The sequence below is a fragment of the Euzebya rosea genome, from assembly GCF_003073135.1.
In the GTDB taxonomy this organism is placed as follows: Bacteria; Actinomycetota; Nitriliruptoria; order Euzebyales; family Euzebyaceae; genus Euzebya; species Euzebya rosea.
In genome coordinates this window covers 1-57,671 of the sequence record NZ_PGDQ01000005.1, presented here as the reverse complement: position 1 = coordinate 57,671, position 57,671 = coordinate 1, and the positions used below count along the sequence as shown (strand labels likewise).

The window sequence follows — 57,671 nt, the reverse complement described above, 5'->3', positions numbered from 1 at the left end:
CGACGCAACGTTCGCTGGTGGCGGGACCTACTACTACAACGTCGTCACGGGAACCAACGCTGGCGGTGGCTCGTTCAGCGACTTCCACGCCCGTTTCCCCGACGGGGCCTCGATCGGTGCCGGCGAGTACCAGACCGTGGCCCTGGCCGGCTCGGATGACTTCTTCGCCGCGTTCGCATCCAACCCGACCTACGAGCTGTTCGAGGACGGCGCCAGCGCCGATTCCGTCCCGGACATGCGCGAGGCGTTCGCGGGTTCGATCAACAACCAGGGTGGGCTGACCAACGGTGGGGAGGTCGCGGTCCTGTACCACTGGGACGGTGACAGCGACCTCGTGACCGACCTCGACTACGTCCTGTGGGGCGACACCGCCGAGGCCGTGGACAAGACCGGTGTGGCCATCGACGGCCCCGACGCAGACACCGACGCCACCACGTACCTCGACGACACCGCCATCGCCAACCAGGTGATCGTGGACACCGGGCACTCCGACGGATCGAGCTTCCAGCGGGTCGACCTCGACGAGGGCACCGAGACCATGTCCGGCGGCAACGGCGCGCTCGGCCACGACGAGACGTCGGAGGACCTCGACCAGACCTGGGCGATCGCGACGTCGACCCCCGGTGCCGCCGCCCCAACCGGTGGCGGCGGTGGCACCCCTGCCATCGTGCTGATCCACGAGATCCAGGGCGCCTCCGACACGCCCCCGCTGCCCAACGACACCCGCGTCCAGATCGAGGCGATCGTCGTCGGTGACTTCCAGGGCGGTTCGGCCGCGGGCGGCGACGGCAACCTCGGCGGCTTCTTCGTGCAGGAGGAGGACCTCCAGGCCGACGGGGACCCCGACACCTCCGAAGGCATCTTCGTCTGGCAGGGCAGCTTCGGCGATCCCGCCGTGGATGTGGCAGTCGGCGACCTCGTGACCGTCGAAGCCGACGTCAACGAACGGTTCGGCGACACCCAGCTGGACAACGCCACTGTCACCGTCCAGAGCAGCGGCAACCCCCTCCCCTCGGCCGCGACGGTCACGCTCCCGCTCGACACGGCCGATGCCCTCGAGGCCGTGGAGGGCATGCGGGTCCAGATGGCCCAGGAGCTGTTCGTCACCGAGTACTTCAACCTCGACCGCTTCGGCGAGGTCCTGCTGGCCAGCGGCGCACCGCACCGCCACCCCAACCAGGACAACCTGCCCGGGTCCACGGGGTCCAACGACACCGCGGCGCAGAACCTGCTGAACGAGGTCATGCTCGACGACGGATCCGGCATCCAGAACCCCGAGCCCGTGCCGTTCGTCGAGGATCCCTCGGTCACCCCTTACACCGACAACATCCGACGTGGGCAGTCCGTGACCGGTCTCACGGCCTTCGTGCGTTACGCCACGGGTTCGGGCAGCTCGGGAGAGGAGCGGCACCGCCTGATGGTGCATCCCGACCAGCTGACGTTCGAGGACAGCGATCGAGTCAGGCCGGTCACCCCTCCGGCAGTGGGCGGCGACATCACCGTGGCGTCCTTCAACGTGCTCAACTTCTTCGAGACCATCGACGACGGCGTCAACGACATCTGCGGTCCCGCCGGTGACCAGGAGTGCCGCGGCGCCGACTCCGCCGACGAGCTCGACCGACAGCTCGACAAGACCGTCCAGGCCCTCATCGACCTCGACGCGGACGTGGTCGGCCTGATCGAGATCGAGAACGACACCGACAACACGGCGGTGCAGCTGCTCGTGGACGAGCTCAACGCCGTCCTCGGCGCCGGCACCTGGGCTCAGGTCGAGACCGGTGCCATCGGCACCGACGCCATCCGGCAGGCGTTCGTCTATCGCCCCGCAGCCGTCACCCCGGTCGGCGCCTTCGCCGTCCTCGACACAGCCGACTTCGTCGCACCACTCACCCCCGGCGACCCCAAGAACCGTCCTGCCCTCGCCCAGACCTTCACCACACCCGGCGGCGGCCGCTTCACGGCGGTCATCAACCACCTCAAGTCCAAGGGGTCCGGCTGCGGCGCAGGGGACGACGACCTCGTGACGTTCCAGGGCAACTGCAACGGCACCCGGACCGCAGCGGCACAGGAGCTCGTCGACTGGCTCGCCACCGACCCGACCGGCTCCGGCGACCCCGACGTCCTCGTCCTCGGTGACCTCAACGCCTACGGGATGGAGGACCCGATCCGCACGATCGAGGATGCGGGCTACACCAACCTCGCCGGCACTGCCACCTACGGCTACGTCTTCGACGGGGCCGAGGGCACCCTCGACTACGCCCTCGCCAACGCCTCGCTCGCGTCGCAGGTCACCGGTGCCGCCGAATGGCACATCAACGCCGACGAGGCCGACCTGATCGACTACAACACCGACTTCGGGCGCAACCCCGGGTACTTCAACGGCGACATTCCCTTCCGCGCGTCCGACCACGACCCCGTGGTCGTCGGCCTGGACCTCGACGAACCCAGCACGGGTGGCGGCGGCAACCCGGGCACGCCGACCGAGGAGCCCACCGAACCGCCGACCGGCGACCGGTCGATCCGCGAGCAGTGCGACGACGACGCGACCTGCACGTCGGTGACGGTGTCGCAGCAGACCTTCGTCGACGGCGCGCGTTCGTTGTTCCAGCAGGTCGTCCCGGCGGCTGTCGCCACCGAGGCGCTGCTGGCCAGCGACACCGTCTTCGCCGACGCGCTGGCTTCCGGCGCGCTGCAGGACACCCGTCCGCTGCTGCTCAACGACCCCGACGCCCTCGAGGACGAGGTGCTGGCCGAGATCCAGCGGCTGGGCGTGGGCGCGGTCTGGATCCTCGGCGGCGTCGACGCCGTCGGACAGGACGTCGAGGACGCCCTTGTCGCCGAGGGCCTGGACGTCCGGCGCATCGCCGGACCGACTCGACTGGAGACCGCGCAGGCAGTCGCCGAGCTGGTCGGGACCGCCCAGCCCCTGCTGGCCCGTGCCTTCCCGGGCGACGGTGACGCCACCCAGGCGTTCGCCGACTCGCTCGCGGCAGGCGGCTGGGCCGCCGGCGGCGACCGGTCGGTCCTGCTGTCGCAGACCGAGGTGCTCAGCGACTCGACCGCCGCACACCTGGAGGCGTCGATCGCCAGCGAGGCCACCCTCGTCGGCGGGCCGGCAGCGCTGGCCGATGCCGTCCTCGACGCGGTCCGCGACCTGGGCTTCACCAGCGACCGGGTCGCCGGTGCCAACCGCTTCGACACCGCGGCACGGATCGCGACGGAACGTGGCTTCGGCGACGACCGCCGGGCCGACGTCGTCATCATCAGCGAGGGCCAGGCCGACGACGCGTGGGAGGGCGGCTTCACCGCTGCGGCACCCGCTGCGGTGTTCGACGCACCGATCCTGCTGGCGAACGGCGACGACCTGCCGCCGGAGACCCTCGCGGCCCTGGCCGACATGGTCGAGGCCGACGCCGAGGTCATGTGCCTGGCCTCCTCCGCCGCCTGCGAGGCGGCGGTCGAGGCGATCGGCTAGCGCGGCCATCGGACGACGACGGCCCCCTCCCACCACGGGAGGGGGCCGATGTCGTCAGCGGGATCAGCCCATCCGGCCCAGCAGGTGGGCGACCAGGCTGGCGCCGACCACGCCGGCGGTCTCGGTGCGCAGGATCGAGGGACCGAGCGCGCACGGCGTCAGGCCGCTCGCCTCGACCTCCCTCGGCGTGAACCCTCCCTCCGGCCCGACGGCCACCACGATCTCCGGCGCCTCGGGCAGCCCACGAACCGCCTCCGACAGCGGCAGCACAGCCTCCTCCCACAGCACCACACCCACGGCCCCCGGCACCGGCCACTCCCCGATCGGATCGATGACGGGCAGCCGTGCACGACGGGACTGCTGGGCAGCCGCCCGGGCGATGGCCTCCCACCGGTCCTGCAGGCGGTCGGCCTTGCCGTCGGGGCGCTTGACGGTGCGCTCGGACACGACCGGACGGATCCGGTCGACGCCGACCTCGGTGAGGCGCTGGACCACCTCCTCCATCTTCTTGCCCTTTGGGAGGCTCTGGACGACGCACAGGCTCGGCGAGGGTCGCGGCAGGTGGTAGCGCTGGCCGATCCTGACCGTCACCGACCGGCGGTCGACGTCCTCGACCTCGGCGGCGAACACCGCTCCGCTGCCGTCGGCGAGGCTCACCGGTTGGCCGGCGCGCACCCGCAGGACGCCGGCCAGGTGATGGCCCTCGTCCCCGTCGACGACCACACGGTCGGCATCACCGAACGGGGGGACGAAGACGTGGTGGCCGCGGGTGGGCAGGCCGGGCCTGGTCACCCGCCGAACGCGTCGCGAAGGCGTCCGAAGAAGCCACGGCCACCGGACTGCTCGTCGACGTGTTCGCCGCGCCGCTGGGCCATGGCCTTCAGCAGCTCGCGGTCGTCGTGGTCGAGGTTGCGGGGCGTCTCGACGCGGCAGTGCACGAACAGGTCTCCGCGCTGGTGGCCGTCCATGCCGAGACGGGGCATGCCCTTGCGCTTCAGGGTGATGACGTCGCCGAACTGGGTGCCGCCCGGGACCGCCACCTCCTCGTGCCCATCGAGGGTCTCGAGGTCCAGCTTGGTCCCGAGCGCCGCCTGGATCATGGAGATCCGCAGCTCGCAGTGCAGGTCGTCGCCGTCACGCGTGAAGACGTCGTGGGGTTCGACGTTCACGCGCACGTAGAGGTCACCGGCCGGGCCGCCGTTGCGACCAGCCTCTCCCCTGCCGGTCAGGCGGACACGGCGACCGTCGTCGATGCCGACGGGCACGGGGATGGTCAACGTCTCCGTGGTCTGCTGGCGCCCGTCCCCGCGGCAGTCCCGGCAGGGGTCGGCGACGGTCTTGCCGGTGCCCTGGCAGTCGGGGCACGTCGTCTGGGTCAACATCTGCCCGAAGATCCCGTTGCGGACCCGCTGGACGGCACCCTGTCCACGACAGGTGCTGCACGTCACCGGGCGGGACCCGTCTGCGGCGCCGGTCCCGCTGCACGTCGTGCAGGTGCGGTTGAGGGTGACCTCGACCTCCTTGTCCACGCCGGTGGCGGCTTCCTGGAGGGTCACGCTCACGTCGACGATGGCGTTGCGGCCGCTGCCGGAGGCGTCCTGGCGAGCGCTCGGCCCCCCTGCCCGGGGACCGAAGAAGGCGTTGAGCAGGTCCGAGAGGTCACCGAAGCCGGCGAACGGGTCGCCGCCGCCCATGCCTCCGCCGGGGCCCCGTGGGTCACCGAACCGGTCGTAGTTGGCGCGGGCCTGGGGGTTCTTCAGCACCTCGTAGGCGGCGGAGAGCTCCTTGAACGCCTCTTCCTCACCACCCTGGTCGGGGTGCAGCTCTCGCGCCTTGCGGCGGTAGGCCTTCTTGATGTCTGCGTCGGTGGCGTCCTTGGACACCCCGAGCACGTCGTAGAGATCACGCACGGTCGGCATCATTCATCGCTGTTCGTCGGGTGCGGAGGGTTGGAGGTCCTGAGGCGGTCCGCCGTCCGCGAGGGACCGGTGCCGGTCATGCCGGCGATGGCCCGCTCCAGGGTGTCGGCGACCGCCCGGACGGCGCCGAGGGTGGCGCGGTAGTCCATGCGGCTTGGGCCCAGCACGCCGATCTGGCCGGCGGACTCGCTGGGGGCGTCGTAGGAGGACGCCACGATGGCGCAGGCCTCGAGCTCGCGCAGGGGCAGCTCGGCACCGATGCGGACACCGGGATCGGCGTCCGCCAGCGCATCCTGCAGGACCTGCAGGACGACGACCTGTTCCTCGAGCGTCTCGTAGACCCGCTTGACCTGCTCGAGCCGGGCGAACTGTCCTTCGGCCGCAAGGGCGGAGGTGCCGCCCACGTAGAGGCCCCGCGATCGGGTGTCGGGGTCCTCGATGCCGGAGCGGACGGCCTCGGCCACTCGCTCGATCAGCTCGGTCAGCTCGCTGGGGGCGCCGGCGGACAAACCGGAGATCGCGTCGGGTGCGTCGTGGCCACGAAGGCCGGTCGCGGCGGCGTTGATCGCGTGGCGCGCTCGTTGCACGTCGACCTCGGCCAGCGGTTCGGCGAGCTCGACCATGCGCTTGGTGACCCGTCCGGTGTCGGCGATGGCCACGGCCAGGATCGTGGCGGGCGCCAGCTGCACGAGCTCGATGTGCTTGAGCCGTGACCGGTCGAGTCGTGGCGCCGCGACGAGCCCGGCGAAGCGGGTCAGCCGGGACAGGGCCGTCGTGGCCTTGTGCAGCAGGTCCTCGAGGTCGGTGGCACCGGCGAGCAGGTCGTCGAGCAGCGCGACCTGTTCGGCGGACACGTCGGGGTCGGCGCTGGTCTGGCCCCGGAGGGCGTCGACGAAGAAGCGGTACCCCTTGTCGGTGGGGATGCGTCCGGCGGAGGTGTGGGGGTGGCTGATGTAGCCGGCCTCCTCCAGCGCGGCCATCTCGTTGCGGACGGTCGCCGAGGACACCGACAGGCCCGCCTCGTCGACGACGCTGCGCGATCCCACGGGCTCCCCCACCCGGACGTAGGCGCGCACGACCGCGAGCAGGACGGCGGACTTGCGCTCGTCCAGCTCGGGTACCGCTGCGGTCGGGTCGATTGCCACGGCCCCCAATGGTGCCACCTCCCCTCCACCGGCTCACCGCACCCACCGGCCGGACGGTCCAGGACTCCCTGCCGATGAATCCTCGAGTCGAGAACCCGGGTAGCCACAATACTGCAATATGGATTGCTTTAGGGTGTCCTACTCAGCGTGAACACCGTTCACTGAGAGCTAGTCATTGATGACCACTCCTGCTTCTGTCAGCCAATAGCCTCCACAGATCGGCGGCGATCTTTCACACACCGTGAGTTCCAGGCGGTGGCGACCGTATCCACCTGCGAACGGCACTCGACCACGATCCAGATGGGGGCAGCACATGCACGGGGTAGGGGACGCGAGGCGGACGTGGGCCGTCGGCCGCAGCGAGCAGGACTGCTGGCACATCCGATGACGGTCCTGGCCGCGGTCGCTGCCACGACGCTTGTCGTCTGTGCCGGTCTGGCGCTGCTGGTCCTGCGGAGGTACCGCCGATCCGACCCCTCGACGACGGACCAGGACCACAGGCCCGACGCCGAGGACGTCATCGCCGCAGCGCTGGCGCGTCGCCGGGCATCGGGCATCTCCCTCGTGGTGGTCCTTGCTGGCGTTGACCATCCGGACTCGACCGCCCTCGGCACGGGGGGCCCCGAACCAGCTTGCCCCTCCTCTCCCAGCTGGCCAAGGAGGACCCAGCCTCGGATCAGGTCGTGTCCATGGGCGAACATGTCGTGTGCCTCGTGACGGATGCCACTCCCGACGCTGCGACTGCACGCGCCCTGCAGATGGTCCACCGCCTCGAGGAACGGATCCTGTCACGGGATGTCGGACTGGTTCCCGGCGTCCTGCTGCGCACAGGGATGGCGTCGGCCCCCGTGGACGGTGACAGCCCCGGGGAGCTGGTTCGCGTCGCAGCGGCAGCCATGTACGGCGCAACCGGAGGTCATGACGCACCGGTCCGGCGCCCGCATGTGGAACCCGGTGTGCGCCGCCGGCCCGAGATCATCCGGCTGCCCGACCCGATGGACACCCTCGAGGTGGCCTACCAGCCCAAGGTCGCCTTCAGCGACGGCAGGCTGGTCGGGGCCGAGGCGCTCGTCCGGTGGCCGCCGTCGGGCGGCACGCGGGTGCCCGCCCAGACGATCGTGGAGATGGCCCGGAGCGCCGGACGCCTGATCGAGCTGACCGACGTCGTGATGCGCCAGGCGGCAGGTCACTGTGCCCGCATGCGCGACGCGGGGTTCACGGTGCCGATCTCCATCAACCTGACCGGGGACGACGTGGCCGACCCGCGGCTCCCCCAGCGGCTCGACACCGTGCTCGGCGAGCACGACCTGCCTCGTGACAGCCTCGTGCTGGAGGTCACCGAGACCGCGTTGCTGACCCGCGAGGTCGAGGCGCTGGGGGTCATCCCGCAGCTGGCCGAGCTCGGCACGCGCGTGTCGGTCGATGACTTCGGGACCGGCTACTCCTCGCTGTCACACCTCCGCCGCTTCCCGATCCACGAGATCAAGATCGACATGTCGTTCGTCGACCGGATGGTCCTCGAGCCGCTCGACGCCGTGATCGTGCGGTCGATCATCGAGATGGGCCACGGCCTCGGCATGGACGTGGTCGCGGAGGGGGTCGAGACGGCCGACACGTGGGCGGTCCTGGCTGAGCTCGGCACCGACATCGCCCAGGGACATCACGTCATGCGCGCCGTCGACCCAGCGACGTTCCTCGCCTGGGCCAGGTTCCGACGGCAACGGGCCACGCCGGCAGCCACCGCCGAGCAACCCCGGGGCTGAGCTCGGCTGGCTGGCTCAGGCCAGCTCGCGGATGACGGCACCAGCCAGGGGCATGCCCGCCGGGGTCAGCGCCAGCCGGTCCCCAGCCCGCATGGTCAGCAGGCCCCGACCGATCAGCCGGGCGACGGTCGCTGCGTCCAGCGGTTGGACGTCCTCGCGCGGCACGCCCTCGGTGACCCGCAGGCCCATCATGAGCCGTTCGAGCCGACGGGCGTCGCCGTCGGGGTGCTCCTCGCCGCCCAGCGGCTCCCGGCCGGCGGCAACCATCCGGGCGTACTTGTCGGGGTCCCGCACCAGCCAGTAGCGCCGTCCCTCCCACGCCCCGTGGGCGCCCGACCCGAACGCCAGCCAGTCGTTGCCCCGCCAGTACGTCAGGTTGTGGCGGGACTCCATGCCGGGTCGCGCCCAGTTGGAGACCTCGTAGCGCTGCATGCCCGCCGCCCCCAACCGTTCGTCGGTGACGGCCATGCGCGCGGCCTGCACGTCCTCGTCCGGGGCCAGGGCGTCGTCGGTTCGCACACGCGCGGCGTAGGGCGTGTTGGGCTCCACGGTCAGGGCGTAGGCCGACACGTGGCTGGTGCCCAGCTCGACCGCCCGGTCGAGCGTGGCCGCCCACGACGCGTCGGTCTCGCCGGGGGTGCCGTAGATCAGGTCGATGCTCAGCCGGTCGATGCCGGCATCGCGCAGGTGGCCGATCGCGCGGGGCACGCTGTCGGGGTCGTGCCAGCGGCCGAGGGTCGACAGGACGCGGGTGTCGAAGGACTGGGCCCCGAGGGAGATCCGGTTGACCCCGCCCTCGGCGAGGGCGGCGGCCATCTCGGCGTCGACGGTCTCGGGGTTGGCCTCCACCGTCCACTCGGCGTCCTCGGCGAAGGCGAAGGTGTCGTGGAGGGCCTGCAGCACCCGTCGGAGGTCGGCCGGCGGCAGGTAGGTCGGGGTCCCGCCGCCCACGAAGACCGACCCGAACGTCGTGGACGGTCGGGGCGTCCGCGTGATGTGGCTCGACAGCGCGTCGACATAGGCGGGGATCGCCTCGTCGCGGTCGGCGAACGTCGTGAAGTCGCAGTAGTCGCAGCGACGCAGGCAGAACGGGACGTGCACGTAGATGCCGGGCAGCCGCTCGGCCACGACGGGGGCGGGGGCGGTCGGGGGCGTCACGACGGAAGGGTAGCCGGGACGGGAAACGCCGAACGGGCGCCCACCCGGGCGCCCGTTCGTCGTGGTGCGGCAGCCGTCACTCCCGGATGGCGTCCAGGATCTGTCCCTCGACCTGCTCGGAGACCGCCGCGGGTCCGCCGACGATCACCGCGGTGGTGATCTCCTCGGCGAAGCCGGACAGGTAGGTCTTCGTGGCCGGTGAGTTGGCCAGGTCATCGGGGTTGGTCAGCATCAGCCCGGCGTCCTGCCGGTAGGCGCCGACGGACCCGGTCAGGGCGTCGGGGAAGTCGTGACCGCTGGCGACCCAGGTGATGTCGCGGATGGCGCCGAGTGCGACGGCCTCCTCGATGAAGGCCACCGAGGTCTCGAACCGGTTGAGGCCGGCAAGGCGGCGCGTCTGGTAGGCGCGGTTCAGCTCGGCCTCGACCGACGGCTCGATCGCGACCTCACCACCGCCGATGTAGACCATGTTGCCGGCTTCGCCGTCGAGGATGGCCGGCAGCGCCGCCGCGGAGGCGTCGTTGAGGTCGTCGGAGTCGGTCAGGAGGATCGGTGACCGGGCGTGGGTGGCCAGGTTGGCCGCCGACATGGCGTCGGGGAAGATGTCGGCGCGGACCAGCGTGGCGCGGGCCACGGGTCCGCCGATGCGGACGATCTCGAAGGCGATGGCCCGAGCGGTGGTGTAGCGGCTGTCGCCGGCGACACGGATGACGTTGATGCCCTCGGCCTCGAGGTCATCGGCGATGGAGGCGCTCAGCGCGGCCTCGCCGCCGGCCAGGTAGACCTCGTCGACGTCGAGCCGCTGGATCTCCGCCAGGTTGTCGGGGTGGAGCTCACCCGGGGCGTTGAGCAGCAGCGGCGCGCACAGCTCGGCCGCCAGGCCGGACGCGGCGAGGGCGTCGGGGAACATGTCCGAGCGTGCCATGACGACCGCGTTGGCCTCGTTGACCGACAGCATGCCGGAGACCCGCAGGGCGGTGTCGACGCGATCGTCGCCGCCCAGCCGGGAGGTACTGGAGAACGTGCCGGTGGTGATCGGCGAGTCGCACGGGTCGGTCTCGCCGCCGTCCCAGGTGAAGCCGGCGGACAGGCCAGAGCGGCCGATGCCGCAGGTGCCGTAGGCGACGGCGTCGTTGAAGTACGAACCGCTGGCCAGCGGGTCGGGTAGCACGGACGTGATCGTGCCGGTCAGGCTGTCGCCCGGTTCGAGGACGACGGGCTCGATCTCGTAGACCAGGCCGTTCTCGCCGCGGGGGGTGGGCTCGACGTCGGTGAGGACCTCGCCGGTGCCGTCCGCGGTGAGGGGCAGCGGCAGGAAGTCCACGATCCGGTTCACGGTGCAGGCCGCCTCGTCGACGTTGGTGACGTCGATGGCGTAGGTGACGGTGTCACCGGGCTCGACGGCGACGGTGCCGTCGTCGCCGGGGGTGGCGTCGACGATCGACTTCTGCACCGAGAGGCCCTCGGGGTCGATCGGGGGCCACGGCGGCGGGGTGTCGCCGCAGTCGACGCTGCTGTGGGCCTCCGACACGATGATCTCGCTGTCGACGGCGCCGGTCAGGGGGTCGAGGGTGCGGATGTGCAGGCCACGAACGGTCCAGCCGATGCCGTCGCTGTCCGGCACGACCTCCTTGATGGTGACGCGGGCCAGGTTGGGGATCTCGATCTCGGTGTTGAACGGCACGTCGACGGGGATGGCCTCGCCACCGATGGTCAGACCGGTGAGTGCGGTGCCAGCAGCAGCCTCCTCCAGCGTCTGCTCGGTGCAGGTCGTGGTGGACACGGCGGCGACCGCGTCGGCGGTCACGACGTGGGCGTCGCCGACGGCGGGCTGCAGCAGGTCGACATCGGTGGTGACGGCGGTGCCGCGGGCCATGGGTGCGAAGATGTCGGCCTCGACCGTGATCTCCGCGACGTTCGCCCCGCCGGCGGAAGGGCCGTCGCCGACCGGGCCGGCGTCGAGCACCGAGTCACGGGCGTTGGGCATCATCGCGTCGCTGGCGGTGACGCTGAGGAAGGGCTCGGGCTGGATGTGGACGACGTCGTTGCCGAGCAGGTCCACGTCCGCCTCGAACCCGAAGGCATCGGCCGCAGCGGCGGCGCGCCGGGACGACGCTGAGCGCCTCCTGGGCGCTGGCCGGCACAACCGTGGCCAGCAGCGCAGCCACCACGGCCACCGCCACTGCCATCGCTGTCGTTCGTCGGGCTGCAGGATTCCGTCCGTGCGCCCCCGTGCTCGCTGCTGACATCGCGTTGCTCCCGTCTTTCGGCACGACGGGAACGAGCCCGTGCGCCTTCGCTGTGTGTACGCAACGCACATCGACGGGCTAGTACGGAATCTTTAGGTGGTTTGTCGTTTCGGTAATTACTTCTGACTAGTCCCCACCGATGGAGAGGGCGGCGACGAAGGCCTCCTGGGGGATCTCGACCATCCCGACGGCCTTCATCTTCTTCTTGCCCTCCTTCTGCTTCTCCAGCAGCTTGCGCTTCCGGGAGATGTCACCGCCGTAGCACTTGGCCAGCACGTCCTTGCGGCGTGCCTTCACGGTCTCGCGGCTGATGATCTTCGCGCCGATGGCAGCCTGGATCGGGACGTCGAACATCTGGCGCGGGATCAGCTCCTTGAGCTTGCCGACCATGGCCTTGCCGTACTCGTAGGCCTTGTCGCGGTGCACGATGGAGGAGAAGGCGTCCACGGGCTCGCCGTTGAGGAGCACGTCGACCTTGACCAGGTTCGCCACCTGCATCGCGGCGGGTTCGTAGTCCAGGGAGGCGTAGCCGCGAGTGGACGACTTCAGCCGGTCGAAGAAGTCGAACACGATCTCCGCGAGCGGCATGTTGTAGCGAAGCTCGACCCGCTCCTCGGTCAGGTAGTCCATCTTGAGCATCGTCCCGCGACGCTTCTCGCACAGCTGCATGACCGCACCCACGTACTCGCTGGGCAGGTAGATCATCGCATCGACGGTGGGCTCCTCGATCCGCTCGATCTTGTTGGGCTCGGGCAGGTCGGCGGGGTTGGAGACCTTCAGGACCGAGCCGTCGACCAGCGTGACGGTGTAGGCCACGTTGGGGGCGGTGGTGACCAGCGGGATGTTGAACTCGCGGTCGAGCCGCTCGGAGATGATCTCCATGTGGAGCAGGCCGAGGAAGCCCGCGCGGAACCCGAAGCCGAGCGCCACGGAGGTCTCGGGCTCGAAGTTGAAGCTGGCGTCGTTGAGCTGCAGCTTGTCCAGCGCGTCGCGCAGGTCGGGGAAGTCGCCTGAGTCGACCGGGTACAGGCCGCTGAACACCATCGGCGTCGGCTCGCGGTAGCCCGGCAGCGGGGCAGGCGCGGCGTTCTTGCCGGCCAGGGTGATGGTGTCACCGACCTTGGCCTCGCCGACCCCCTTGATGGCGGCGGTGAGGTAGCCCACCTCACCGGGACCGAGCTCCGCGATGGGCATGGCCTCCGGGGAGGTCACGCCGAGCTCGTCGATGACGCCCTCGAACTCGGTGGCCATCATCCGGATCTTCTCGCCCGGGTGCATGCGTCCCTGGACGACACGGGCGTAGACGATCACGCCGCGGTAGGCGTCGAAGATGGAGTCGAAGATCAGCGCCTGGGTCGGGGCGTCGGGGTCGCCGCTCGGCGGCGGGACGCGGTCGACCACCTGCTCGAGCACCTCGGGCACCCCGATGCCGGTCTTGGCAGAGACCTTGAGGATGTCCTCGGGCTCGCCGCCGAGCAGCGCACAGATCTCCTTGGCCACCTCCTCGGGACGAGCGGCCGGCAGGTCGATCTTGTTGAGGACCGGGATGACCTCGAGGCCCGCATCGATGGCCAGGTAGAGGTTGGCGATCGTCTGCGCCTCCATGCCCTGGGCCGCGTCGACGAGCAGGATCGCCCCCTCGCACGCGTTCATGGCCCGCGACACCTCGTAGGAGAAGTCGACGTGGCCCGGCGTGTCGATCAGGTTCAGCAGGTACTCCCCGCCGTCCTTGGACTTGTAGGGCATCCGGACGGCCTGCGCCTTGATGGTGATCCCGCGCTCGCGCTCGATGTCCATCTTGTCGAGGTACTGGGCGCGCATGTCGCGCTCGGAGACCAGCTCGGTCACCTGCAGCATGCGGTCGGCCAACGTCGACTTCCCGTGGTCGACGTGGGCGATGATCGCGAAGTTGCGGATGCGCTCGATGGGGTAGGTCATGGCGAGGATCAGAGTAGCCGCGCGAGGAGCGAAGCCCGCGAGGACCGAGTGCCTCGAAGAAGCCCCGCGCCCCGGGCGCCCGCGTGGGCCGCTCACCCGCAGCGCCCGGGACACCCGCGCTGATGGAATCGACCCCACCCTCGGACGGATTCGTCCCCGGCTCGTGGCCGACGCGTCGGCTTTCCGCGGCCGAACGGATGGAATCGACCCCAGACGACCGTTCGATCCGCGCGGAGTGGGGTCAATTCCATCCGGGTGAGGGTGGGACGGCGACGGGGAGGGAGGGGCGGCGACGGGGAGGGAGGGGCCTCGGGCCGGGCCGTGGTGGGGCCGGCGGCGTGGCCGAACGGCCGTGGTGGACACCCTTCGGCGCCGCTGGTATTCTCCAGCGTTCCTGCCGCGCCTGCGGCATGTTGGCGTGCCCGGCCGATTCGACCACCGGCCAGTGGCCCCGCAACGAGACGTCTCCACCCTGCCTCCCAGAACGAGGAACATTCCATGGCGAACATCCAGAGCCAGATCAAGCGCAACCGTCAGACCGAGCGGGCCCGCATCCGCAACAAGGCCCAGCGCTCCGACCTGAAGACCTTCATCAAGAAGTTCGACCAGGCCGTCGAGTCCGGCGACAAGGACGCGGCGACCACCGCCCTCCGCGACGCCGCCCAGAAGCTGGACAAGGCCGTCTCCTCCGGCCTGATCAAGAAGAACAACGCGGCCAACAAGAAGTCCCGCATGGCTGCTCGGGCCAACGCCCTGTAGCACCCGCTCCCGGCCACCGGGGCCGGAACGCACCACGGCGACCCCCACGGGGTCGCCGTTGTTGTGTCCGGACCCACCCCGGTCACCGGTCACGCGCAGGAGCCGGAGAACGCCAGCGGCCGCCTCCCCGGGGGAAGGCGGCCGCCGTCGGCGGGACCTGGATCAGCCGAGGGCGTCGACCACCGCCTCCGACACCGCGCTGGTGCCACCGAGGACGGTGATGCGCGGCGGCGTCAGGTCGGCCAGCACCGTGCTGACCGTCTCGGGCACACGGTCGACGTCGACCAGCAGCAGGACGCCGTCCTGGATCACCGCGACCGGCACGGCGGCCAGCGCGTCGGCGAAGGTCCCGGCGGTGGCGATGAACGCCACCTCGGCGCTGCCCAGCTCGGTCGCGGTCAACGCGGCTGTCTCGTAGCGGTCCGCACCGGCGATCCGGCGCGGCGTCACACCGGCCAGGTCCCCGACCTCGGCGACCACGGCGTCGGTCACGGCAGCGGTGCCACCCATGACGATCACGTCGGAGGGGGCGAGCCGCTGGATCTCCGCGGCGGTGACGTCGGGGACACCGTTGCCCTGGACCAGCAGCACCGGGGCGTCACGCCGGCCAGCGAGGACACCACCGGCCAGCGCATCGGCGAACGATTCGCCGGTCGCGATGACCACCGTCCCACCCGGCTGGGCGAAGTGGGCCGAGACCGCGGCGGCGGTACCGAACCTCGTGTCACCAGCCAGGCGCAGGACCGTGGCCAGCTCGGCGAGCTGTGCCTCGGCGGCCTCGCTCATCACGGCGGTGCCACCGGCGATGATGATCTCCGACGGGGCCAGCCGCTGGATCTCGGCAAGCACCTCCGTCGGCACCGTGTCGCCGGGGCTCAGCAGCACGGGACCGTCCGACAACCCGGCCAGCGGCCCGGCGGTCAGCGCGTCGGGATAGTCGTTCGCGGTGGCCACCACGACGGTGTCGGCACCCTCGGGGAAGCTGGCCTCGGAGAGGGCGATGGCGGTGCCCACCCGGCTCTCGCCGGCGATCCGGTCGACGGTCCCCGCACCGGGATCGGTGGGCTCGGGGTCGGTGGGCTCGGGGTCGGTGGGCTCCGGGTCCGTCGGTTCGGGGTCCGTCGGAGCAGTCGGCTGCACGAACGGGTCGCCCAGGTCATCGGTGGTCGCCGCGCCACCGTCGGCCCAGATCAGCCAGTCGACGAGGTCCTTGTCCAGGCCCTTCAGCATGTCGCGGAACAAGGTGTCGGCACCGGTCACGACGACGCGTTCGCCGTCGGCGAGCTCACCGGCAACGGTGACGGCCCGGCCGATGGTCTCCGCCTGCGGGTAGGAGTCGACCGCAGCCCAGTGACCGGCGCGCATGACGCCACCGGCGGCGCCCTCCAGGACGGTCTGCACGGCCTTGTAGTCAGCCGGCAGGTCGCTGAAGAACGACGGGCCGTAGACGAAGGTGACGTCCTGGGCCGGCCGGCCCGGCATGACCTCGGAGTCCGCTGCCTGCGCCACGCTGATCGTGCCGTTGGTGGAGCGCGACACGGTGTTGCGGGTGGGGGTTGCCAGGCCAGCTGCGGCCAGGGTGTCGACGGCGGTGCCGTAGGCGACGACGCCACCACCGGCCTCCATCCACTCGGCGAGGGCCACGTACCCATCGGCGGTGACGCTGCGGGGGGCCCCGTCGAGGTACAGGACGTCGACATCGTCCAGCGACACGTCCGGGTCGGTGCCGTTGACGGTGGCCGTGCCGACCGGCACGACGTCGAGCCCCAGCACGTCGGTCATCACGTACAGCTCCGGCCCGGACACGTTGGTGCCGACGACGAACGGCTCGAGCACCGTGCGGTCCTCGGGCAGGGACGCCAGCGGCGTGAACGTGATGTCGGTGGTCCGGGCGATCTCAAGCAGCAACGGACGGGCTGACGGCGCGACGAGGACGCGACCATCGGCGGCACGCTGCACCGTCACCCCCTCGTCGTGCAGCCGGTTCAGGACACCCACGTCGGACGCATCACGGATCTGGAACGCGTAGGCGACGGCGTCACCGGCGACGACCCTGCCGCGGGTGGGGGTGTCGCTGACGGGCTCGCCGATGTCGAGCAGCGGGTCGTTGGCGACGCGCTCCACGGTTGCACCCCACAGGTCCGACAGGCTCCACCCGGAGATGTCGTACATCGCGTTGATGCCGCGCGGGGTGATGTCCTGTCCGATGTCGAGCAGGGTCTGGGCGATCGACCGCTTCGTCTGGGCCATCGGGACGACCCAGCTGCCGGTCGGATAGGTGGTCCCACCGATGCTGGTCGGACGGCTCAGCTGGGTGACGACGACGTCCTGGCTGATCAGGAAGTCGACCAGGCGAGCAGCGGCTGCGTCGCTCTCCTGCCCGGCACCGACCGGCAGCACGTAGGCGTCGGGATAGTCGGTCTCCCACAGGTCCAGGGCGTCGAAGTGCGGGAACGCCCCGTCCAGCAGGTTCTCGTTCTGCTGGCCGGCGGCGGTCACGCCGCGGACGTTCCACTCGATCTGGTCGGCCAGCAGGTCGTCACGGCTGGACATCCCCTCGAGGATCGTGCCGTCGATCGAGGCACGCGCGAACTCGGTGTTGACCGACACGCGACGGGCCCGCTCCTCGGGGGTCAGGGACCCGCTGCGGGGGTTCAGGGGAACCTCGACGGTGTGGCCGCTGCCGCCGTGGTAGATCGCGTACATGCCGATGAAGATGGGCGGCCAGTCGTCCCAGCCCTGGTCGTCATCGCGGTAGGGCAGGTACGTCTCGGTCCGACCGGTGCCGTCGAGGATCGTGGTGCGACGGAACGCCTCGGACTCCATCGAGAGGGCCGCGTCGTAGGCGTTGGGCAGGTACAGGTCGTACTCGTAGGCGAAGTTGTGCGGCGGGGTGCACGGCTCGATCAGCCCGGCGGAGCCGACGTAGCCGTGGATGTCGATGAACAGCAGCGGGGTGGTGCCGGTGATGACATCCCGGACGATGTGGGTCTCGGGCTGGCTGCCGGTGACGGAGTCACGGTTGAGGTCGAAGCCGTTGCTGTTGGCTCGCTGTCCCATCACGCGACCGTCGGGGTTGGACGTCGGCACGATGGTGATGACGTAGCTGCTGAGCACCTCGTCGACGGTCGGCAGCGCCGCGATCTCCTCGGCGGTGAGGTTGTCGAGGTTCTCCGTGATCGGGTCGCTCCCGTCCGCGGCGGCGACGTACTCGATGAAGTCGAGCGTGCTGTCCAGGCCCTCGTACTCGTTGCCGTGGATGTTGCTGTTGATCGTGATGTGGGGCCGGTAGTCGTCGTACCCGCCGTTCTCGAACAGCTCCCGGGCGGCTTCCGGGTCCTCGACGAGCAGCGTCTCCAGCGCCTCGTTGGCGGCCGCGTCCTCGGCCGACCACGGCGCCGTGAGGTCCACCACCGGGATCTCGCGACCCTCGACGGACGCTCCGGCCACGCGCACGTCGATGCGGGGCGAGGTCGCCGCGGCACACAGGCGCGGGGCAACGTCCTGATACGGCGTGACCCCGATGAAGAACGACGAGTCGTCGGGGTCGGGCGGGTAGAAGCTCAGCGGGCAGCTGGTCTGGGCGAAGCTCGATTCAGCAGCGATGGGTGTGGCGAAGTCCGATGACGGCGGGGCGTCATCGCTGCGGATCGGATCGTCGCTGACGTCGTCAGCACGGACTCCCGCCAGGATCTCGTCGTTCAGGCGGTCGCTGTCGAAGTCCAGCTCCGGCGTCGCAGCGACGGACGCGGTGGCGGGCAGCAGGGCCAGGACGAGGGCGAGCAACACGAGGCGTGCAAGGGCGCGCAACATCAGTTCTCCACGGTCGATATCGGACGGTGCAACGGCGGGTGCACCGAGGCGGGTCATGCTCGACACGCCGTGGGTCACCGGAACGTCGTTCCGATTTCCGTTCCGTGACATGTCCGACAATCAGACAGCTGAACTGCATTCAGTCAAACGGTTGGTCGATTCGACGCGGCCAGGGCAGCCTCCGCAGCCTGGTGACCGGCCATCCCGTGCACCCCGCCTCCCGGCGTCGTCGAGGCCGATCCGATCCAGATCGACGGGTCCGGGGTGGCCCACGGCACCAGCTGCGGGCGGGGCCGGAGGAGCAGCTGCAACCCCCCGTGGCTGCCGCCACCGACGTCCCCGCCGACGAGGTTGGCGTCGAAGGCCTCGAGGTCGGCGGTGGTGGAGGCGTGGCGGCGTTCGACCAGGTCCCGGAACCCGGGTGCGAAGCGTTCGATGCGGCGCTCGATCGCCTCGGTCATGTCTCGCGTCGACCCGTTCGGCACGTGGCAGTAGACCCACACGGTGTGCTTGCCGTCGGGCGCTCGGCTGGGATCGAAGCGGCTGTGCTGGGCGAGGACGAGGAACGGCTCGCGGGCGTGGTGGCCAGCGGCCACGACGCGTTCGGCCCGCGCCACGTCGTCCACGGTGCCGCCGACGTGCACGGTGGCGGTCCGGTGCAGGTCGGGGTCGGTCCACGGGATGGGCCCCGACAGGCCGAGGTCGAGCTTGAACAGCCCGGGGCCGTAGCGGAAGCGGGCCAGCGACGAGCGGTACCCGACCGGGAAGTGGTCGCCGGTGATCCGCAGCACCTGCAGCGGCGTCAGGGCAAGGACGACGTGGTCGGCCGGCGGGATGTCGGCCATGGAGCGTACGGCGTGCCCGGTGCGCACCTCGCCCCCCAGGGAGAGGAGGCAGTGGTGGAGCGCGTCGGCCAGGGCGCCCGCTCCTCCGCGGGGGAACGGCCACCCCACCGTGTGGACCGTGGCGCCGAACATCAGCGCGAACGAGCTCGTCAGGGGCCGGTCGAGCGGCAGGACGGCATGCGCGGCATGGCCGGCGAAGAGGGCACGTGCCGCGTCCGTGCGGAACAGGCCCTTGGCGTACCAGCGGGCGGGCACGGCGGCCTGCACGCCGAAGCGGGCGGCGAACAGCGGATGGCGTGGGACCCGCAGCACCGGTCGGAGGGAGAGGTCCATCAGGTCCTCGAACCGGTCGGCGAGGGGCTGCACGACACGGCGATACGTCGCCCCGTCCCGCCCGAGCCCCTCGACGGTGCGGTCGAGGTCGTGCCACGCGATCGCCGAGCGGCCGCCGTCCAGCGGATGGCCGACCGACGCCGGCGGGGTCACCCACTCCAGGCCGTGGGACTCGAGGTCGAGCTCGGCGAAGAACGGTGAAGCCCTGGCGATGGGGTGGATCGCCGATCCGAGGTCGTTGACCCAGCCGGGACCGAGCAGGGGCGCCGACCGGCAGGCCCCGCCGATCCGGTCGGCGGCCTCCAGCAGCAGGACCGAACGTCCGGCTCGGGCGAACGTGATCGCGGCGGCCAACCCGTTCGGCCCGCCCCCGACGACGACGGCGTCGTGCCCGGCGCCACGCGTCCTCCGCTGCCTCACCGCCCCACGACCGTTCCCTGCACGGGATCGGGCCACGGCTGCTGGGCGAGCGCCTCTGCGACGGGGGCGGCACCACGCAGCAGGACCCCGTCGGCGGCGTCGATGATCCGCCAGGACCACGTCGCGTCGTGCATCGGCTGGGACTCCACAGCGACGACACGAAGCTGGCCGGGGGCGAACCCGCACCGTTCCTGCACGGCCGCCAGCAGCTGCTCGTCGTGCAGGTGCCCGTCGCCGAAGTTCCAGCCCAGCGCCATGCCCGCGACGAGCTCGCCCTCCCGGATGACCCAGTCGTCGGGGTCCTCCACCGCCCGGCAGATCAGCCGCTGGACCAGCCGCCCGTGCAGGTGCATGGCCCTGAACGCAGGAACGCGGGACAACGAGACCTCGTTGGCGTCGTCGTCGTAGAAGCGCCGCAGCTGGGTCAGCAGCTCGTCGGCGACCTTCGGCACCTGCCGGTCGAACCGGGCCAGCGCCTCGGGCGTGAACAGCCACGTCGACGTCGCCCAGTTCCCGGCGTAGTACCGCATCGACGGGAGGAACGACACCTTGTCCGGACGCAGGTTGCCGACGAGCGGCACCGCCACCAACGCCACCACGAGGATGGCCCACAGCAGCGGCGATCCGAGCTGCCACGGCTTGACGGCCGCGTTGGTGCCGAACAGGACGAGGGCGGAATGGACGAACAGGACGTTCCACTCCTGCGGGACGCCCAGCGCGAAGCTGGAGAAGATCCAGCCGTGGAAGGCCACCATGACCAGCAGGCCGATGGTGGTGCCGGGACCGCCGTCGGAGAGCACCAGGAGCAGGGGGACGAGGTACTCGATGGCGGTACCACCGTGCGCCAGCACCGTGGGGACGGTCCCCGGCCGCAGGTCGTGGGGGTAGGCCCGGACCAGCCTGCGACGCATCGACGGGAACCGGTTGAGCGGATGGTTGGTCAGCATCACGCCGACCACGTACGGGAAGTGGTGGTTGAGCTTGGAGGTCGCGGCCCACCACCAGATCGACACCTGGACGGCCTTGGCGCCGGCCACGACCCCGACCGGCACCTGGGCCCAGGTCGTGCCGGCGGAGATGCCAGCAGACCCGGCGACGGCCATCCCGACGCACAGCACCAGCAGGGTCGTGGCGTAGTGCTCCCCCCTGGATGCGAGGAACACGGTCCTGTCGCGCAGGGAGACGAGCGCGAGGAGCACCAGGACGAGTGCCACGATGGCGGGTCGAACCACGTCGGCGAGCAGCAGGGCGAACCCCGCCGCCAGGTAGGCCGCGTACAGGGCGACGTCGAGGACGGTCCGGCGGGTTCCTGCGATCAGCGGCAGGCGGTCGGGGAAGGGCGGCAGGGTGATCGTGCCGCGCCGCAGCCAGTGGCCGAGCCCCGCGACCGGCGGCCAGTACCGGCCGGTCAGCGGTCCGGAGCCGCAGCCGAACCCCATGCCCTCCCACAGCATGGTCCAGGCGATGGCCTTCACGAACGCGATCGGTGACAGCCACCAGTCGGCGACGCCGCCATCCACGCCCGAGGCACCGACGAACAGGACCCACCCCCCGATCCAGAGGCCGATCTTGAGGAGGTAGAACAGGTATGCGGACACCGGCGCACCGAACCCGCAGTGCACCCAGTCGACGCAGGCGAGGCGGACGCGGTCGTGGTAGGGCAACGTCCGGTACTCGGCCAGGTCGTAGTGCGGCTGCTCGGGTGACATCAGGCCCATGCTTGGGGGAACCTACCCCGCACCCCGCAGCACCGAGGGCTGCATGGCCCGAATGTGGCAGCGGCTCGGCGCTCGGGCAGGCTGTCCACCCGTGACCTCCTCCAGCACCGACGCCGACGACCCCGAGCCCCAGGCCGAGTCCGAGGACGCCCCGCGCGGTGCCGGGCAGCTGCTCGCCGACCGTCGGTTCGGCCCCTACGTCGTCGGGCAGTGGCTGTCCAACACCGGCAACTGGTTCCACAACGTCGCCATCGGCATCGTGGTCTTCCAGGCCACCGGCTCCAGCACGCTGGTCGGCTTGGTCGGTGGGTTGCAGTACGCGTTCACGCTGGTCCTCGCCCCCTGGGCCGGGCAGCTGTCGGATCGGCTCGACCGTCGACGGCTGCTCGTCGGTGCCCAGCTGTCGGGGCTCGGCGGTGCCGTCGGGCTGGCGGTCCTGCTGGTGTTCGTCGACCCCTCCCCCGGGCTGGTGTGGCCGATCGCGCTGTTCACCTGCTTCATCGGGGCCGGCTACGCCATCGGCCTGCCGACCCTCCAGGCCTACGTGCCCTCGCTGGTCCCCCGCCGTGACCTGGCCCAGGCCATCGCGCTCAACTCGGTGACCTTCAACCTGGCACGGGCCATCGGCCCGGCGCTGGCCGGCGGGCTCGTGGCCGCGGCGGGGGCCGCGCTCGCCTTCGGCGTGAACGCCACGACCTTCGCGATCTTCCTCGGGGTGCTGCTCTGGCTGGGGAACCAGCAGGTACCCCCGCGACTGACCAACGCCACGACCGACACCACGGAGGCGTCGCCGTCGGTGTGGGCAGGGCTGGAGCTGGCGCGCCGGGACCGGGCCGTTGCGGTCCCCATGCTGGCCACCGTCGCGCTGGGGTTCGCCACCGACCCGGTCCTGACGCTCGCACCAGCGCTCGCCGAGCGGCTCGGCGCCGGCGCGGCGCTCGTGGGCGGCATCGGGTCGGCGTTCGGCGCCGGCGCCACCGCGTCCTCGCTGGTCGTGCAACCCGTCCGCGATCGCCTCGGCCCCCGCCTGCAGGCCAGCACGGGGCTGGCGGTCCTGGCGATCGGCCTGTCGATCGGTGCGCTGGCGACCGACGCCCTGGTGCTGCTGCCCGGCATGGCCGTGGCGGGCGCCGGGTTCCTCCATGCCACGACCACGCTCAACACGACCCTGCAGCTGCACGTCGACGACCACGTCCGCGGCCGGGTCATGGCCCTGTGGGGGATGGCGTTCCTGGGCGTCAGGCCGATCGCCGCGGGCCTGGAGGGGCTGATCGCCGACAGGGCGGGGGTGACCGTGGCCATGTTCACGGCCGTCGGCACCGCCGGCGTCGCCGCCCTCGCCCTCCTCCGCGAGACCATCCAACGACCGCAGTAGTTGCCCCGTGGCCGACGCTCTGGTGCAATCCCCCTGTGCCACTCGATGAACGGGGGGTGGCGCAGGTCCCTCGAACGGGAGGGCTGGTCCGACGACCGGCTGCAGTCAGGGTCGCGATCCACGTGGCCTGTCCAGACACAGAAGGGAACACCCAGATCGTGAAGTACTCCGCACTTGCCCTTGTCCTCGTGATGGCCCTCGCCGCCTGCAGCAGCGGCGACGACGAGGCCTCCTCCATCGCCTTCGGCGGCGTGGCCGACGGTGACACCGTCTCCAGCCCGGTGACCGTCGACTTCGAGACCACGGGCGACTTCACCGTCGAGGAGGCCGGCGAGGTCAACGACAACGCCGGGCACATGCACGTCATGGTCGACGTCGATTGTGTCGCCGTCGGCGAGACCATCCCCGGCGACGACAACCACATCCACTTCGGTGACGGGTCGACCAGCGCCGAGCTGGAGCTCGAGCCGGGCGAGCACACCCTGTGCCTGCAGGCCGGCGACGGCGAGCACACCGCGCTGGACCTGACCGACGAGATCACGATCACCGTCGAGTAGGCGCACCTCGCGACGCCAGATGCACGCACGGCCGGTCCCCGAGGGGCCGGCCGTCATCGTGCCGGACCGTGCGTGACGCGCGGCGGGTCAGCGCAGGATCTCGCGGTCGGGGTCGGGGACGGGCAGCCGTTCCCGGCTGGCGACGCCCAGCACGGCCCGCTCGATCGCGAAGTTCTGGTCGAGGTCGCCGGACTTGATCTCGAGGTCGCAGGCGGCGAGGTGCTGCAGCGCCGCGGTCAGCTCGCCCGGACCGAAGTTGCGGCGGGCACCCTGCAGCCGGCTGGCCATGGGGCGGGAGATCGACAGCCCCACTGAGCGCCCGTCGACGTTGGCGGCGACGGCGACGAGCTGGCGCATCTTGTAGGTGAGGGCCCCGAGGATCATCACGGGGTGGTCACCGGCCTCGAGGCAACCCCGCAGGAGCCGGAGGGCCGTGGCGGGGTCACGGTCGCACATGGCGTCGGCGACGGCGAACGCGCCGCGGGAGCCGTGGCCGACGACGACCTGGTCGACGACCTCACGGCTGACCGTCTTGCCCTTCGGGGCGGCGGCGCAGGCCTGGGCGACCTTCTCGGCGATGGCGTTGACCGACAGCCCGGAGGCGTCGAGGACCGCCTCGACCGCGTCCTGGGACGCCGAGCGGTCGTGCAGCCGGAACTCGTCGTTGACCAGCGACCGCCAGGCCTTCTCCTCGAACTCGCGAGGCGGGGCGACGTCGACGCGCCCACCGGCGGCCTTGACGACCTTGGCGAGGCCCATGATGGCCTTGGTGCCGCTGGCCATCAGCACGATCGTGGCGGACGCCGTCTCGTGCTCGACCTCGTACTTGAGGGCGTTGGCGGCGACCTTGGGCAGCAGCTGCGCGTCACGGACCACGTAGGCCCGGGGCACCGCGAACAACGACGCCGTGCGCAGGTCGGGCAGGGAGTCCTCACCGAGGTCGCTGCCCCTGACCTCAGTGATGTCGAGCTCACCGCCGGCCTCCTGCCGCAGCTCCGCGAGCAGGCGGTCGGCAGCCCGTCGGACGAGCAGCTGCTCGGGTCCGGTGAACAGGTACGCGGGAGGTCGTGACATCACCGCGAAGTGTACGGAGGCCCTGTGACATCGGGCACGAGCCGTCGGGCGTTGCCGCCGGTGATCGCGGCACGCGCGTCCGCCGAGAGGCCGGCGTCGTCCAGCCAGTCCAGGACCCGCCGGGCCGGGACGGCGGTGTTGGGGGCGTCGGTGCCCAGCAGCAGCCGGTCGTGGTGCGCCTCGAGCTGGGCGGGGTCGAGGTCGACGAGGTCGACCACCACGGGCGTCAGGTCGGCCATGGCGTTGGCGTGGCGCGCGAGGAGTTCCAGCGACCGCGCGGTGGCCGGCTGGGCGCAGTGGGCGATCACGAACGTCGTGTCGGGGTGCCGGGCGCACGCGGTCGACAACGCCTCGAGCTCGTCCGCGTCCGTCCGTCCCGAGACGGCGTGTCCGGCGTGGACGACGACCGGCACGTTCCGCTCCCCTGCGACCGACAGCGCCCCGGCCAGCCGTGGGTCATCGGGGGTGTAGCGGCCGACCGAGCAGTGGAGCTTCAGGACGCGAGCGCCACCGTCGTGCCCCGCCTCGACGTCGGCGGCGGGGTCGTCGTCGGCGGGATGCACGGTCATGCCGGGCACCACGAGGGTCCGGTCGGTGGTCACCATGCGGGCCAGGGCTGCGACGTCGGCGTTCAGCCGTGCTGCCATCCCCGGCTGGTGGGCATAGGGCAGGGTCCACACGGTGGAGAACCCGTCGGCGACGTGCTGCCGCAGGACGTCGGCGGGGTCCAGCGGGTAGGCGAACCGATCCATGCCCATGTCCCGGAACACCCGCCGGATCGCCTGCGCCAAGCGGTCGGGCAGGAGGTGGACGTGGGTGTCGACGAGACCAGCGGTGGGCATGGCGGAGAGGATGGCAGCGGCGCGGCCCGGGGGCGACCAGCCGCCACGCCCACGACGTACCGACGCCGAGGTCGTGGTCGCGTCGTCATCCAGACGACGGGCGCAGGGGTGAGGGGCCGTCGCGGACCGGTAGGCCCTGCTGGGTCCGTCGTTCGTTGTCGCGGACACGCGGTAGGTAGCGGGACCGGAAGACGAGGCTGACCAGCTCGCCGCGGCTGCGGGTGCCGGTCCGGGCGAGGATGCGGCTGGTGTGCTGCTGCACGGTGCCCGGCGTGATGCCCAGCCGACGGGCGATCTGCACGGTCGATCGTCCAGCGATGAGCTCGCGGACGACGTCGCGTTCGCGGCGGGTCAGCCCGTGGGCGGCCATCAGCAGCTCCGACAGGTGCATCGGGTTGGCGGCCTGCAGCACGACGGCCACACGACCGGCCGGCCGCGTCGGGGCGGCGTGCACGTCGAGCCATCGCCCGGACGCACCTCGGGCTCGTGCGGAGGGTTCACCACCGGCCAGCGCGGCCCCGGCGGCGGCCACGACGACCGGTGGCAGCCGATCGAGGTCGCCGTCGAGCTCGTCCAGCCAGCGCGATGCAGCCGGGGTCGCCGAGACCACGTCGTACCAGCGGTCCAGCAGGACCAGCCCGGGCGGGTCGTCGAGGTCGGGCTCGCTGGCCTGCCCGAGGCGTGCGGCGAAGCGGGTGCCCTCGGCCAGGGCTCGGCCTGCCGCAGCGGCCACGGCGGTGTCCCTGTCGTCGAACAACGGCTGACCGGCCTCGCGGTACAGCCCCACCGCCCCCCATGTGGTGCCGTCCCGGGCCCGGAGGGCGAAGACCAGCTCCTGCTCGCAGCCGAAGGGCTGCATCTCCTCGTGGAACTTCCGGGCGAGCTCGGGACGGCCGCCCGTGGCGTCGTGCAGCGTCCCCACCCCCGTGCGAGAGCGGATCACCTCCACCATGGCGTTGTGGTCGGGACGGGCGTACTCCCGCGCGAGCCACTCGGCGGGTATGGCGTGAAGCCCCTCCTGGAAGTGACTGGTCACGATGAGGGACTCGGGGTCGACGGTGAAGAAGCACGGCGATCCCGCGTGGGGCAGGGCCTGCTGCAGCAGCGGTGTGACGGTCCGCCACAGGGTCACGAGGTCCGAGCCGGCCCGTGCTGCGTCCTGCAGACGGTCCAGCACCCGTTGCGTGGACATCACGGCTGGCGCGGCCATTGGGCCACTATCACATTTGTGGGATGGGCACGGAAGCACATCTTCACCAGCATCCGTCGCATGGGCACACGTCTCATCCGCGCGGGCGAGGGGGAGATCCTGGGCCCGCCGCACGGGGTACGGGACCGGTTCGTCATCGACTCGCGGGAGTGGGGTGGACGGGTCGCCCTGGTCGAGCACCTCCTGGCCCCACGGTCCATCGCCGCTCCGATGCATCGCCATTCTCGCGAGGACGAGTTCTCCATCATCCTCGAGGGTCGCGTGTGGGCCCGGCTGGGCGACCTCGAGGTCGTCGCCGAGGTCGGCGACGTCGTGGTCAAGCCACGTGACGAATGGCACACGTTCTGGAACGCCGCCGACGAACCGGCGCAACTGATGGAGCTGATCACCCCGGGTGGCCTGGAGGAGCTGTTCAGGACGATCGACCACATCGAGGGCGAGTTCGACTTCGCGTCCGACCCGCGGATCCTGCCCTACGGCTGCGACATCGACATGGACGCCACCGTCCCCATCGTCGAGCAGCACGCCCTGACCTTCGGGTAGGCCACGCCCGGGTCTCGGACAGTCCTCAGAGGTGGCTCGGACGGCCTCGCACTCCGCGACCACGGTCGTGGGTCTCGATCCAGCCCACGCCGACAGGAGACCTCGTTGGGCAACAACACCTAGTCGAGGGCGACCACCACGTCGCCGTCCAGGTCGGTTCGACGCACATCGACGCCGACCAGGTCGGTCAGCACGTCGGGATGGGGATGGCCGAACGGGTTGCCCGCGCCCGTGCTGATGATCGCCACGGCCGGCGTCGTCGCCGCCAGGAACCCCTCGGCGTTGGTCGCGCCACCGTGGTGCGGCACCTTGAGCACGTCGACGTCGATCAGCTCCGGAGCGGACAGCAGCCGCGTCTGGGCGATCACCTCGGCATCGCCGGTGAGCAGCGCGCTCGCACCGCCGTCGACCCGCAGCCCGAGGACCACCGAGCTCTCGTTGGCGTCCAGCGCGATCCCGCCGGGCGGCGGGGACAGGACCCGGACGTCGAGGCGGCCGAACCGCCACGCGCTGCCCTCGTGGACCGGCTGGACGTCGACTCCGGCGGCCTCGGCCTGCGCCACGACGCCGTCGGGATCCTCCACCGCCGTCGGTGCCAACGGCCCGATCACCAACGCACCGACGTCCATGTCGTCGAACAGCCCGTCCAGCCCCGCCTGGTGGTCGTCGTGTGGATGGCTCAGGACGACCAGGCGGAGGGTGTCCACGTCGTGGCGGCGCAGGGCCTGACGCAACGCGACGGGGTCCGGGCCGCCGTCGACCAGCATCCAGCCGGCGGTGCCGTCCCCGACCAGCACCGCGTCCCCCTGTCCGACGTCGAGCGCCACCAGCACCACGCCCTCGCCGAGGGTGCCGGCCGGCGCGCCGACCAGGACGACGACCACGATCGCCACCGAGGCCACGGCTCCCGACGCACCGCCCGCCAGCCGTGGGGCGACCACCCCAGCCCGGACCGCTCGGACAACCATCCAGCCGAGCAGCCCCGCCCCCAGGACCCACGGGGCGACCCGATCGACCTGCTGGCCGACGGAGCCGCCGAACGTCTCGGCGGCCCAGACCACCACCGACAGCGGTCCACCCGCCAGCCGCCCGACCGCCACCGCCGTGGTCGGACCGACCGTGGCCAGCAGCGCGGTGGCGACACCCAGCACGCTGCCGACCGCAGCCGCCGGGACCGCCACGACGTTGGCGAGCAGCGCCGAGGCCCCCACGTGCCCGCCGACCGCCAGCAGGACCGGCGCGACCGTCGCCTGGGCGCCGATGGTGGCGGCGAGGACGGTCCGCAGTCCGTTGGGCCCGGGGATCAGCTCACGCACCCGGGGGGTCACGACCAGGACCCCGATCGTCGCGGCGACCGACAGGACGAAGCCGATCCGACCGGCCAGCAACGGGTCGAGCAGCACCGCGAGCAGCACGGCCACGGCCAGCAGGTGGGCGGTGTCACGCAGCCGGCCGAGCAGCGCGGCGACCAGGACCAGGCTGGCCATCAGGGCGGCACGCAGCACGCTCGGCTCCGCCCGGACCAGCACGACGAACCACCAGACCGTCGCCAACGAGACCGCCCACCCCGCACGACGACCCACCCCGAACAGCAGGCACGCACCCAGCATCCCGCCGACGACCAGCGCGACGTTCGAGCCGGAGACCGCGACGAGGTGCGACAGACCGGCCGCGTCGACGGCGTCGGCCAGGGATGCCGGCTGGCCCCGGACGTCACCGGTGACCAGCCCCGTCAGCAGGCTGGCCCGAGCCTCGTCGAGGGACCGTCCGGCGACGGTCCGCAGCCGCTCCCGCAGCCACGTGGTGGTGGCAAGCCACGCCGGCGGCCCTCCGAGGGCGTGCAGCTCGATCGCGCGCACCTCGACGGCCGCCCCCTGTCGGGCGAACCACGCGGCCGCGTCGCCGTCGATCGCCGCGGCGAGCCCCGCAGCGCTCGCGGGCGCGCCCATCGGTGGCGACGGCGCGGTGCTGCGCAGCACCACACGCTCCCGGGTGGTGACCGGGGCCTCGCCCGGCACCGTCAGGGTTGTCACCCGGGCGAACGCCCACCAGCCCCCGAGCGCACCCGGCTGTGGGTCCCCGACCATCACGACGTCCAGCTGCACCGCCACGTCGCTGGCTGCCGCAGCGGCGTCACCCCGGACACGTTGGGCCAGCGGTCCGCCGACGACGGCAGCAGCACGGCCGGCACCGCCGATGCCGGCCACGACGGCCGTCAGGACCGCCGCGACCACCGTCCATCGCACCTGCCGCCCCGACCGCTGGCCCACCTCGGGACCGCGACGGGCCACGACGCCCAGCATCGCGCCGAACAGCAGGACACCAGCGAGGCCGATCGCCCAGGACGACGACACCGACCCGAACCCGACCCAGCTGCCGACGAGGGCACCAGCCCATCCCGCCGCGGCGACCACCGATGCGGTCGGCCCGGTCACACGCCCACCCGCGCCTCGAGGTCGGCGAAGCGTGCCGGGCCGATGCCGGAGACCTCCAGCAGCTGCACGACGTCGCTGAAACCCCCGAGCTGCTCGCGGTGGGCGACGATGCGCTCGGCGGTGACCGGGCCCACCCCGGGGAGGTCCTGGAGGTCCGCCACGGTGGCGGCGTTGAGGTCCAGCCGTCCGTCGGGCAGCAGGACGGGGCCGCTGGTCCCGGTGCCGGGGACCCCGCCGGGACCAGCCGCCACCGGCGCGGGGGTCGTGCCGTCGGTCACGACCACCTGCTCGCCGTCGACCAGGACGCGTGCGAGGTTCAGCACCGTGGTGTCGGCGCCGGGCGCCACCCCACCGGCCGACGCGATGGCGTCGGCCACCCGTGCACCCGCCGGCAGCTCCACCAGCCCGGGTGCCACGACGAGTCCGGCGACGTCGACCACGACGGTCGCCGCTGGTTCGGCTGCGGACGGGTGGTCACCCGCGGCAGTCCCCTCCCCCGCTGCACTGCCCGGCGGCGACCGGCCGGCGGACGGCCCGCCAGCGGCCTGCTCGTCGTCGGCTTGCTCGTCGGCGAAGCCGATGGCGATGGGTGCCCGGTCCGCGTCAGCGGCACGGTCGGTGCCGGTCCACCACACGACCGCGGTCAACGCCACCGCCCCGGCCAGCAGGATCGCGAGCGCCGCAACCTCGGCCGGGGTCATCCCGGCACGCCTGGCCACCTCGGTCCACCGGTCGCTGCCCACGGCCCCATGCTGGACACGACGGGGTCGTCGTGGACCGCCGCGTCACCACGGGTGTGGACAACTTCCCCCGCCCCGCCACACGACAGGCGGGTGGGTCACCCCTGGCGGGGAGGGCGGCTAGCCCTCCTCGACGAAGCGCGTGGCCTGGGCCACCCAGTCGTCGCGGCGGATGCGGCCGGGGAACTGGGGCAGGCGGGCCTGCAGCTCGTCGACATCGTCGTCGTCGAGGGCGGCGAGCTGGGCGAAGGTGGTGATGCCCTGCTCGTTCAGCATGGCCTCGAGCTTGGGCCCGACGCCGCTGATGCGCTTGAGGTCATCAGCCGGTCCGTCGGGGGCAGTGGTGAACGGCCCGTGGGGCGGTGTGGGCAGCGGGCCCGGCTCGGCGCCGGACGGCAGCACGATCTCGGCGGTGTCGGCCTCGGAGAGGTCGGCCGCGTCGTCTGCGTCGGGTTCGGGCATGACCGTGTCCGGCGGACGCACCGACGCGCTCTCGCGAGCCGGGGACGGCGTCATGAACGGCTCGCTCGGCGACGACGGGGCCAGCTCACCCACGCCGTCCTGGCGCTGCTTGAGCACCACGGCAGCGCCTCCGGCGAGCACGACGAACAGCAACAGCTTTCCAGGACGAATCCGCATGACAGCAGACGCTACCGCGAACGACGCCCCGCAGGCACACCGGCCGGGCCGTCTACCATCCTCGGCGCCATGAACTCCTCATCCCTGTGGGCGGGCAACGCCCCCATCGCCGACGCCTGCCTGAGGCACCCGTTCGTGACCGGGCTGGCCGACGGGTCCACCTCGCTGGACGCCTTCCGCCACTACGTCGGGCAGGACGCGTTCTTCCTCGACGCGTTCGCGCGCGCCTACGCGCTGTGCCTGGCCAAGTCGCCCGACCCGGAGGCGCTCCGGGCCTGCCGGACCCTCCTCAACGGCGCGATGGACGAGCTGGACCTGCACGCGGCCTACGCCGCGGAGTGGGACGTCGACCTGCACCCCTCCCCCACCCCGGCGACACGTGCCTACACCGACTTCCTGCTGCAGGTCGCCGCGCTCGAACCGATGTCGCACGCCCTGGCCGCGATGGCGCCGTGCATGCGGCTGTACGCCTGGCTCGGCCAGCAGCTGCTGCCCGACCTCGACCCCGGGTCGCCCTACGCCGGGTGGGTCCGCACCTACGCCGATCCCGAGTTCGAGGCGCTCGCCGCCACCCTGGAGGCCCTCATCGACCGGCTGGGTGGTGACCCCGGGCGCATGGCAGAGCACTACGCCACCGCAATGCGCCTGGAGCTGGACTTCTTCGCCAGCGCCCACGCGATCGGTGCGGCACCGTGACGACCGCCTCGACCGCCCTGCTGACCGCCGACCGGGAGCGCTGGGCGAGGGCCACGACCTCGCCGTTCCTCGACGGGACCCGCGACGGCACGCTGGACGATGCGGCGTTCGACCGGTGGCTCGAGCAGGATCACCGGTTCGTCGAGACGTTGGTGCGGGCGTGGGGCCTGCTGCTGCGGACCGCACCCCGGACCGACTTCGCGCTGGTCAACGGCGGGATCAGCGCCTTCGTCGCCGAGCTCGAGTGGTTCGAGGAGATCGCCGCGCGTCGTGGCCTGGACCTGACCGGGCCGGAGCTGCCGGAGACGGCTGCCTACAACGCCGCGTTGCTGCGCCTGGCCGCCCGCCCCTACCCCGAGGCCGTCACGGCGATGTGGGCCGTCGAGGCGGCGTACCTGACCGCTTGGCAGGGCGCGCTGCCCGGAGCACCGGCGTTCGAGGAGTACGTCACCCACTGGGCCAACGACGAGTTCGCCGGGTTCGTCACCGACCTGTCGATGGTCGTCGACCGGGAGCTGCCCGACGGTCCGACCGCCGCGGCCCGCGCGGCGTTCGACGAGGTGCTCGACCACGAAGCCGCGTTCTGGTCGATGACCCTGCCGGGCTGACCGCCTGCGCTGACGAGCCATCCCACCGCGAGGGGGAGAGGGTCAGCTGACCGGGCCGAGCACCCGCCGCAGGTAGGGCGACTCCAGGACCCCCTGCGGGTCGAGCCGCCGTCGCACCGACGCGAAGTCGTCCCAGCGCGGGTACAGGCCGGACAGCTCCTCGGCGCCGAGGGTGTGCATCAACCCCCAGTGCGGCCGCCCGCCGAAGCCCCTGCACAGCTGCTGCACCATCCGGAACAACGCCGTGTAGGGCATGCCGCGCACGGTGCGGACCGACACCACGACCGACTCGCGGTCCCACATCGGTGACAACCATGCGCTCGTGTCGGCGGCGACGGGACGGACCCGCACCGGCAGGACCAGCGGCAGGTCGTCCCTCGCCACGAGCGCCTCGAGCTGGCGGATCAGCGGCACGAGCACGTCGGCCGGCACCGCGAAGGCCATCGCCTGGAACCGCAGCGGCGGGAGGGCCCGTGCCGCCTCGTGGCCGGGCCGGCGGCTGGCCACGTCGGCGGTGGTGGCCGCCAGCAGCTGGGCGGCCAGCCCCGACCGTTCGGGGAAGGTGCGGGCGGCCTGCCCCGCCAGCCAGGTGCTGCCGCGGTCGGCGACGCGGTCGGCGGCCCGCCGGACGGTCATGGAGGGGGTCGGGGTTTCGTCGGTGATGTCCCCCAGGCGCAGCCTCGCCCATCCGGTGTGCGGCAGCCAGGAGAACTCGGCCAGGTCATGGTCGGCCGCGTGGTGGGGGAAGTCGGCCAGGACGTCGTCGAGCCGGACCTTCGCCGTCCGGGTGGCCAGCACCACCGACGGCGTGACGGCCAGGCGAACCCGGACGATCACCCCCAGCGCGCCGAGCCCGAGGCGTGCGGCAGGCAGGTCGGCCTCGTCGACCCAGCGCAGCGTGCCCGTGCCGTCCACCAGCTCGATGCCCTCCAGCGCCGTGTGCAGCGGCCCCAGCCCCGAGCCGGAATCGTGGGTTCCCGTGGACAGCGCGCCGGCGATCGTCGGTCCGTCGATGTCCCCGAACCGCCGGACGGCGAGCCCTGCCGTGGCCAGCCGGTCGGCGAGCACCCGCAGGGTCGTGCCGCCGCTGACGGTGACCGACCGGCCGTCGGGGGCGATGTCCACCCGGTCGTGATCCAGCGCATCGAGCAGGACCATGGTGTCCTCGGCGCTGGCCACCGGTGTGAAGGCATGGCCGGTCCCGACGGGTCGGAGGGTGCCGCCCCGCTTGCCCACGGCGGTGACGAGCGCGGCCAGCTCGGCGACGGACTCGGGACGGACGAGGTGGGCGGGGTTGGCCTTCACGGCGCCGGACCAGCTGGACCATCGGGGGGAGGGAGGACGTGCCATGGGCCCGATCCTGCCTCGTGCAGCCCCCGTGTCGGCAGGACCGCGGGCAGCGGACGCGCGGCGAGAAAAAGAAAGACGGCCACATCGCCTGAGGGGGTAGCGACGTGGCCGTCTGATCACCACAGTAACGAACGCATCCACTGTTCGCCGAGCAACTTTCACCATCCGTTCAGCGATTTCGGGCGCGCTCCGGAGCACAGGTGGACGGTCGGACAGGGCCGTACCCGGTGCTGCGCGGCCGTGCCTGCGGTCGCGTCAGCCGGTGGCGCCGCGGAGGACGTCCTCGAGGGGTTCGGGGAGGGGAGCCGGATGGACCTCCACACCCAGCCGCTGCAGCAGCGCGCCGGCCTCGGGCAGCGACACCCGACAGCCGCGATGCCTGACGTCGGTGAGGTCGAAGTCGTAGCCGACGGCGCCGGTCAGGTCCGCGTCCACCAGGGTCGCGCCGTCGAAGCGCGCATCGGTGAGGTCGGTGAAACGCAGGTCGGCGCCGGTCAGGTCGCAGCTGCCGAAGTCGACCTCCCGTGCCCGGCAGGCGTGGACGACGAGGTCGGTGAGCGCCACGCCGTGGAAGGTGGCGTAGTCGAGGGTGCAGTCGGCGAAGCGGAGGCCCGGTCCGATGCGGAACGCCGACCATTCCAGACCGGTCCAGTCGACCCCGGCGAGGTTGGTGCGCAGGAAGGTCGTGTCGTCCATCCGCGTGCCGACGAACGATGCGCGACGCAGATGGCAGTCGACGAACCGGCACGACTCCAGCCGTGCACCCGCCAGCGACAGCCCCTCCGCCGTCACCCCCTCGATGGTGCAGCCGACCAGCTCGGCGCCGTGCAGGCCCTCCAGGTCGGTGAGATGCTCGTCCACGATCACGTCGGTCATCGCGCCACCGTAGGTCGAGGGTGTGTCATCGGCGGGTGTCCCCGTCCGGTGGGATCACCGCTCGAGCTCCTCCGCCAGGCGCGTCGCGACAATGGTGACCAGGGCCCGGTCGGCGTCGGGGGCCTCGGTGGCGGCGACGGGGAAGTAGCCGAAGCGCACGTCCTCGGCGACATCGACGTTCCACGACCCCGTCTCCGAGACCGCGGCGGCCAGTCCCAGCCCCTCCACGGGAGTCCCCAGCGGGTCGTCCCGACTGCTGGCGAAGAGGGACCGGGTGACGTCGTCCCGTGCCACCTCCACCTGCAGGACGATGGTGTGGATGGGGTCGGTGACGGTCCAGCCGCACGTCACGAAGGCCAGGGCGTCGTCCTGCTCGACGGTGGCCGTCGGTGGGGCCTGCGGGACCGCTCCCAGCGCGTCGAGGAAGTCCTCGTCGTCGAGCAGCCGCTCGCACAGGGTGGCGTCGAGCACGCGGACGGCGTCCGGACCCTCCCCCGACTCCGAGGCGTCGCCGGACGGGTCGATCGCCGTGACCCCGGGATCGACAGCGACGGTGTCGACGGGATCGACGTCGCCGTCCCCACCCGTGCAGCCCCAGGCGAACAACAGGAGGAGCGCCACCACCGCGGCACGTCCCGTGGCCTCCACGCGACCGTCCCCTCCCTGCGACACCCGGCCCGACATGATCGGCACACCCTTGCAGACCGCCACCTGGCCGACAAGGTGACCGCGGGGTCCGGGCGGTACGTTGCGGCCGTGACGCCACCGACGACACCCGATGCCGTGCTCCGCCAGTGCGAGGCCCTCCTCGACGCCGACAGCGAAGGGGGACAGGCCAGCGTCGCCGAGCGCATCCTCCGCGGGTACCGGGGGCTGGACGACGCCGGCCGACGTGCGGTGCTGGTGGGCCTCGGACGGCCCATGGATCCGGTGCCGGCCGCGGTCACCGCGGCGGCTGCGGCCTGGGACGAGCAGCAGACCACCGAACGGCTGCAGGCGTTGCTGCGGGCCACCAAGCCACCTCGACGCGAGCTGCTGCGCCGGCTGCACCTCGCACAGGGCGCCACGCGGGCGCTGGTGGACCTCCGCCGGGACCTGCTCGCCGCTGTCGACGACGAACCCGACCTGCAGCGCGTCGACCTGGACCTCCGCTTCCTGCTGCGCTCCTGGTTCACCCGGGAGTTCCTCGAGCTGCGACGCATCGACTGGACCACCCCGGCCTTCGTGCTGGAGCGGATCGCCACCAACGAGGCGGTGCACGAGGTCTCCGACTGGCTGGACCTGCGTGCCCGGGTGAGGCCATCGGACCGACGCTGCTACGGCTTCTTCCACCCGGCGATGCCCGACGAACCGCTGATCTTCGTGATGGTCGCCCTGACCGACACGCTGCCGACCACCATCGCGTCGGTCCTCGAGACGCACCGCGAGGCCCTGGCGGAACCGGACGCGACGATGGCGGTCTTCTACTCCATCTCCAACTGCCAGCCGGGCCTGCGGGGTGTGTCGCTCGGCAACTTCCTCATCAAGCAGGTGGCCGCGACGATCGCCGCGGACCTGCCGCAGGTCCGGACGTTCTGCACGCTGTCCCCCATCACCGGCCTCGCCCGATGGGCCGACGGACCGGCCCCCGACCCCGCTGCCCAGGCCGCGAGGTATCTGGTCGAGGCCCGACGCGACGACGGGCAGCCCCTGGACCCGGTCGCTCGCTTCCACCTGGGCAACGGCGCCGTCCTCGACCGCATCCTGCCCGACGCCGACCCCTCCCCCCGCGGGATGGACCGGGCGTTCGGCACCATGTGCAGCTACCGCTACGACCTGGACCGGGTGGCCGCCAACCACGACGCCTACGCCACCGACGGCACGATCGTGACCGGCCCGGCGGTGGATGCCCTGCTGCGCTGACGGCACTTCCCCGACGTACCCGACAGCCGACCACGGCAGCCGGATACCTGGTCCGAGAACGACGAAACCCGCCGGTTCACGGCGGGTCGTTCGTGGAGCTGAGGGGAATCGAACCCCTGACCTCTACTCTGCCAGAGTAGCGCTCTACCAATTGAGCTACAGCCCCGTTGCGGGTTCGGCAGTGTAGCAGCACATCTGCCGATTCACCCAAACCGGGTTCCCGATCCTCAGCCGTCGGCGGCTGCCACGGCCGGATCGGTGAACGGCACGCGTGGCGCGTCGCTCCACAGCCGCTCGAGGTCGTACACGTCACGCTGCGCCGCCGTGAAGGCGTGCACCACGAAGTCGCCGAAGTCGAGCACGACCCAGCCGGACTCCTTCTGCCCCTCACGACCGATCGGCTTGCGGCCGTGGTGCTCGCGGAGCTGGTGCTCCACCTCGTCCACGGCGCTGCCGAGCTGGCGGTCGTTGGTGGTGGAGAAGACCAGGAAGTAGTCGGTGATCCCGACGAGGGGACCGACGTGCATGATCGCCACGTCCTTGGCCAGCTTCTCGCAGGCGGCCTCGGCAGCGGTCAGGACCTGGTCGCGGATGCGGTCCAGGTCGGCGTCACCGGTGGTGGGGATGGATTCGGTGGAGGTCGGCAAGTCGGCTTTTCGTGTCGGGTCGAGTGTCCGTGTCAACGGGCAACGACACGACTCAGAGGCCGCTTGGTACCCGGTCGTCGCCACCCGTGAAGTCTGCTCCGACGACGATGGTCAGGTCGACGACGCTCTGGGGCTGGCGACTCACCAGAATCGTACCGACGCCCATGGCTGCCCGCACCTGCTCGGCCGCCGCGACCATCGCGGCGGTCTCGTCGTAGATCACGATCTGGGTGACGTCGTGGTCGAAGTCCGGGGCGTTGTCGCTGAGCACGATGCGGAAGCCCAGCCCCTCCAGCGCCGCGTCGACCTGCTGGCCGACCCCCGGCACGCCGACGCCGTTGAGCACCTGGATGGGGACGGCCTCGGCACCGCCTCCCTCGGGGATGGCGCCCGGGAGCTGCTGGAGGATCAGGTCGTCCACGTCGCCGCTGCGCATCTGGTAGCTGGTGGCCAGCTGATCGTCGGCGGTGCCGAGCGGGGTGACGGGCAGCAGGTGGAAGGTCAGCCGGCCGTCGGCCATCGCGTTGCCGAGCCCGCCGAGCAGGGTCGAGACCGCCGCGGGCTCCAGGTCGGTGTCGAAGCCCCCGAGGTCGTCGGCCAGCACCTCCTCGCGGACGCCGTCGTCGGCGAGCAGGGGCAGGACCGCCTCCAGGACCGCCTGCTGGCGGCTGTAGGTGTCCAGCTCGGTCTCGCCGCGCTGCTGGAAGGACCACAGCTGGGCGAGGCGGGGGCCGGGAAGGTGCTGCTCGCCGGTCTCGAACGCAAGGACCCCGGTGCCGTCGTCGGATCGTTCGACGAGCTGGGCCTCGACGTCGACGGTGGCGCCGCCCATCCGGTCAAGCATGCGGCCGAGCTGCCGGTCGTCGATGGCCAGGCCGCCGGCCAGCTCGATGCCGAGGGCGTTCTCGACGGTGGCGACGGTCAGGTCGGTGCCGCCGTACTGCTGGGCGAGGCCGAGGCGGTCCAGCCCGACGCCGGGGATCTCCACCAGCAGGTCGGAGGGGAGGAAGATCACCGATGCCCCGGCGTCGGCGTCGTTGGCCAGCAACGAGAGGCCGACGGCACGAGTGCCGGTGCTGTCGCCGCCCGGCGTCCACGGACTGGTGCGCACCAGCAGCGCGGCGCTGCCGTCGACGACCGCGGCGACCGGGCTCGGCCCGTCCTCAGCGGCGGGAGGGTCGTCGGTGGGGTCGCGGTCGAGGACGACGGAGCCGATGACGACCAGCGCAACGCCGACGCCGATCGCGGCGATGACCGACGCGAGGCGCTGCAGCCGCTTGGCGCGACGGGCGGCGCGCTGGGCCCGACGCCGGCCGGCCTGGCGGCGCGAACGGCGTCCGCCCGCCCGGCGCTGTCGCGGGGCGGGTTCGTCGGTCGGCTGCTCGGTGTCGGTGTCGGTCACGGGTGGTTCCAGGGTCTCCATCTCAACCCCTCACCTCGGCGGCCGCAAGGCCGCGTCCCGTGGTGCCGTAGAGGCCGTGCTTGCGCGCGAACTCCTCGACCTCCCTCGGGATGAGGTAACGAACCGGCCGTCCGGCGGCGAAGCGGGCACGGACGTCGGAGGAGGAGATGGCCAGCGCCGGGACGTCCAGCAGCATGACGCGCTCGGTCAGGTCGTGGTCGCGGAGGGCGGAAAGGTCGTAGCCGGGCCGGGTGGCGGCGACGAAGGTGGCCAGCCGCATGGCCTCCTCGGCGTCCTTCCAGGTGAGGATGTTGAGGATGGCGTCGGCGCCGGTGATGAAGAACAGCTCGGTGTCCTCCAGCCGGTCGCGCAGGTCGCGGAGGGTGTCGACGGTGTAGGTGCTGCCCTGCCGGTCGACCTCCAGCCGGCTGACGGAGAAGTGGGGGTTGGCTGCGGTCGCCAGCACGGTCATCAGGTAGCGGTGCTCGGCGGAGGTGACGTCGTGGTCCTTCTGCCACGGGGCACCCGCCGGGATGAAGACCACCTCGTCGAGGCCGACGTCCACGCGCGCCTGATCGGCGGTGACGAGGTGCCCCAGGTGGATGGGGTCGAACGTCCCGCCCATGATCCCGAGGCGTCGTGGCCGGTGCGCTGCCATGACCACCGAGTCTAACTACACGGCGGTGACTTCAACATCACCCCCACCAGCCACACTGGCCACACCCGTCACGGGCCACGCGAGTCGGCTGCGTCCACCACCCCACGCGTGTCGGGTAGTCACGACGGGCGGCCCGGTATCCGACGAGGTCAGGGGGTGGAGCGGTGCTGCGGGTGGCCGGAGGTGATGCGGCGCGCCTTCATCTCGGCCTCGTGGATGTGACGGACCCCGCCGGCCAGGTGGTCCATGGCACCTCGGTGGGCGGCGCGGACAGCCGACCAGTAGCCGTCGTCGTACTCCTCCACGACCTGGAAGGACCAGCGACCGTCGAGGACGTTGCGACCCACGATCTCGCGCTCGAGCTCGTCGGCGACCTCGTCGTGGCCGGCCTCCCGCAGCTGCTCGACGGCCTCGCCGATCTTCAGGTCGGCGGTCCCGCAGAGCTGGTGGAAGCTGTAGAGGTGACCTCGGGCACGTTCGACGGTCTCGACGGCCTCGCCGAGGGTGCCGAGGGCCCGCACGGTTGCGTCGTCGACGCCGTCGGGGCGGCGGTCCAGGTCGTGGTCGGTGCTCATGGTCCGGGTGGTTCCCAGTTGCCCCGTGGATCACGCATCGAACCGAGCCGATGACCGATCGGTGACGTCGGACCCTCCAGCACTTCACGAGCAGGAACGACCGGCGTAGCGTGACGGGCACATCGAGGTGAGGGGTCCGCAGTGCTCAAGCCACGCTTCGCGATCAACGTGTACACCATCGGCGGCCTGGTCTTCCTGGTCGTCGGAGCCGGCTTGGTCGTCATGTCACAGGCCGTGCCGCTCTCGTCGTTCGTCACGTTGCCCATGGGTGGGGGTTTCGGGCTGATCGGCGTGATCTGGACGGTGCTGGCCGGGCGGCGGGGCAGCCTGCGGGAACCGCGTGGGCTGGCGCAGTCCGGCCAGCGCACGACGGCTCGACTGGCCGCGGTCCAGGCCACCGGGTCGGTCAGCCGGACGAGCGAGTACGGCCCGATCGCCAGCCAGGTCTTCCGCTTGGACCTGGAGCTCGTGCACCCCGCCCGGGGGCCGGTGACGGTGCGTGTGTTCCGCAGCCTGCGGGGCCCGCAGGTCCTGTCCGCCGTGCAGGGGACGGAGGTGCCCGTGGCCGTCGACCCCGCCAACCCACGCCGCATCGCGATCCTGTGGGACCAGGTCGCCCTCGCGCCGCGCGACCAGGCCATCGCGCAGCAGGTCATGCACGCGCTCGGCCACCAGTTCCCGGCCGGGCCGGGCTTCGGCGTCTGACCGCCCCTCCCCCGCCGGGTGATCAGGCGATCGACTCGATGAACGACGCCAGCTGGTTGAGGTTGCGGCACTCCACCATCCGGTCGCACACCAGCGCGTAGTCCGACGCGACGGAGTCACCGGAGTCCCACTGCACGGCGGGTTCGGGGTTCAGCCAGAACAGCCGCTTGGAGTGCTCCTTCATCTCCTTCAGCGCCCAGGTGTTGGCGGCGCGGTAGTTGTTGCGGGCGTCACCCAGCACGATGACCGTCGAGCGCGGCGTCAGCGCCGAGCGGAACCTGCGCGCGAACACCTCGAAGGCGTGCCCGTAGTCGGAGTGGCCGTCGAGCCACACCAGGTCCGCCTCGGTCTGCATCCGCGCCATCCCCCCGGAGAAGTCGCCGTCGGCGAACAGGTGGGTGACCTCGTCGCAGGTGTCGATGAAGGCGAAGGACCGCACCCGCGAGAACTGCCCCTGCAGCGCATGGGTGAACATCAGCGTGAACTTGGCGAACGCGGCCACCGATCCCGACACGTCGCAGATCAGCACCAGCTCGGGCCGATGGATCTTCTTGGCCCGATACGCCGGGTCGATCGGGACGCCCCCGCTGCCCAGCGCCCGACGCAACGTCTTGCGGATGTCGAGCTGCCCGTCGCGGGCACGCTTGCGCTTGACCGCCAGGCGAGTCGCGAGCTTGCGGGCCAGCGGACGGACGGCCTTGCGCATGTGCGCCTGCTCGTCAGCGGTGATGGAGAAGAAGTCGACGTCCTCGGGCAGCGGCCGGGCGGCGCGCTTGGCGATCGCCTCCGGCCCGCGCTGCTCGACCTGGCGGCGACGGATCTCGGCGTCGATCTCCTCGCGGAACCGACGCAGCCTGGCCTCGAACTCGTCGGCCATCAACCGCGAGACGAGGTCGTCCTCGTCCTCGATCCCCGCCTCGCCCATCAGCCGGCGCAGCAGCCCCTTGAGGTTGAAGTTGCGGTAGACGCGATAGGCGAAGTACGACTGCGACCCGTCGGCGTTCTCGACCCGGCCGTAGGACGCGACCGCCTCGCGCGCCATCGCCCGCAGCGCCGCATCATCACCCTGCGTCAGCTGGTCGATCAGGTCGGCGAGGAAGTCCTGGATGTCACGCGGGTCCCCCTCCCCCGGCGCGCTGCCCGCCGGCGCCTCGTCCTCGTCGGGCATGGCGTGGGTCCGCGGGAAGTAGATGTCGAACAGCGTGTCGAAGGCCATCCGGTGGCTGGCCGAGGACGTCAGCGTGGCCGCCAGCGACTCGCGGAACACGTCGCGGTCCATCAGGTCCACGACCCCGGCCGCACGCATCGCGTCCATGCCGTCGCTGATCGCCACCGGCACCCCGGCGTCGCGCATGGCGTGCTGGAAGTCCAGCAGCCGGGCCTGCAGGCCCTTCAGCTGGGGGTCGGGCGGGGTGATGGACGTCATCGGGGGCGCCGCCTAGTTCAGCGACGGGTCCGGCGGGACCGACAGGTGCTTGAGGCCCTTCTCGAGGTCCGCCTGGTACTTCAGGACCACGTTGAGGGTGGAGGCGGCGACGTCGGCGTCGATGGTGTCGAAGCCGAGCGCCAGCAGCGTGCGGGCCCAGTCGAGGGTCTCCGAGATCGACGGGGCCTTCTTCAGCTCGAGGTTGCGCAGGCTGCGGACGACCCGGACGAGCTGCTCGGCGAGCTGCTCGGGCACCTCGGGCACCTTCTGCATGACGATGGCCTTCTCCCGCTCGATCTCGGGGTAGTCCATGTGCAGGTACAGGCAGCGACGCTTCAGCGCCTCCGACAGCTCACGGGTGGAGTTGGACGTCAGCACCACGTAGGGCTGGTGGACCGCGGCGACCGTGCCGAGCTCGGGGATGGTGACCTGGAAGTCCGACAGGATCTCCAGCAGCAGCGCCTCGAACTCGAAGTCGACCTTGTCGACCTCGTCGATCAGCAGCACCGTCGGGGTGTCGACGCTGATGGCCTCCAGCAGCGGGCGGGTCAGCAGGTACTCGCGGCCGAAGATGTCGTCGTGGGTCTCGTCCCACGCGCGCCCCTCGCCCGCCGCCTGGATACGCAGCAGCTGCTTGGAGTAGTTCCACTCGTACAGCGCCTTGGCCTCGTCGAGGCCCTCGTAGCACTGCAGGCGGATCAGCCGGGCGTCCTTGGCAGCCGCGACGGCCTTGGCCAGCTCGGTCTTGCCGACGCCGGCGGGCCCCTCGACCAGGACGGGCTTGCCCAGCCGGTCGGCGAGGTAGGTCACCGTCGCGATGGAGGTGGAGGGCAGGTAGCCCACCGCCTCGAGGCGAGCTTCGGTGTCGGGCAGGCCGGCGAACTCGGTTCCCACGCTGGAGCGTCCCTTCGGCCGCGGGGTGTCGTCCACCCGCGGCGGTGTCGGTGTGCAGTCGATGACTCCGGTCAGTTTAGGTGCCCCCGTCGGCATCGCCCATTCGGCGTCGGTCCCCGGCCGGGGCCGCGCGGGCGGCCGTCCTACAGTGGGCGGCCATGAGCGACTTCTCCGATGCCCTGCAGGCAAGGCTGTCCAACAACGAGGAGCTGGCCGCGCAGCGCCAGCAGGCCGAGGCCGAGATGGAACGGCTGCGACAGGAGGCCGAGCAGGCCGAGCGCGACCAGGACGAGGCCCGCAACGCCCGTCATGCCGAGCTCGCCGCCCACCTCAAGTCCGTGGCCGACCAGCTGAAGGCCAGCAAGCCGGACTCCTTCATCGTGCGCACGGGCTGGACGGAGTCCGGGGAGGAGTTCATCGTCAAGCTGTCCACCCGACAGATGTCGCCCAAGCGGGTGCTGTTCGTCGAGGTCGACCGCGACGACGACGAGGTCGTGGCGCGCTGGACCTCCGACCTCGGCATGGCCGTGGAGATCTGGCGCCTGCTCGAGGTCACCCCGGCGATGCTGACCGAGATGGTCCTGCAGGTCGCCGACGACGCTGCCTGGCGTGGCGAGCGCCCGCCGGCGTTCCCGCAGGGCTGACCGCCCGACCACCTCGGGACCACGACAACGACACGGGCCGATCCCCTGGGGGGACCGGCCCGTTGCGGTTGTGCCGTGCCGACTGGTCAGCTGCCCGAGACGGCCGTCTCGGGTGCGGGCGGCTGGGTCCACCACTCCTCGTTGCTGCCGCTGGCGGCGGCACCAGCACCACCAGCGGGCGGCACGGGGTCGCCCTCGCGGCGTCGGCGCGAGCGGTCGTACAGCACCAGCATCGCCGGCAGCACGACGGTCGAGGCGATCAGCGCGAAGCCGATCGAGTAGACGGTCACCAGGCCGAACTGCTGGAACGGGACCAGCGACGACGTCACCAGGATGCCGAAGCCGGCGATGGTGGTCAGGGCCGAGCCGGCCAGCGCGCCGCCGGTGTGGCTGACGGTGGACCGGATCGCCTCCTCGGCGGTGGCGAAGCGTTCCCGGTCCTCGCTGAACCGGTGCGACACGTGGATGGTGTAGGGCACGCCGATGCCGACGGCCAGGGCGGCGATCGTGGCGGTGACCGGACCGACCGGGACACCCGTGGCGGCCATCATGCCGAAGGTCCACAGGACCACCAGCGCCACCGGGGCGATGGTCACGACACCGAGCATCGGACGACGCTCGGTGACCCAGAAGTTCAGGACCAGCAGCACCATGGCGGCGAAGACGGCGATGAACAGCGAGCGGAGCTGGCTGTCGCGCAGGCTGGTCACGATCCGGCTGGAGATGATCCCGTCGGAGGTGACGACGACGCTGTCCTCGCCGAGCTCGGCCTCGACCGGCGCGAACACGGCGTCGAGGTTCTCGCCCAGTGCGACGGCACGGTCCTCACCGGCGGCGGTGGAGACGGTGACGCGGACCACGTCGTCCTCCGCGGCGATGACCTGGCCGGCCACGTCGGGGGCGGCCTGCAGCAGCAGGTCGTAGAGCGCCTCGACGTCGGTGCCGGCCGGGACGGTCAGGCCACCCGGCTCGAGCATGCCGGCGACCTGCTGCGCGAGCGCCGGGTCGACCGGCGTGGCCAGCCCCGCGCCGGGCGGCACCTGATCCGCCGGCTGGAGGGTGGCCAGCACCTGGCCGAGGACGGTCACCGGCGAGGTGGCCTGGGCGTTCTCGCCGAAGACCTGCACGTCCTCGACGCTCGCCAGCTCCTGCTGGGCCGCCACGAGGGCGTTGTGGGCTTCGGCGGTCATGGTGCCGTCGATGACGACCGTGGTGGTCTCGCCCGCGCCCCCGCCGAACTCCTCGGTCAGGGTGTCGAAGGTGACGATCAGCGGGTCGTCCTCGGGCAGGAAGTCGGTGAAGGAGAACTCCGTGGAGACGTTCATCAGGCCGATGACGCCCAGCACGCCACCGATGCCGGCGGTCACGACGAGGGTGGGGATCGCCAGCCGCTCGGCGAAGACCGACACGCCGGCCATCATGCGAGGCAGCAGGCCCTCGCTGTTGGACGACATGGTCTGGCGGGGCAGGGTGCCCTTCGCCTCGGCGCGACGGTCCAGCAGCAGGCGCAGCGACGGGAAGACCGTCAGCATCAGGACGAACGCGGCGACGATGCCGACCGCGGCGAGCACGCCGAAGTCCGCAAGCGCCGGCACGGGGGCGGTCAGGTTGGTCAGGAACCCGACGGCGGTGGTGACGGTCGCCAGGACCAGGGCCACACCGACAGTCTTCGTGGCCGTGCCGATCGCATCGGGCACCGTCCCCTCGGCAACCTCGGAGCGGTAGCGCGACGTCATGTGGATGCCGTAGTCGACGCCGAGGCCGACCAGCAGGACCGGCAGCAGCTGGGCGGGTTCGGCCAGCGCGTCGATCCAGCCGAGGCCCTGGGGGCCGAGGATGCCGGCGAAACCCTGCACCCAGACGATCGCCATCATGATCACGGCGATGGTCGCGGCGACGTCGGCGACGGTACGGCGAGCCGAGCTGAACCAGCTGCCGTCCGCCTGCGGCTTGGAGAAGTACACGAACCCGAGGATCAGCAGGATTATGCCGATGGCCATGCTGAACAGCCGGCCGATCTCCTCGGCGAAGCTGTCCTGGTTGGCGAACAGCAGCTCGAAGGCGAACGGCTCGAGCGTGACGCCGTCGACGTCGACCCCCTCGATGGTGGCGGCGATGTCCTGGACGACCTCGGCAGCCTCGATGTCGTCGGCCGGCAGCGCCTCGCTGTCGAGGAAGAGGATGGCGAGGGCGAGCGGCGACTCGGCCTGCTCGACCGGGGTTGCCGCGTCGATGCCTGCGGAGGCCGGCAGCAGACCGGTGACGAAGCCGGCCTGCTCCGTCGGCATCTGCGCCAGCGACGCGGCGAACAGCTGGTCGACGGTGGCGTCGTCCAGCGTGGTCGGGTCGATGCCCTGCGCGCCAGCGGCCTGGAGGACACCCAGCAGCGGGGAGATCAACGGCGGCTGGTCCGGACGCTGGACCAGGTACTGCCCGGACTCGCTGCCCTGCACCGCCTGCTGGATGGTCAGGGTCGCCTGCACTCCCGCGGCCGACAGCACGTCTCCACCCTCGTCGGCGCGCAGCAGGACCTGCAGGACGACGTCACCGGAGGAGCCGAAGACCTCCTGCACGCGCTGCTGGGCCAGCAGCTCGGGGTTGTCGGGGCTGAAGCCCTCGTTGCCGCCCCCCTGCTCGATCCTGGGGAAGCCGACGGCGCCGATGGCGGCGGTCAGCACGAGGGCAACGACGAGCACTGCGGCGGGGGCACGCCTGACGGCGTTGGACAGGGCGATGACGAGAGCGTTCACAGGCGGAGACCTTTCTGGAGGTCGGTCCGGACGCGAGCACAGGGGTCGCAGGAGGAGATGGCGCCGGAACCGGGGGCACACACCCGATCGTGACGGGTGCGACGGAGAGAGCGTACACCGTACGCGCAGGAATGTGTACGGTGTACGCATGTCCACGTCGACGCAGCCCGCCCTCCCCCTCACCAAGGACCTGATCGTCGATGCCGCTCTCGCCGTGGTGGAGCAGGAGACGATGGAGGCCCTGTCCATGCGCCGCGTCGCACGGGAGCTGGGCCGCGCTCCCATGTCGCTGTACCGGCACGTGGGCGACATCGACGAGCTGACCGAGCTGGTGATGGAGCGCCTGATCGCCGGGGTCGACCCGGTCGACCACGGCCCCGACTGGCGTCGGACGCTGCGCGAGGCGGCGGTCCAGGTCCGCCGGGTCTTCGTCCGCTATCCCGGCATCATCGAGGTCGCCATGGCCTCGGGCATCCGGACCGAGACGATGCTGCGTGTCCTCGACACCATCATGGGGGCCTTCCTGACGGCGGGGCTGACACCCGAGCAGGCCGTCCAGGCCCATCGGGTGGTGTTCTCCACCATCCTCGGCGACACCCTCATGCAGCGGTCCGCCGACGAGATCCTCGGCTCGACGCCCGAGGCCCAGTACGCCTTCATGGACCAGCTGACGTCGGCAGCCGACGATCGCTTCCCCAACATCCTGGCGGTCGCTGGGGTGTGGCCGGACGTGGACGGCGACCGGGCCTTCGCGTTCGCGATCGACCGTGTGCTGGACGGGATCGCCGCCCTCGCCGCCGAGGAGTGACCGGACCGCCGCCATCGCCCCCCGTGCTGTGGCAGCATGAAGGCGCGTGAGCCGAACCTTCGACCCGCTGCGCTTCGACGACACAGCGCTGTCCGCGGAACCGGTCGCCGTGGCCACCCGCCCCGCCTCACGGGTCGCCGCGGAGCTTCTGCACGACGTCGACGACCTGACGGAGTCCGTCGTGCGGACCATCCAGACGCGCTTGGGGTCCTACACCGGCCAGTCGGTCCCCCGTGACGACCTGTGGTGGTCGGTCAGGGCGACGACCGGCATGCTCGTCCGGGTGCTGGCGGAGGACCGCGACCTGACGCAGCAGGAGATCCAGACGCGGCGGGCCCTCGGGGAACGACGGGCGATGCAGGCGCTCCCCGTCGACCAGCTCGTCGAGGCGATGCAGGTCGCCTTCGGGGAGGTCTGGTCCGCCCTCAGCGACCGCGCGACGGGACAGGGCCACGAGACCGTCACCGACCTGCTCAGCCTGTCGCGTCACTTCTGGACGATGATGCACACCGTGTCCTCGGTGGTCACCGACGCCCACTACGCCATGGCCCGCGAGCAGGTCGCGAGGACCCGCCGACGGTCCGCCGGGTTCGTCGACATCCTGGCCGGCCTGCCCGCGACGGAGTCGGCGGCACGCCGGGAGGCTGCCGCCCTCGGACTCGATCCGGACGCCACCTTCGTGGCGGCCGTGCGGCCCCCGCAGGAGGGCGACGACCCGCTGCGCTCGTGCCGCGACGGCGTGGTGATGGTGGAGCGGCCCGACACCGTGGTGCTGCTCACCGTGGCCACCGACGACGGGGCGTTCCCGCTGGCCCTGCCCGACGGACCGGTCGGGGTCGGGATGGCCCGTCCGGGGTTGGCGGGCGCCAGGGAAACGGTCCGGGACGCCGAGCTCGCCCACGCCGCTGCCTCGGCGCTGGGACGGCCTCGGCTGGCCTACGCCGAGGACTGGTTCGCCTGCGTCGCCAGCGGTGAGCTGGCACGCGTCGAGCCGCTGGTCCGCGACGCCGTGGCCGCGTTGCGAGCCGACCCGCAGATGGCCCGCACCGTCGACGCCTACATCCGGGCCGACGCCAAGCTCGTCGCCGCGGGCGAGGCGATCGACGTGCACGCCAACACCGTCGCCTACCGGCTGGACCGCTTCGTCGAACGGGCCGGACTGGACCCGCGGACCAGCGACGGGCTCATGCGCTGCCGGCTGGCGCTGCTGATCGCCGAGGCGTCGCCCGTGGAGTGAGCGTGGTCAGGGACGCGGGTCGGGCGCGGGGGTCGGGCCCGCGGGTCGGGCGCGGGTCAGGGCCGGCGGCCGGCCAGGACCCAGCCGGCCAGCAGCACGTCCACGCCGAGCAGCATGGTGGCGACGGTGATGAGGGGGCCACGGTCCTGCTCGTCGACGGCCAGGCCGGGCTGGGGGTCGCGGGGGGTGGCGGGCGTTGCCGAGGGGGTCGTGGGCACCGCCGTCGGGACGGTCACGACCTCGACGGGCTCGAGCGCAACGGCCGTGGGCGGCGGGGTGGTCGCGATGGGGGCGGCCTGGGTGATGTCGGGCGGCGGCTCGGTGACCTGGGCGGGGGCCGGCGGGGGTTCGGTGACCTCCTGCACGGGCCCGACGGCCTCCTGCCCGCCGCTCGGCGCCGGTGTGGGCGTCGTTGTCGTGGCGGGCGGCGGCGCCGGGGTCGGCGTGGCGACGGCCGGCGGTGTGGTCGGCGGGGCCGGCTCGACACCCTGCACGGCGGCGGCGAGGTCGACCCGACCGAGCCCCACCGGCTGCTGCTGGTCGTCCTCCAGCGGCACGGCCGTCTCGACGAGGCGGGTGGTGGCGTCCTCCGCCGACACCCCGGCGCCCATCAGCATCGCGGCGCCGGCGGCGACGATCGGTGTGGCGAACGACGTGCCGTCGGACCGTGCGTAGCGGCCGTCGCTCCAGGTCGACAGGATCGCCACGCCGGGGGCGAACAACGTGCGGTCGTCGTGGTTGGACTCCTCCCAGACGACGTCGTCGTTGTCGGTGGCCCCGACGACGACCACGGGGACGTCCTCGTCGTAGGGGGTGGAGGAGCGGCCGTCGTTGCCCGCGGCGGCAACCACGAGGATCCCCGCCTCGTTGGCCTCCTCGATCGCAAGGAGCACCTCGCGGTCCTGCACCAGCGAGACACCCGGCAGGCCCGGAGGACGGCTGATGCCCTCGTCCTCGCCCTCGCCGTCGTCGGACTGGACCTCCGCGAGGGACAGGTTGATGACCTGCACCTCCTGCTCGACGGCATGGCGGATACCGGCAGCGACGACGTCGGAGGTGCCGCGTCCCTCGGCATCGAGCACGCGGATCGGCATCACCATGGCCTGGGGTGCGACGCCGGCCACGCCGCGGCCGTTGCCGGCGACGGCAGCGATCACGCCGGCGACGATGGTCCCGTGCCCCTGGGGGTCGTCGGGTGGGGTGTCGGGTTCGACCAGGTCGATGCCCTCGACCAGCCGTCCGGCGAGGTCGGGGTGGTCCAGGTCGACCCCGGTGTCGAGGACCGCGACGACGGCGCCCTCCCCGCGGCGCACGTCCCACGCGTCGAACGCCCCGACGACGGTCAGGTGGGGCTGCTGGGAGACGAGCGGGTCGTTCGGCGGGGCCGCCGCGACCAGCAGCAGCGCCGCCAGCACCGCGACCGCGGTGAGGGCTCGGGGGCTGCGGTGACCACGATCCATCGTGGAGTCCAGCGTCGCAGGTTCGCGACCCGTTCGCCGCGTTCCCTCCCCCGCTCGGGTCACGCGGTGACGACCATCGCGTCGCGGTGCACGATCGGCGCGGTGAACGCCTCGCCCTGTTCCTCGGTGAGCTGTTCGGTCGAGCGGCCGCGCATCGCGGTGACCTCCGCCGCGTCGTAGCCGACGATGCCGCGGGCCACGGGATGCCCGTCGGGCCCGACCACGTCGATGGCGTCACCCCGTACGAACGTGCCGTCGACGGCGGTGACGCCGATCGCCAGCAGCGACGAGCCGCGCTGGGCGAGGGCCCGCACCGCGCCGGCGTCGACGTGCAGCCGGCCGGCGGGTTGGTGCGCGAACGCCAGCCACAGGCGACGGGAGTCCGGGCGCTTGCGAGCCGGCGGGAACCACGTGCCGACCTGCTCGCCGCGGGCCACCTCGAGGACCACGTCGGGACGGCGACCTCGGGCGATCACGCAGGAGGCGCCGCTGAACGTGGCGACCCTGGCCGCGTCGAGCTTGCTGGCCATGCCGCCGGAGCCGACCGCCGACCCCGTCCCGCCGCGGTGGCGGTCATCGAGCGTGGACAGGTCGTGGACCTCGTCGATCACGGGTGCGCCCGCGCTGGGCTTGCCGTCGTGCAGCCCGTCGACGTCGGACAGCAGCATCAGCAGGTCCACGCCGAGCATGGAGGCAACGAGCGCGGCGAGGCGGTCGTTGTCGCCGAACCGCAGCTCCTCGGTGGCGACGGTGTCGTTCTCGTTGACGATCGGGAGCGCCCCCATGGCCAGCAGCTCGCTGAAGGTGGTGCGGGCGTTGAGGTAGCGGTCACGGGTGACGAGGTCGTCGGGGACGAGGAGGACCTGGCCGGCGACCAGCCCGTGGCGGCGAAGCGCGGCCGCGTAGGCGTGCACCAGCTCGCCCTGCCCGACGCTCGCGGCGGCCTGGAGCCGACCGAGGTCGGTGGGCCGGTCGGTCAGGCCCAGCGGACGCAGGCCGGCGGCCACGGCTCCGGAGGAGACCAGCACGACCTCGACACCGTCGGCGCGCAGGGCGGCCAGCTGGGTGCACAGGTCGTCCACCCAGCGCCGGTCCAGGCCGCCGTCCTCGGCGGTGAGGGTGGAGGACCCCACCTTCACCACGACCCGGCGGGCGGGGTCGTAGCGCCGGTCAGCCATCGCCCTCGTCGTCCTTGTCGTCGGGTTCGTCGTCGGGTTCGTCGTCGAGGTCGATCTCGTCGAGGTCGATCTCGACCGGGGTCTCGTCGACATCCCACTCCTGGCCGCGGTCGTTGCCCTCCCAGTCGTCCCAGTCCTCGTCGTCGCCGGCCCAGTCCTCGGGCTGGAACACGAAGACCGCACCGCCGAGCTCGACGTCGTCACCCGGGTGGGCGCCGGCCTCGGCCAGCGCGGTCTCCAGGCCGGCACGCTTGAGCCGACCCTGGAGGTAGTCCACCGCGTCCTCGTTGCCGAGGTCGAGCTGGGCAACCCAGCGTTCGAGCCGGTCGGAGTGGACGCGCCAGCCGTACTCGTCGCCGCCGAGGGCGACCCGTTCGATGGTGAAGTCCTTCTCGTTGCGGACCTGGCGGGGACGCAGGACGGGCCGCTCGACGGGATCGGGATGCTCGGGATCGGCACGTTCGGCTCGCGCCTGGCGGACCAGGTCGGCAAGGCGGTAGCGCAGCGGGTCCAGGCCCTGCCCGGTCACCGGGCTGCCGGCCAGGACCTCCCACCCCTCCTTCTCCAGCTCGGGCTTGACCAGCTCGGCCATGTCGGGGTCGACGTCGACCTTGTTGAGCCACACGATCGCCGGGCGGTCCAGCAGCTCGGGCATGTAGGAGCGAAGCTCCTCGAGGACCTGGTGCAGGTCGTCGATGGGGTTGCGCTGCTCGTAGCGACGTGCCGGGATGTCGTCGGTGCCGGGACGGACGACCTCGGCGGAGTACCCGGAGGCGCAGTCCAGCACGTGGACCAGCGCACCGGCACGCTCGACGTGGCGGAGGAACTCGTGGCCGAGGCCCTTGCCGTCGGCGGCACCCTCGATGAGGCCGGGGACGTCGGCGATGACGAAGGACTCGTCGTTGACGGTGACCACGCCCAGGTTGGGCTGGAGCGTCGTGAAGGGGTAGTCGGCGATCTTGGGCTTGGCGGCCGACAGACGGGAGATGAGGGAGGACTTGCCGCCGTTGGGGAAGCCGACGAGCGCGACGTCGGCGATCAGCTTCAGCTCGAGCTGGACCCACAGCTCGTCGCCCTCGGCGCCGAACTCGTGGAACCGGGGGGCGCGCCGCTGGCGGGTGCGGAAGGCCGCGTTGCCCCGACCGCCGCGTCCGCCCCGGGCGAGCAGCAGCCGCTGGCCGTCGTGGACCATGTCGCCGATGAGCTCGCCGGTCTCGGCGTCGGTGACGACGGTGCCGACGGGGACCGCCAGCTCCTCGTCGTCGCCCCGGGCACCGTGGCGCAGGTCGCCGGAGCCGTTGACGCCGTTGCCCGCCTTGCGGTGCGGCCGGAAGTGGAAGTCGATGAGGGTCGACAGGCCTTCGTCGGCGACCAGCACGACGTCGCCCCCGTCGCCCCCGTCGCCGCCTTCCGGCGGACCCTTGGGCTCGTAGGGCTGGCGTCGGAAGGAGGTGACACCGTCACCACCCTTGCCGCCGCGAACGTTGATCTTGACGAGGTCGGTGAACATGGCAGGGCCGAGCGTAGCCGGGGTGACGGTGTGCACCCTCGGCCGGCACGGTATCGATCGCCCCCGCCGGACCCGCAAGGACTTCCGGTCCCGCGTGTCGAACACCCATGGCATGCGTCGATCGACCGTCCTGCTGACCTGCCTCGTCCTCCTCCTCTCGGTGCTGCCCGCCGCCGCGCAGTCCGGGTCAGGTGGGTCGGCGCCCCTGGTGTTCGCCCCACGGGGCCTGTCGGCCGACCGGTACGACGAGGTCACCACTCCCGAGGTCGTCGAGGTCGAGGCGCATGACGGGATCGTCCTGCACACCCGCGTGTACCGACCCGACACGGGCGGCGTGCCGACTCCGGTCATCCTGGTGCACTCGCCGTACTACAACGGCCTGCTGCTGGGCGACGACTCCCGCTCGCTGGACCTGGTCGAGTTCTTCACGCCCAAGGGGTACACGGTCGTGCTGTCGGACTTGCGCGGGACCGGCAACTCCGGCGGCTGCGGCGAGCAGGACGGCCCCAACCAGGCCAAGGACTTCGCGACCCTCGTGGAGCACTTCGCCGACCAGCCGTGGTCGTCGGGGAAGGTCGGGTCCTACGGCAAGTCCTACGACGCAGAGACCCAGCACGCCGGCGCCGTGCTGGATCCGCGCGGCCTGGAGACCATGGTCAGCGTGGCCGGCATCGCCGGGCTGTACGACGTCGCCTACTTCGACGGGGTGCCGCTGGCCCTCAACGGGCTGCTGTCGGCGACCGCCTACGAGCTGTACGACCTGGACGTGCCCGGTGACGTGGGGGCGATGCCGCGGCGGTTCGAGCGGCACACCTGCCAGCCGGAGAACTTCCTCAACGGTGCGGACCCCGGCGGCGACATGACGGAGTACTGGGCCGAGCGGGAGTTCCGCGCCGGCGTGCAGGACATCACCGCCTCGATGCTGATGGTCACCGGCCTGCAGGACTTCACCGTCTCGCCGATCAACCTCGACGGCTGGTTCGACGAGATCCCGACGTTCCGCCGGGCGATCATCGGCCAGTGGGCGCACAAGTACCCCTACGACGCCCCCGACACGATCGCCCGCGACGACTGGTACGACACGATCCACGCCTGGTTCGACCACGAGCTGATGGGGCTGGACACCGGCATCACCGAGTGGCCCGAGGTCCAGGTCCAGGACCAGGACAACGCGTGGCGAGCGGTGGACTCCGTCCGCGGCATGGGCTCCGAGGCGGTCCTCCCGCTGGGCGAGGGGAGCGCGACCTTCGTCGAGGACGGGGACTGGAGCATCGACCTGCCGGCCCCGGCGCGTCACCTCTCCGGTCAGGCCCACCTCGACGCGGTGATCGGCCTGGACCGGCCCGACGGCCACTTCGCCGTCCGGCTCGACGAGGTCCGCAGCAACGGGCAGACCCGCCAGCTCGTCCGCGGCTACCTCTCGGCGGTCCACCGCGAGTCCCTGCTTGCCCAGGTCCCCGTCACCCCCGGCCACCCCACCCCCTACCGGATCCGCACGTATCCATTCGACGCGACGCTCGACGAGGGTTCGACGCTGCGCCTGACCGTGTCGGGGTCCGACAGCGCGACGCTGCCGGCCGGGACGGGCTACACCGCCACGATCGACCTGTCCCGGTCGGTCCTGCGCGTGCCAGTCGCCGACGACCGCTGCGGCCTGGCCGTGGCCACCCGGGAGCAGGCAGGGGCGACCGCGCCCTGCCCCGACGGCGTTCCCACGTCGACGCCCTGGACCGACGTGCCCCGGTCGTTCGGGCACGAGACGACGGCGCGGATCATCGGGTCGACCACCACGACCATCGGTGGGGTCGACGCCGTCCGCGAGTGGGGCTACCTGACGATGCGCGACGGTGTGGAGCTGGCGTTCGAGCTGGTGCGGCCCGACGACGACCGGCCCCACCCGACGTTGTTCACCTACGACGGGTACGCCGCCGGCGCCGACCCCGACAGCGGGTACGCCGAGCGGTACCTGCCCGACGGCTACGCCCTGCTGGGCGTCAACCTGCGGGGCACGTCCTGCTCGGGCGGCACGTTCGACTTCTTCCAGCCGGCCGAGGCCCACGACGGCTACGAGGTCGTGGAGTGGGCGGCCGCACAGCCGTGGTCCAGCGGCCGGGTCGGCATGATCGGCAAGTCCTACCCGGGGATCACCCAGCTGTTCGTGGCCGAGACACGGCCGCCGCACCTCTCGGCGATCTCGCCCGGCCACTACTACGCCGACGTCTACCGCGACATCGCCAACCCCGGCGGAATCCCCAACTACGCCTTCGCGGCGCTGTGGTCCTTCATCTCCCAGCCCGGCCCGGGTGTGCTGGCCGCACCGGGTGAGGTGTTCGCGGGCGACGCCACGTGTGCGGCGAACCTGCGCCACCACGCGACGAACGCTCCGACGAACCCGCTGCTGCAGGCCGAGACCCACCCCTACGACGTGCTGCTGCACGCCGAGCGGTCGCCGCTGACCCACGCCGACCGGATCGACGTGCCCGTCTACCAGGCGCTGTCGTGGCAGGACGAGCAGCTGATGAGCCGCAACACCCACTTCCTGGCCACGCTGGACGAGCTGGGTGTCCCCTACCGTGCGGTCCTGTCCAACGGTGACCACGGGACCTACCGCGAGGGGCCGCAGATGGCGCAGCTCGACCGGTTCCTCGAGGCCCACCTGGTCGCTCCCGAGGTCCTGGCCGACGGGACGCCGCTGGCGGACTACCTGGCCGAACCGGCCGTGAGCGTCTTCTGGGAGCAGGGCGAGACGACCGACCCGCGCTGGGTCACCGAGCTCGACGGCTGGGGCGACCAGGCCGACGCCGTCGTGACCGGCCTGTCCGCCGACGGCACCCTCGGCGGGACGATGGTCGAGGGCACGTCGAGCTGGCTGCACAACGCCGCAGGGTCACAGGGCGTCGCCGACGGCACCACGCTCGGAGCCAGCTACCAGACGGTGACCACGTGGGATCGCTGGTCCCCTCCCCCGGGCACGTTCGCGGCCTTCACCTCTCAGCCGTACACCGATGACGTTGCGCTGCTGGGGTCGGCGTCGGCGGACCTGTGGATCACGGCCACCGCCCCCAACGTCGACCTGCAGGTCACCCTGACGGAGGTGCGCGCCGACGGCACCGAGGTGTTCGTCAACCAGGGGTGGCTGCGGGCGTCGCAGCGGCAGCTGGACCGCGCCCGGACGACGGCGCTGCTGCCGGTCCACACCCACCGAGAGGCCGACGTCGCCCCGTTGTCGGTCAGCGAGCCATCGCTGGTCCGCGTCGAGGTGCTGCCGTTCGGGCACGTGATCCGCGAGGGGTCGCGCCTGCGCATGTGGGTCGAGGCGCCGACCGCCGTGCCGCAGCTGGAGGGGTTCCAGCTGGACCCGACCCCGGCGCGGGTGACCGTCCACCACGGCGAGGACACCCCGTCGGCGCTGGTCCTGCCCGTCGCCGTCGCCGCGCCGGTGCCGGCTGCGGTGGCCGGGCAGGCCGGCCAGCCGGCGTGCGGGGTCTCGCAGCGCAACCACTGCCGGACCGACCCCCTGGCCTGACACCCGGTCGGGGGGCTGGCGGGGCAGGATGGTCGCCATGCCCGATCTGCACCTCGTGCCCGACATGCCGTCCAGTCCCGTGCCAGTCGCGGTGCTGCCCGAGGGGTTGCGCCCCCACCTCGTCGACGCGGTCGTCGCCGGTGGCGGGGAGGTGGTGTCGCCCGATCGGGCCCGCATGTTGGTGTGGACCGACCCCAACGACGCGGCGGGCGTCAGCGACGTCCTGACGGCCAACCCCGACATCGAGGTCGTGCAGCTGCTGTGGGCAGGCGTGGAGGCCTTCGCCGCGCTCGGGCTGTTCGACGACGGACGGAAGTGGTTGTGCGGCAAGGGGGTGTACGCCGATCCCGTCGCCGAGCACGCGCTGATGCTGTCCCTGGCGGGGCTGCGTGGCCTGCCCGGTCGGGTCACGGCCCGTGGATGGGGGCCGCAGTGGGGCACCTCGTTGATCGGCCGTCGGGTGACGGTGCTGGGAGGCGGGGGCATCACCGAGTCGTTCCTGCGGTTGCTCGGGCCGTTCGAGCCGGACATCACCGTGGTCCGTCGGTCGGGCGAGCCGCTGGAGGGGGCCAGCCGGGTGGTGACCCCTGACGGGACGCTCGATGCGCTGGACGGGGCCGACCTGGTGGTCCTGGCGCTTGCGTTGACGGAGGAGACGGCGGGGGTCATCGACGCCGGGGCGTTGGCGGCCATGCCGGACCACGCCTGGCTGGTCAACGTTGCTCGCGGGCAGCACGTCGTCACCGATGACCTGGTTGTCGCCCTGCGCGACGGCGTGATCGCCGGAGCCGCCCTGGACGTCACCGACCCCGAGCCCCTGCCCGACGGCCACCCGCTGTGGGGGATGGACAACGCGATCATCACCCCGCACACGGCCAACACCGAGGCGATGGCCGTGCCGCTGGTCAGCGCCCGCGTGACCGCCAACGTGCGACGCCTCGGGGATGACCGTCCCTTGATCGGCCCCGTGGACCCGGCGCTCGGCTACTGACCTGCCCGGGCACCTCGACCCGGCGGACCGGCGGTTGGGGCTCCGGGCGGTCCTGTGCGTGAACACCTGCGTCGGTCGCACCTTGCAGCGACAAGTGCGTGGTGGCCCGGCAGCGATCGAGGTCAGCGCCCACGATCGGCACCTCCAGACGGCCTCGGCGTCGGAACCCTCGACCGATGTCGGCGATCGACGTCAGCGCCCCCGATCGACGGCTCCAGACGGCCGGCGTCGGCCCCGGGGCCTCGGCGTCGGAACCCTCGACCGGCGTCGGCGATCGACGTCAGCGCCCCCGATCGACGTCTCCAGACGGCCGGCGTCGGCCCCGGCGGACGGCGTGGGCGTCCACCAACGGCGGTGGCACCCAGGACCGCGTCGCCAGCCACCGTCGGCCACTCCACGATTGGTGGTGCCCGACGATCGTGGTGAAGGGAGCACCCGTGCACCGCTGGCCACAATCGTCGTCGGATACCAGGGTCGGCGAACGACGTCTTGCCCGCCCCACCGTGACGCGACGGCCGGCTCCTTCGACGCGGAGGTTGGGGACGCCTCTCACGTCCGGGATGCCTCCTCGAAGGTGCCGAGGCGCGGGTGGCGGCTGCCAGCCGCCCGGGGCCCTCAGAATCGTCGATGCTCGTCCGCCGTCCACAGGTGTCCGGATCGGGTCACATCGTCGCGTGTGCCGGGTTGTTGCCCACTTCAGACCGCCTTGGATGACAGTGTCCAACAGCAGCCACGAAGCGGAGACGATCACCACTGACGAACCGTCAGAAATGCTGGTTGAGCTGGGGAAACACCCGATCCGAGACCGTCGAGGCGGTATACTCGAACACACGATCGAGACAGGTGAGAGGTGGGGTTCGGGGTATGGGGTCAGGGGT

General features: G+C 71.8%; 43 protein-coding genes and 1 tRNA gene (1 of these 44 running past the window's edge). 15 read left to right on the top strand and 29 right to left on the bottom strand.

What is annotated here, in order from left to right:
* Positions 1–3,475, top strand: partial view of an ExeM/NucH family extracellular endonuclease gene (locus CUC05_RS07440; RefSeq protein ID WP_170127946.1) — the 3' portion only. It extends 806 nt beyond the left edge of the window; only the last 3,475 of its 4,281 coding nucleotides appear in the window; the start codon falls outside the window, past its left edge; it ends in the stop codon at positions 3,473–3,475.
* A 63-nt stretch (positions 3,476–3,538) separates the two neighbouring features.
* On the opposite strand, the gene CUC05_RS07435 is transcribed toward CUC05_RS07440, so the two are convergent.
* Genes CUC05_RS07435 through hrcA form a run of 3 tightly spaced genes read right to left on the bottom strand, consistent with a single transcriptional unit; the run spans position 3,539 to position 6,539 of the window.
* Positions 3,539–4,267, bottom strand: a complete 729-nt coding sequence (locus CUC05_RS07435; protein ID WP_108665470.1) for an RsmE family RNA methyltransferase — start codon at positions 4,265–4,267, stop codon at positions 3,539–3,541.
* Positions 4,264–5,394, bottom strand: a complete 1,131-nt coding sequence (dnaJ, locus tag CUC05_RS07430; RefSeq protein WP_108665757.1) for a molecular chaperone DnaJ — start codon at positions 5,392–5,394, stop codon at positions 4,264–4,266. The genes CUC05_RS07435 and dnaJ overlap by 4 nt, the downstream gene beginning before the upstream one ends.
* The gene (gene hrcA, locus CUC05_RS07425; protein WP_157965322.1) at positions 5,394–6,539 is read right to left on the bottom strand and encodes a heat-inducible transcriptional repressor HrcA; all 1,146 of its coding nucleotides are present in this window, start codon (positions 6,537–6,539) and stop codon (positions 5,394–5,396) included. The genes dnaJ and hrcA overlap by 1 nt, the downstream gene beginning before the upstream one ends.
* A 689-nt stretch (positions 6,540–7,228) precedes the next feature.
* Here hrcA and CUC05_RS07420 point away from each other — a divergent pair.
* Entirely contained in the window at positions 7,229–8,302 is a 1,074-nt protein-coding gene (locus CUC05_RS07420) for a GGDEF domain-containing phosphodiesterase (RefSeq protein WP_157965321.1), read from the top strand.
* A 15-nt stretch (positions 8,303–8,317) separates the two neighbouring features.
* Here the strand turns inward: CUC05_RS07420 and hemW are convergent, their stop codons facing one another.
* From hemW to lepA, 3 genes are all read right to left on the bottom strand, one after another.
* Complete coding sequence (gene hemW / locus CUC05_RS07415) at positions 8,318–9,460, bottom strand: radical SAM family heme chaperone HemW (RefSeq protein ID WP_108665467.1); 1,143 nt, start codon at positions 9,458–9,460, stop codon at positions 8,318–8,320.
* A gap of 76 nt (positions 9,461–9,536) precedes the next feature.
* Positions 9,537–11,780 carry a cell wall-binding repeat-containing protein gene (locus CUC05_RS07410; RefSeq protein ID WP_108665466.1) on the bottom strand — a complete coding sequence of 748 codons (2,244 nt, stop codon included), beginning with the start codon at positions 11,778–11,780 and terminating at the stop codon, positions 9,537–9,539.
* Positions 11,781–11,835: 55 nt separating this feature from the next.
* Complete coding sequence (lepA, locus tag CUC05_RS07405; RefSeq protein ID WP_108665465.1) at positions 11,836–13,647, bottom strand: translation elongation factor 4; 1,812 nt, start codon at positions 13,645–13,647, stop codon at positions 11,836–11,838.
* Positions 13,648–14,145: 498 nt separating this feature from the next.
* Here lepA and rpsT point away from each other — a divergent pair, with 498 nt between their 5' ends.
* A complete protein-coding gene (gene rpsT / locus CUC05_RS07400) occupies positions 14,146–14,406 on the top strand; it encodes a 30S ribosomal protein S20 (protein ID WP_108665464.1) in 261 nt (86 codons plus the stop codon).
* Between the two features lie 162 nt (positions 14,407–14,568).
* On the opposite strand, the gene CUC05_RS07395 is transcribed toward rpsT, so the two are convergent.
* The 3 genes from CUC05_RS07395 to CUC05_RS07385 form a co-directional block, all read right to left on the bottom strand.
* A complete protein-coding gene (locus CUC05_RS07395; protein ID WP_170127945.1) occupies positions 14,569–18,219 on the bottom strand; it encodes a cell wall-binding repeat-containing protein in 3,651 nt (1,216 codons plus the stop codon).
* Positions 18,220–18,362: 143 nt separating this feature from the next.
* Positions 18,363–19,817, bottom strand: a complete 1,455-nt coding sequence (locus CUC05_RS07390) for a phytoene desaturase family protein (RefSeq protein WP_108665462.1) — start codon at positions 19,815–19,817, stop codon at positions 18,363–18,365.
* Positions 19,814–21,526: a DUF3556 domain-containing protein gene (locus tag CUC05_RS07385; RefSeq protein ID WP_157965320.1), complete on the bottom strand. Its 1,713-nt coding sequence runs from the start codon at positions 21,524–21,526 to the stop codon at positions 19,814–19,816. Before CUC05_RS07385 ends, CUC05_RS07390 begins: the two co-directional genes overlap by 4 nt.
* A gap of 100 nt (positions 21,527–21,626) precedes the next feature.
* On the opposite strand from CUC05_RS07385, the gene CUC05_RS07380 reads away from it, so the two are divergent.
* Both CUC05_RS07380 and CUC05_RS07375 read left to right on the top strand, forming a co-directional pair.
* The gene (locus CUC05_RS07380) at positions 21,627–22,910 is read left to right on the top strand and encodes an MFS transporter (protein WP_157965319.1); all 1,284 of its coding nucleotides are present in this window, start codon (positions 21,627–21,629) and stop codon (positions 22,908–22,910) included.
* A 158-nt stretch (positions 22,911–23,068) separates the two neighbouring features.
* Entirely contained in the window at positions 23,069–23,467 is a 399-nt protein-coding gene (locus tag CUC05_RS07375) for a DUF4399 domain-containing protein (RefSeq protein ID WP_205712194.1), read from the top strand.
* 87 nt (positions 23,468–23,554) lie between these two features.
* Here the strand turns inward: CUC05_RS07375 and holA are convergent, their stop codons facing one another.
* The 3 genes from holA to CUC05_RS07360 form a co-directional block, all read right to left on the bottom strand.
* A complete protein-coding gene (gene holA, locus CUC05_RS07370) occupies positions 23,555–24,541 on the bottom strand; it encodes a DNA polymerase III subunit delta (protein ID WP_108665458.1) in 987 nt (328 codons plus the stop codon).
* Positions 24,541–25,383, bottom strand: a complete 843-nt coding sequence (locus CUC05_RS07365) for an amidohydrolase family protein (protein WP_108665457.1) — start codon at positions 25,381–25,383, stop codon at positions 24,541–24,543. Before CUC05_RS07365 ends, holA begins: the two co-directional genes overlap by 1 nt.
* An 85-nt stretch (positions 25,384–25,468) precedes the next feature.
* Positions 25,469–26,593 (bottom strand): helix-turn-helix transcriptional regulator, encoded by a 1,125-nt coding sequence (locus CUC05_RS07360; RefSeq protein ID WP_108665456.1) that lies wholly within the window; start codon positions 26,591–26,593, stop codon positions 25,469–25,471.
* Positions 26,594–26,653: 60 nt separating this feature from the next.
* Between CUC05_RS07360 and CUC05_RS07355 the strand changes: the two genes are divergently transcribed.
* Entirely contained in the window at positions 26,654–27,136 is a 483-nt protein-coding gene (locus CUC05_RS07355) for a cupin domain-containing protein (RefSeq protein ID WP_205712193.1), read from the top strand.
* 119 nt (positions 27,137–27,255) lie between these two features.
* Here the strand turns inward: CUC05_RS07355 and CUC05_RS07350 are convergent, their stop codons facing one another.
* From CUC05_RS07350 to CUC05_RS07340, 3 genes are all read right to left on the bottom strand, one after another.
* Positions 27,256–29,571: a ComEC/Rec2 family competence protein gene (locus tag CUC05_RS07350; protein WP_108665455.1), complete on the bottom strand. Its 2,316-nt coding sequence runs from the start codon at positions 29,569–29,571 to the stop codon at positions 27,256–27,258.
* On the bottom strand, positions 29,568–30,314 hold the full coding sequence (locus CUC05_RS07345; RefSeq protein WP_205712192.1) for a ComEA family DNA-binding protein: 747 nt from the start codon (positions 30,312–30,314) through the stop codon (positions 29,568–29,570). The genes CUC05_RS07350 and CUC05_RS07345 overlap by 4 nt, the downstream gene beginning before the upstream one ends.
* A gap of 117 nt (positions 30,315–30,431) precedes the next feature.
* Entirely contained in the window at positions 30,432–30,950 is a 519-nt protein-coding gene (locus tag CUC05_RS07340) for a helix-hairpin-helix domain-containing protein (protein WP_108665454.1), read from the bottom strand.
* 69 nt (positions 30,951–31,019) lie between these two features.
* Here CUC05_RS07340 and CUC05_RS07335 point away from each other — a divergent pair, with 69 nt between their 5' ends.
* On the top strand, positions 31,020–31,646 hold the full coding sequence (locus tag CUC05_RS07335; RefSeq protein ID WP_108665453.1) for a TenA family protein: 627 nt from the start codon (positions 31,020–31,022) through the stop codon (positions 31,644–31,646).
* A complete protein-coding gene (locus CUC05_RS07330; protein ID WP_205712191.1) occupies positions 31,643–32,254 on the top strand; it encodes a thiaminase II/PqqC family protein in 612 nt (203 codons plus the stop codon). The genes CUC05_RS07335 and CUC05_RS07330 overlap by 4 nt, the downstream gene beginning before the upstream one ends.
* Positions 32,255–32,296: 42 nt before the next feature.
* Here CUC05_RS07330 and CUC05_RS07325 read toward each other — a convergent pair whose 3' ends face one another.
* The 3 genes from CUC05_RS07325 to CUC05_RS25100 form a co-directional block, all read right to left on the bottom strand.
* Positions 32,297–33,604: a D-arabinono-1,4-lactone oxidase gene (locus tag CUC05_RS07325; RefSeq protein WP_157965318.1), complete on the bottom strand. Its 1,308-nt coding sequence runs from the start codon at positions 33,602–33,604 to the stop codon at positions 32,297–32,299.
* 255 nt (positions 33,605–33,859) lie between these two features.
* Positions 33,860–34,480 (bottom strand): pentapeptide repeat-containing protein, encoded by a 621-nt coding sequence (locus tag CUC05_RS07320; protein ID WP_108665451.1) that lies wholly within the window; start codon positions 34,478–34,480, stop codon positions 33,860–33,862.
* 54 nt (positions 34,481–34,534) lie between these two features.
* The gene (locus tag CUC05_RS25100) at positions 34,535–35,191 is read right to left on the bottom strand and encodes a hypothetical protein (RefSeq protein ID WP_170127941.1); all 657 of its coding nucleotides are present in this window, start codon (positions 35,189–35,191) and stop codon (positions 34,535–34,537) included.
* Between the two features lie 45 nt (positions 35,192–35,236).
* On the opposite strand from CUC05_RS25100, the gene CUC05_RS07310 reads away from it, so the two are divergent.
* Entirely contained in the window at positions 35,237–36,382 is a 1,146-nt protein-coding gene (locus tag CUC05_RS07310) for a malonyl-CoA decarboxylase domain-containing protein (protein ID WP_205712190.1), read from the top strand.
* 93 nt (positions 36,383–36,475) lie between these two features.
* On the opposite strand, the gene CUC05_RS07305 is transcribed toward CUC05_RS07310, so the two are convergent.
* The 5 genes from CUC05_RS07305 to CUC05_RS07285 form a co-directional block, all read right to left on the bottom strand.
* Positions 36,476–36,548: transfer RNA gene (locus tag CUC05_RS07305), tRNA-Ala, on the bottom strand.
* Positions 36,549–36,609: 61 nt separating this feature from the next.
* Positions 36,610–37,029, bottom strand: coding sequence for a ribosome silencing factor (rsfS, locus tag CUC05_RS07300; protein ID WP_205712189.1), 420 nt, complete (start codon positions 37,027–37,029; stop codon positions 36,610–36,612).
* Between the two features lie 52 nt (positions 37,030–37,081).
* On the bottom strand, positions 37,082–38,452 hold the full coding sequence (locus CUC05_RS07295) for an LCP family protein (protein ID WP_108665449.1): 1,371 nt from the start codon (positions 38,450–38,452) through the stop codon (positions 37,082–37,084).
* A gap of 1 nt (position 38,453) precedes the next feature.
* A complete protein-coding gene (gene nadD, locus CUC05_RS07290; RefSeq protein ID WP_108665448.1) occupies positions 38,454–39,089 on the bottom strand; it encodes a nicotinate-nucleotide adenylyltransferase in 636 nt (211 codons plus the stop codon).
* A gap of 149 nt (positions 39,090–39,238) precedes the next feature.
* Positions 39,239–39,664 carry a hypothetical protein gene (locus CUC05_RS07285; RefSeq protein WP_108665447.1) on the bottom strand — a complete coding sequence of 142 codons (426 nt, stop codon included), beginning with the start codon at positions 39,662–39,664 and terminating at the stop codon, positions 39,239–39,241.
* A 141-nt stretch (positions 39,665–39,805) separates the two neighbouring features.
* On the opposite strand from CUC05_RS07285, the gene CUC05_RS07280 reads away from it, so the two are divergent.
* Positions 39,806–40,369, top strand: a complete 564-nt coding sequence (locus CUC05_RS07280) for a hypothetical protein (RefSeq protein WP_108665446.1) — start codon at positions 39,806–39,808, stop codon at positions 40,367–40,369.
* A gap of 22 nt (positions 40,370–40,391) precedes the next feature.
* On the opposite strand, the gene CUC05_RS07275 is transcribed toward CUC05_RS07280, so the two are convergent.
* Together CUC05_RS07275 and CUC05_RS07270 are read right to left on the bottom strand one after the other, a co-directional pair.
* Positions 40,392–41,795, bottom strand: coding sequence for a vWA domain-containing protein (locus tag CUC05_RS07275; protein ID WP_108665445.1), 1,404 nt, complete (start codon positions 41,793–41,795; stop codon positions 40,392–40,394).
* Positions 41,796–41,807: 12 nt separating this feature from the next.
* Positions 41,808–42,689, bottom strand: a complete 882-nt coding sequence (locus CUC05_RS07270; protein ID WP_205712188.1) for an AAA family ATPase — start codon at positions 42,687–42,689, stop codon at positions 41,808–41,810.
* A 158-nt stretch (positions 42,690–42,847) separates the two neighbouring features.
* Between CUC05_RS07270 and CUC05_RS07265 the strand changes: the two genes are divergently transcribed.
* On the top strand, positions 42,848–43,333 hold the full coding sequence (locus CUC05_RS07265) for a hypothetical protein (protein ID WP_108665443.1): 486 nt from the start codon (positions 42,848–42,850) through the stop codon (positions 43,331–43,333).
* An 86-nt stretch (positions 43,334–43,419) separates the two neighbouring features.
* Here the strand turns inward: CUC05_RS07265 and CUC05_RS07260 are convergent, their stop codons facing one another.
* Positions 43,420–46,083, bottom strand: a complete 2,664-nt coding sequence (locus tag CUC05_RS07260) for an efflux RND transporter permease subunit (protein WP_170127944.1) — start codon at positions 46,081–46,083, stop codon at positions 43,420–43,422.
* A gap of 148 nt (positions 46,084–46,231) precedes the next feature.
* On the opposite strand from CUC05_RS07260, the gene CUC05_RS25095 reads away from it, so the two are divergent.
* Together CUC05_RS25095 and CUC05_RS07250 are read left to right on the top strand one after the other, a co-directional pair.
* Complete coding sequence (locus CUC05_RS25095; RefSeq protein ID WP_170127943.1) at positions 46,232–46,891, top strand: TetR/AcrR family transcriptional regulator; 660 nt, start codon at positions 46,232–46,234, stop codon at positions 46,889–46,891.
* Between the two features lie 46 nt (positions 46,892–46,937).
* Positions 46,938–48,128 carry an RsbRD N-terminal domain-containing protein gene (locus tag CUC05_RS07250; protein WP_108665440.1) on the top strand — a complete coding sequence of 397 codons (1,191 nt, stop codon included), beginning with the start codon at positions 46,938–46,940 and terminating at the stop codon, positions 48,126–48,128.
* A gap of 56 nt (positions 48,129–48,184) precedes the next feature.
* Here the strand turns inward: CUC05_RS07250 and CUC05_RS07245 are convergent, their stop codons facing one another.
* Genes CUC05_RS07245 through obgE form a run of 3 tightly spaced genes read right to left on the bottom strand, consistent with a single transcriptional unit; the run spans position 48,185 to position 52,276 of the window.
* Positions 48,185–49,588 carry a S8 family serine peptidase gene (locus CUC05_RS07245; protein ID WP_108665439.1) on the bottom strand — a complete coding sequence of 468 codons (1,404 nt, stop codon included), beginning with the start codon at positions 49,586–49,588 and terminating at the stop codon, positions 48,185–48,187.
* A gap of 59 nt (positions 49,589–49,647) precedes the next feature.
* Positions 49,648–50,766: a glutamate 5-kinase gene (gene proB, locus CUC05_RS07240; RefSeq protein ID WP_108665438.1), complete on the bottom strand. Its 1,119-nt coding sequence runs from the start codon at positions 50,764–50,766 to the stop codon at positions 49,648–49,650.
* Complete coding sequence (gene obgE / locus CUC05_RS07235) at positions 50,759–52,276, bottom strand: GTPase ObgE (RefSeq protein WP_157965316.1); 1,518 nt, start codon at positions 52,274–52,276, stop codon at positions 50,759–50,761. The genes proB and obgE overlap by 8 nt, the downstream gene beginning before the upstream one ends.
* Positions 52,277–52,370: 94 nt before the next feature.
* Between obgE and CUC05_RS07230 the strand changes: the two genes are divergently transcribed.
* Together CUC05_RS07230 and CUC05_RS07225 are read left to right on the top strand one after the other, a co-directional pair.
* Positions 52,371–55,802, top strand: a complete 3,432-nt coding sequence (locus tag CUC05_RS07230) for a CocE/NonD family hydrolase (protein WP_170127942.1) — start codon at positions 52,371–52,373, stop codon at positions 55,800–55,802.
* A 37-nt stretch (positions 55,803–55,839) separates the two neighbouring features.
* Complete coding sequence (locus CUC05_RS07225) at positions 55,840–56,793, top strand: D-isomer specific 2-hydroxyacid dehydrogenase family protein (protein WP_205712187.1); 954 nt, start codon at positions 55,840–55,842, stop codon at positions 56,791–56,793.
* Positions 56,794–57,671: the final 878 nt, after the last annotated feature.

Coding starts and splice junctions, on each gene's coding strand:
- dnaJ (WP_108665757.1), bottom strand. CDS start 5,394: ATGCCGACCGTGCGTGATCTCTACGACGTGCTCGGGGTGTCCAAGGAC.
- CUC05_RS07420 (WP_157965321.1), top strand. CDS start 7,229: ATGGGCGAACATGTCGTGTGCCTCGTGACGGATGCCACTCCCGACGCT.
- CUC05_RS07410 (WP_108665466.1), bottom strand. CDS start 11,780: ATGTGCGTTGCGTACACACAGCGAAGGCGCACGGGCTCGTTCCCGTCG.
- lepA (WP_108665465.1), bottom strand. CDS start 13,647: ATGACCTACCCCATCGAGCGCATCCGCAACTTCGCGATCATCGCCCAC.
- rpsT (WP_108665464.1), top strand. CDS start 14,146: ATGGCGAACATCCAGAGCCAGATCAAGCGCAACCGTCAGACCGAGCGG.
- CUC05_RS07395 (WP_170127945.1), bottom strand. CDS start 18,219: ATGTTGCGCGCCCTTGCACGCCTCGTGTTGCTCGCCCTCGTCCTGGCC.
- CUC05_RS07385 (WP_157965320.1), bottom strand. CDS start 21,526: ATGTCACCCGAGCAGCCGCACTACGACCTGGCCGAGTACCGGACGTTG.
- holA (WP_108665458.1), bottom strand. CDS start 24,541: ATGTCACGACCTCCCGCGTACCTGTTCACCGGACCCGAGCAGCTGCTC.
- CUC05_RS07365 (WP_108665457.1), bottom strand. CDS start 25,383: ATGCCCACCGCTGGTCTCGTCGACACCCACGTCCACCTCCTGCCCGAC.
- CUC05_RS07360 (WP_108665456.1), bottom strand. CDS start 26,593: ATGGCCGCGCCAGCCGTGATGTCCACGCAACGGGTGCTGGACCGTCTG.
- CUC05_RS07355 (WP_205712193.1), top strand. CDS start 26,654: ATGGGCACACGTCTCATCCGCGCGGGCGAGGGGGAGATCCTGGGCCCG.
- CUC05_RS07340 (WP_108665454.1), bottom strand. CDS start 30,950: ATGCGGATTCGTCCTGGAAAGCTGTTGCTGTTCGTCGTGCTCGCCGGA.
- CUC05_RS07335 (WP_108665453.1), top strand. CDS start 31,020: ATGAACTCCTCATCCCTGTGGGCGGGCAACGCCCCCATCGCCGACGCC.
- CUC05_RS07325 (WP_157965318.1), bottom strand. CDS start 33,604: ATGGCACGTCCTCCCTCCCCCCGATGGTCCAGCTGGTCCGGCGCCGTG.
- CUC05_RS07320 (WP_108665451.1), bottom strand. CDS start 34,480: ATGACCGACGTGATCGTGGACGAGCATCTCACCGACCTGGAGGGCCTG.
- CUC05_RS07295 (WP_108665449.1), bottom strand. CDS start 38,452: ATGGAGACCCTGGAACCACCCGTGACCGACACCGACACCGAGCAGCCG.
- nadD (WP_108665448.1), bottom strand. CDS start 39,089: ATGGCAGCGCACCGGCCACGACGCCTCGGGATCATGGGCGGGACGTTC.
- CUC05_RS07285 (WP_108665447.1), bottom strand. CDS start 39,664: ATGAGCACCGACCACGACCTGGACCGCCGCCCCGACGGCGTCGACGAC.
- CUC05_RS07275 (WP_108665445.1), bottom strand. CDS start 41,795: ATGACGTCCATCACCCCGCCCGACCCCCAGCTGAAGGGCCTGCAGGCC.
- CUC05_RS07265 (WP_108665443.1), top strand. CDS start 42,848: ATGAGCGACTTCTCCGATGCCCTGCAGGCAAGGCTGTCCAACAACGAG.
- CUC05_RS25095 (WP_170127943.1), top strand. CDS start 46,232: ATGTCCACGTCGACGCAGCCCGCCCTCCCCCTCACCAAGGACCTGATC.
- CUC05_RS07245 (WP_108665439.1), bottom strand. CDS start 49,588: ATGGATCGTGGTCACCGCAGCCCCCGAGCCCTCACCGCGGTCGCGGTG.
- proB (WP_108665438.1), bottom strand. CDS start 50,766: ATGGCTGACCGGCGCTACGACCCCGCCCGCCGGGTCGTGGTGAAGGTG.
- obgE (WP_157965316.1), bottom strand. CDS start 52,276: ATGTTCACCGACCTCGTCAAGATCAACGTTCGCGGCGGCAAGGGTGGT.
- CUC05_RS07225 (WP_205712187.1), top strand. CDS start 55,840: ATGCCCGATCTGCACCTCGTGCCCGACATGCCGTCCAGTCCCGTGCCA.